The organism is Vreelandella zhanjiangensis DSM 21076 (assembly GCF_000377665.1).
Classification (GTDB): domain Bacteria; phylum Pseudomonadota; class Gammaproteobacteria; order Pseudomonadales; family Halomonadaceae; genus Vreelandella; species Vreelandella zhanjiangensis.
Genome location: NZ_KB898647.1, coordinates 407,258 through 464,928 on the forward strand (window position 1 = coordinate 407,258; position 57,671 = coordinate 464,928).

Sequence of the window (57,671 nt, forward strand, 5' to 3'; positions counted from 1 at the left end):
CCAACAGCTGGTACTCTGTGATTGGGCATTTACCCCGCACCCGCTTTCGGTGGATACGCAAGCGGCAGAGCAGCGCTTGCTGCAATTGGGTATTACCAGCCGTAATGAGCTGGCGGAACAGCTCTTTCATGCGTTAGGCGCCTCGACAGGGCAGGCCGCCCGCTTGCTGGGTGCCCTGGAATGGTCGGCGCTGGCCGGTGCGGCAGGCTGGCTTGAGGCCGAGCAGGCAAGAACGTGGGCGCACCATGTCATACGCCGAATTACCTCTGACTACAGCGATTTACGCGCTTGGCTTTCAGAGCTGCGCCGTGTGCTGGGGGCCAAGGGGTGGGAAATAGGCGCCGACGATCGTTTTATCGATGCCTGTCAGGCGCTTTCTGCCCTCGAAAACGAAGGTGAAGGTATCACCTGGGAAATGCTTGAGCAGGCGCTGGCACAGCTGCCGGCACCGGCCTCGGTATGGCCTACGGCCCCTGAAGCCCAGGTATGGCGCTTAGGCGCGCTGTTTCGCCCGGTGATCAGCTATCCGGCAAGCCAGACTGACTGGCCGGATGCCAGCCAGTGGCTTGAGCGCATTTGGCAGATCAACGACCGTGAGCAGTTGTTGGAAGTAGCGCTATGGCTTAGCGCGCAGGGTGAACGTCAGCGCTGGGACATAGAGGCCCGTGAGCTGCTGGCGATGGATAATGCCCAGCGTCTTGCCTGGCAGCACGATGCAATCGAAGATTCTCCCTACGCGGCCGTACTCAATGCATTTGTAAGCCAGGGCGAGCCGCTCGAATGGGCCGCGTGGGACTGGCTGCGGCTGGTGGAAATTGCCTGGGCGGGCGCCTGTTGCGGCTGGCTAACCCAGGCAGAAGCGGATGACCTGGCGTGCCACGCGGCAGATCTTATCAGTCACCGCTACCACGACTGGCACGCCATACTGAAAGCCTATATGCGCGGACAAGGCCTCTTTGAAGGCGTTGATCGACGCAATATGACGCCCAATGCGCATCACGTACTGCTGATCAACGCCCCGCATAGCCCGTGGAAGCGGCCACCCACGACGCTGCTTAACGACTCGACTCGCCAAGCCTCTCAGCAGCGCATTAAGCAGTGGCGCAATTCGCCGCATCACTGGCTGTTGGCGCTTGCCGGGGTACGCGAACCCGACGTCATGCTGCGCCAACTGAATCCAGGCGCCCCTATCGATGAGCAGCGCCGCGCTGACGCTGCACTTTATCTGCAGGAATCGCTTGGCCTGCATGCCGATGAAGGACCGCAGGTATTGGCCCGCTATTGGCTGCCTGCCCAGGCCCACCACCTTAATCAGTTGGCGGCCGATGCGGTGCATGGCGTATGGCCACCTTCGCAAACCCTGTTTGGCCAGCCCACGCCGGATGAGCTTAAGCAGCGTAATGCCGTAAAAGGCGTTAGCCGCCATGCGGCGACCATTCATATGGCGGAAAAATTCGCCTTTTACCTGCACATGGCCCTAGATAGCGATCTGTTTGAACGCGAGCCGCTGTTTGCTTACGCCAGTGCGCTGCGCAGCTGCCTGTGCCGCTTTTACCCCAATCCCAAGCGGCTGCTGGAAGCTTGGTTTGCCTGGGAAAGCTGCCTGCCTGAGCCTGAGCACGACTCGTTGATCAATGAAATCGCCTGGCACCTGGATGACCCGGGCAGCCTGTTTTACTGGCTTGACTGGCAGCACGATGCCTGGTGTGAGCCGGGTGGGCGGCCAACCTTGACGCACTTTACCGCCATGTCGCTGGTTGGGCCGCTTAATAGCGCCGTCTGGTGCGAGCCCCAGCTTGAAAGTCCGCGCGAGTGTGACGATATTCGCGAATGGGTAGAGAGCCATTATCACCTGACCAGCGCTGCCGATATGCAGGAGTTCCTGACGTTTATGCTCGATGCCGGCGACCGCCAGGAATATCAGATCAACTACGCGCCCTACACACTGAATCCTGAACGTCTAAAAGCTGAAATTGCCATTTTAGAATCGGGTGACTGCGCTGAGGAAGAGCGTCATCACCTGCTGCGCTTACGCCGCGTGCAGGGTAATGAAGATAATTGTAATGATGTTGACATGGCCGCATGGGATATTGCCCAGCTGGTCGATCTGGCCATTGCTGCCCGGCAGCTTGGTTGGTTGGAAAATCAGGCATTTGCTGAGGTATTGGACCGCGCGTATCAGTTGGCTGCCGATCACTACGCTGGCTGGCAAGAGTATGCTGCGGGCATGTATGCTGGTTTTTCATTTTTTATGGGCGAAACGCCGGAACGTGAGAGTTTTCTAGCGGGATTTCGCCAAGCAATGGTGGCCTGGGTTTGCGGGGCACCGATTCTTGCCGGACCCTGGGCCAGCCTCGATTTTCCAGGCAATAAGCCGCGCCATTTTGCCCCATTACATATTGACACCTTGCCCGGTGATCAGCGAACACTACATTGAGGCTCGCCAACCATGTACGACCTAGCTTATAGTCTACCGCGTGTTATTACTTATACCCTTTCCATAATAGTACGAGGTTAATCGCATGGTTGCGTTGCCACACCCCGCTGTGACCGCTGTCCGTGTTGTAAGTGTTTGTGTTGTCGTTGCTTTTCTTTCTGGTTGTGCAGGCTCCTCGCGTCAATCGATCGAGCCCCCTGAAGATTACTTCGCGATGACGCTGCCAGGGATGACAAAAGGCTCTACCCCGCAAATGTCACCCATTAATAATTCCGTTGCCCAGTTACGTAGTTTTCAGACACCTCCACCAACGCTTATACGCCAAGCGCTCATGGAGCAGCACCAGCGATGGGCCGGGACGCCTTACCGCATCGGTGGGACTTCAGCGGGAGGCATCGACTGTTCGGCATTGGTACGCAATGTTTTTCGCGATACGTTTGATTTAGAACTGCCCCGTTCGACTTACGATCAGGTGCATGAGGGACGCTCGATCGACCGCCAAGAGTTGCAGGCGGGCGATCTGGTGTTCTTCCGTCCCCCCGGCAACAACCATGTGGGGATTTATGTAGGCGATGGTTACTTTCTACATGCGTCTACATCGCAAGGGGTGATTATCTCCAGTCTGAATAACAGTTACTGGCAGCGCTATTACTGGCAGTCACGGCGGGCGCTGGAGCCAACCAACCTGGCTTATTTGGGCAGTAACTTTACGCCGTGAGGGTTAGTAGGCCGCGCTGCCTACGCTTAGGGATGGCATGATTGCAGATAAAACACCGGCTTGGTTGCGAGCAACAATGGCCCTATGTTTAGGGTCATTTCTTGTTTTTATTAACCTGTATGTTCCTCAGCCATTACTGCCTGAGCTTAAAACCGCCTACGAGGTATCGACGCTAGGCGTTAGCCTGTTGATGTCGGTCGCTACCTTATCGCTGGCGTTTGCCCTTTTAGTATTTGGGCCGCTTTCCGATGCGATAGGCCGTGAAGGTATTATGCGGATTACGCTGCTGCTGGCCGGTGGCTGTTCGCTGCTGTTGGCATTTGCACCGAACTTTGAAAGCCTGCTGGTGCTGCGTCTGATTCAGGGATTTGTCCTGGGCGGACTACCTGCCGTTGCGATTGCCTGGATGGGCGACGCCTTTGAGAAACCCGCGCTACTCAGCGCGGTGGGCCTGTATATTGGCGCCAATACCTTGGGCGGCATTAGTGGGCGGATTGTCGGCGGTGCAGCCGCAGAAGTGGGCGGGTCTTCCGCTGCGTTTATTGCGGTAGGGGTGATGACCCTGGTGGGCTGCGCCATTTTCTGGCGCCTGCTGCCCAATAGCCGTGCGTTTACTCCCAAGCGGTTTCAACTGCGCCGTGCCTTGACCGATATAACCGGGCATCTGCGCACCCCGGTGCTGCTCGCCGCCTACTGCCTGGGTGGCATCAACTTCCTGATTTTTATCAATCAATATAGCTACATCACCTTTCGCCTGGCGGTCGAGCCGTACCAGTTGGCTGCCAACGGGCTAGGGCTGATCTTCTTAACCTATCTGGGCGGTACGTTTGCGTCGACCATTTCAGGGCGCTTGGCTCAGCATTATTCCCCCGCTAGCTGCATGATGGCTGGCGTAGTGATTTTAATGCTAGGTACCGCCGTTACCCTGAATGATTCACTGATGCTGATTATTCTGGGCCTCACTATAAACGCATTTGGATTTTTCCTGGCGCACTCTCTTGCATCCAGCTGGGTGGGACGTTATGCCCAGGGAGCGCGAGGCAGCGCTTCGGCTCTGTACCTGGTGTTTTACTACGTGGGTGCAAGCCTTGGGGGGTTCTGGCTGGAGCCTTTCTGGCAGGGCGCCGGTTGGACGGGCATCGTCTGGGGGTCGTGGATTCTGTTAAGCGTCACCTTGATGATTACGCTAGGTATGCGCCGCTTCGAGCGCCGTTGCAGACTTTAATTTCTGTCTTAACGATCTCAGCAGTCCTCTAATTGACCGCGCTTGAGATGATAGTGGCGACTGCAAAGCCGCTTGATCAAGGCCGTATCATGGCTGATGACTAAAACGCCAAGCCTTCGCGTTTGCGCCTCGGCTTTTAACGCCTGCCAGAGCTCTACCTGGGTAATCGGGTCAAGCATTGTTGAGATTTCATCGGCAATCAAGTAGCGCACCCCGGGTGCTAAAGCCCTTAGTACGCAGATACGCTGTAGCTCGCCGCCGGAAAGCGACCCAGGCAGGCGGTTTAACCAGTCTGGCTTAATGCCAAACGCACGGCACAGCGCATCAGGCGGCATCCACGCCTCGTTCAGCACCCGGCTTACTCGCCAGCGCGGATTAACCGCAAGTTCCGGCGATTGGGGCAGCCACTGTACCGGCTTTATACCCCGGGACGGCAGCTTCTCACCATCCACCACAACGCGCCCGCTGTGGGGTAAATAATAGCCCGCAAGTAACTGACCGAGCGTGGATTTGCCCGCACCTGAGTCGCCGCTGAGTCCCACCCATTCGCCAGCGTTTACACCCATTGAAACGCTCTTTAAGAGCGGCGGCTGTGCTGTGAAAGCAAAGTCTATCTGGCAGGCCTCAAGCAACGCTCTCTTCCTTTTTATGTATTATTTCTGAAGCGCTAAAGGCATTGTCTGGCAGGGCCTGCCAAAGCGTCTGGGCATAAGCGCTTTTAAGGGTTTCGCCCATGCCGGTAAAGGCGCTGGCGGGGGCTGTCTCAACACTGCGGCCCTGATGCATGATAGTCACGTGGTCGGCGATGGGTAGGGCATGACGTAAATCGTGGGTAATCAAGATCACCAACTTACCTTGATGAGCCAGTGAACGTAGCGCGCTGAGTACCCGGTCGCGTTGAACGGGGTCCAGGCCAACGGTGGGCTCGTCGGCGATAATAAGAGACGCTTGGCCGGCATGGGCCATGGCCGTGAGCACTCGTCGGGCCATTCCGCCCGACAGCTCATGAGGGTAGGCGCGGCCTGCGCGGTCATCAAGCTGGTAGTGGTTGAGTGCTTGCCCGGCGGCCTGCCAGGCAGCTTTATGAGCGAGGCCTGATCGGTTTGCCGCCCAGCTTACCTGACGTTGGGTGCGTACCAACGGGTCGAGTGCGTTTAAGGACTGAGGAATCAACGCCATATGACGGCCACGCAAGTGCCGCTGGCGTTTGGCATCCAACAGCGTCTCCTGATAAAAGCACTGGCCGCTTAGCCGGGCATTCGCAGGTAGTAACCCCATGATGGTATGCGCGAGCAGGCTTTTACCCGCCCCGGATGCGCCAACTACCGCGTGTAGACTGCCTGCCGCGGCGCTAAACGAAAGTTGATCCAGGTGCGTTGCAAAGCGGCGCTGCCACCAGCGTGGATAGTAGGGAAGCTCCAGGGTTAACTGCTCTATACGTAACATGTAAAGCTCCACTGGTGAGAAGATCCTCTAGTGAGAGGGCTTTATGGTGAGAGCGCGCGACGTAGAAGCGTTGCCGTGCGCTCGATGCTGAGCACCATCAGGAGTAATCCCAGCCCAGGGAAAACGCCCAGCCACCAGTAGCCGCCGCTTAGGTAGCGCATGGCATCTGCCAGCAAAATGCCAATAGCCGGTTGGCTAGGGCTTAACCCAACGCCCAGAAACGTCAGTGCGGCCTCATGCAGAATCGCATGCGGAAACAGCAGTAGTGCGCCTACCAGACAATGCGGCAGCGCATGGGGCAGGAAATGATGCAGCACGATAAAGCCCTGGGATTTGCCCAGCGCGCGTGAAATACCGATATAAGGTGCCTGACGCAGCTGCAGTAGCTCGGCGCGCAGCACCCGCGCGAGGCTGGGCCAGTGGGTGGTCGCCACTGCGATAATAACCGCATGCAGGCCGCCGCCAAGGGCAAAGGCGATTAGCAGTAATAAGATAAGATGAGGCACGCTAAGCAACGTATCGATTAATAGCTGTACCAGGGCATCCAGGCGGGGGGAGAGCATTGCCAGTATGGCAAGGCTTAGCGCAATGGCCGTTCCCAATAAGGCCGCCAGGCAACCCACCCAAAAGCTCAAGCCAAGCCCGGCAAGCGTGCGTGCCCAAAGCTCACGTCCCAGCGCATCGGTTCCCAGCCAGTGCGCAGTGCTTGGGGGGAGTAAGCGCGCATCAAACTGCATTTGCCCCGCCAGTTCCCCAGCCCACCAGTGGCTTGATAGCAGCGCTAACAAGGCTAGCGCCGCGATACTCGCGTACGCGATAGCCTGCAGGTGCGGCTGGATAGTCCTCATGCGTATTTCCGGCGCATGCGCGGATCAATCAGATGGTAAAGACTGTCCGCCAGCATATTGCCCGAGCAAACAAATACCGCGGTAAATAGCGCAATGCCTAATAACAGCGGTACATCGCTACGTAGCCCGGCCTCTACTGTAGCCCGGCCGAGACCTGGATAGGCAAACACCTGCTCAATTAAAATCGATCCGCCGAATAGTTCACCCAGTGATGCCAGAGCCAATGTCAGTGCTGGCAAGCTTGCATGGCGTACGCCGTGTCGCCAGGCAATATCTAGCCGGCTGGCACCTTGGGCAAAGGCATGGGTGGCAATCTCTGAGCGCATTAGCGCGAGCATGCGCGTTCGGGTATGTAGGGTGATAGAGGCCGTGCCCAGCAGCGTCAGTGTAACAACCGGCAGAGCCAGGTGGTGGGCTCGCGTGAGAAGGCCTGTCTCACTACTTAGCACTCCTGTCGGTCCTGCGCAGCAAACCGGTGCCCAGCCTAAATACACAGAAAAAAACATAATGCTGAGAATGGCGAGCCAGAAGGTGGGCGTTGAGGCGGTAATGTAGGCGTAGGTACTAATCATCTTATCAAGCGGTGAGTGCTCTTTGGCCCCGGCAATAATACCCAGCGTGAAACCCAGCAGGATGGACAGTAGCCAGGCGCTGCCCAGTAATGCAATTGAGCGCTGGAACCGTTGGCTAATGACGTCACCTACTGGCTGGTTATATACATGGCTAAACCCCAGATTGCCGCTGGCTAACTGTTGCAGCCAGCGGCCAAACTGTAGCGGGGCCGGGTCGTTAAACCCCCAGCGTTGAGCGATAAGTTCACGCTGCTCGGGGCTTACCTGGGCCATTTGCGGGCCAAGGTAGGCATCTACCGGGTCTACCGGGGAGGCCATCATAAGGCTAAAGGACACTGCGGCCACGCAGAGCAGCACGAGCCCCAGGCGTAGCAGACGCCGTGCGATGGCTAGGCCTAATCGCACGTCCAGCGCCAGTCAAGCAGGTTAGCCGTCACGGGCCATCCATGGCCATGAGGGGCCACGCCTAATTCGCCTACATCCAGGCACTTGTCGGCGGCATAAACATGAGAAAGATTGACCATCCAGGCCCAGCTAACATCACCGCGGAAGCCGTAGCCGGTTTCGCCATCCCATTGGGCAGCCTGCCAGTGGTGATTGGCCTGTTCAGCGCTGGCAGCGGTTTGGGCGGCTTCCAGGTGGTTGTCGACCGTGGCGTTTGCGTAATAGCCGCTGTTATAAAAGCCGTTGCCCGCGTGCTGGCTATGATAAAGGTAATAAACCTCTTGGGGACTTTGGCTGCCAAACCCCATGACTACTGCATCCTGATGCAGGGCTTGGCGCTGAATCTCGTCCCAGGAGCGTCCCGTGGGCTGCATTTGGATACCCAGAGGGCGTACCATTTCAGTGCTCACCTCTGCCAGTAGCTGCCGGGTACTATCACTCGATGGATAGGTCAGATGAAAGCGGGCTGGCTGGTCATCTTTATAGCGCAAGCCGTCGTCCCGGCGTTGCCAGCCAGCGGCCTCCAGAATGTCGGCGGCCTGATCAAGGTCTGGGGCATCGATGTGTTCATCAGTGTGGCTCCAGGGCAGACCATCCGCCGGGCCGAATGCCGGGCGGCCGTAACCATGTAGCGCCACATCCACAAGCGTTTGACGATCAAGCGCCAAATTTACTGCCTGACGAATGGCAAGGTCAGCGGTCACGTTATTACCAATGAGGGCGCCGGAGGGCGCTCGGTCACCATTGGCAGGCTGCATGGGAAACATGATGCCCCGATTATCGACGCTTTGCATAACAACGGGCTGCATATGCGAAGGCAGGTTGGCCGCTAGAGCAGGTGGTAGCGCAGCGATATCGACGCCGCCCGCATGAGCGGCGCTTAGCGTGGTATCTTCACTGGTAAATAGAAAAACCAGCTGGGCAAACGCAGGGGCCTGCCCGTAAAAGTAGGGGTTACGTTCGACAATAAGCTGTTCGCCTTCTTGCCACTCCACTAATTGGTAAGGGCCTGAGCCAACCGGATGCCGACCATAGTTATCCGTATAGCCGTTTTCGCGCTCAGCATGGGGCACAATGCCTAAAGTAAGGAGCTGATCGATAAACGTAATGCGCGGCTTGTGCAGGGTCAGTGTTACGGTGTGGTCATCAATCGCCGCGGCGGTTTTTAACGCGCTGAGGTCCGCTCGACCCCCGGATTGAGCCGCTTTATTAAAGGTAAACGCAACGTCTTCGGCGGTGAGCGCGGAACCATCTGAGAAGCGCGCATCGTCGCGCAGCGTAATGGTCCACGTAAGGCGGTCGGCTGAGAGTGACCATGCGGTTGCAAGTTCGGGCTGCAACGAAAGATTTGTGCCGCGCGTGAGCAGAGTCGATTGAAAAAGCGGATTGCCGTATTGTCCCCAGCCTAATAGCGGGTCAAAACCTTGCTCAGGTTCGCCGCCGATGGCAAGCACCAGCTGCTCTTTGGCACTGGCCGTGCTCATCATCAGGCTGCTGAGCAGCGCGCCGAGTAAAATAGCGCTATAGGTTGATTTACGCATTGCGAGAGCCCGCTTGGAAAAGAGTATGATGTTTTTACAATAACATCATACTTGGCTCGTCAAAAGCGGATAGCTGAAAGCCACGATCAGGGAGAAGATATATGCAACGCGTCACAATAACGCTGGATGAAGAGTTGCTAGAAGAGGTCGATGCGTTAATGCACGCGCGTGGCTATCAGAACCGCTCGGAAGCCATTCGCGATTTAACGCGTAGCGGTCTTAAGCAGGTGAACGAGGAGGCCGTGCCTGAGGCGCTCTGCATGGGGGCGCTTGTTTACGTTTATGACCACGCGGCGCGGGATCTTTCAAAGCGCTTAACGCGTCACTCTCACGATCATCACGACCTTACGCTTTCGACACTGCATGTGCATATTGATCACGATAGCTGTCTGGAAGTCGCTTTATTAAAAGGGCAGGGGCGTGAGCTCAAGCAGTTTGCAGATGAAGTCACTTCATCGCGCAGCGTGCGCCATGGCCAACTGGTGCTGATTCCTGAGGCTTAAGGGCTCACCGCATAATGAACATTCACAAAAAAGGCGGCCCGCGGGCCGCCTTTCTTCAGCAAACGTAAGCAATTAGTGCTCAACGCCGCCTTCACCGTGCACGTGGCCATGCTCGGTTTCTTCTTGGCTTGCTTCACGAACGGACGCAATCTCAACATCAAAGTTAAGGTGCACGCCGGCCAGAGGATGGTTGCCATCAACGATAACGGTGTCGCCTTCGATGTTCTTAACGGTCACCATCAGCGGGCCACCTTGAGTCTGGGCTTGGAACTGCATGCCCGGCTCAATGTTTTCAACGCCCTGGAAAGCATCACGCGGTACTTCTTGTACCAGCTGTTCTTGAACTTCGCCGTAACCTTCTTCCGGAGTTACTTTGACGTTCAGCTTGTCACCCGCTGCGCGGCCTTCAAGCTCTTTCTCCAGACCCGGGATAATGTTGCCCGCGCCATGAAGATACGTCAGAGGCTCACGGCCTTCGGAACTGTCTAGCACTTCACCTGTATCATTAGTCAGGGTGTAGTGAAACGCGACAACCGAGTTTTGCGCAATTTGCATTGAATAGCCTTTCGGTGAGTGCATGTCCCAACATGGTAACGCGTGAGACACGGCTTGTCAGGGGGGTAAACCAGGTTTTTACGCTCACCCGACCATCACGGTATTGCGCCACACGGTGACCGGGGATACCCTAAGCCAACAACTTTTGGCCTTTTTTTGAAATTCCATTCACCGGAGTTTGCTATGACGACTTTCCTTATCTGGCTTATCGCCTTTGGCGTAATTGCCTATTTTGTCAATGAGAAATGGAACAGCGGCGCCAGCCAAGGGCTGGATAAAATGCTGCCCAGCGTAATGAAAAGCCACGGCTCAAACCGCTATTTATGGGTAGGCACACTGGCTGTATTAGGTGCAACTACGCTGGTGCGCCCAGTAGAGGTTCTTCTGGTAGCTATCCTGCTGGTGCTCGTTGGTCTGGTCATCATGAAGCTTGCCGAGTGGGCGAGCAGTATGTCGCACTGATTGATCACCACGCTTAAATAAAAGCGCCCGACCATTCAAAAAATGGTCGGGCGTTTTTGTATAGCGGTTAACAACGTATCTAAGCGACTGCGGTAGTGCGTAAAGATGTCAATCTGCTCACTGCCCGCCATCACTAACGATAATGGGCGAGTGGCAAATGATTAGTAAGGCGCAACGCTAAGGTTACCACCGCTACCGATCAGACGTACTCGTTGGCCTGCCTGATACTGATGGTCAGCCCGCTGAACAACGACTACATCGGTACCGTCATCGCGACGAATTTCCATTTCCAGGGCGGCAACGCGGTTAGCGCGATCTTCAGCTGCTGAACCGGCAACGGAACCACCTAGAGCACCGGCAACAGTGGCTAGCTGACGACCAGAGCCACCGCCCACCTGGCTACCTAAAAGGCCACCGATAATGGCACCGCCGCCAGTACCTAACAGGCCCCCAGCACGGCTATCGGCCTGAATCTGTACTGGACGAATGGCAACAATCGTACCGTAAGCAACGCTTTGGCCTGTCTGTGCTTGGTTGCCGCGGTATACATCGCCTGAATAAGGTGAAGTGTTAGCACACCCAGCTAAGGTCAGGATGCTTAATGCAGCAACAGGTAGTAAACGTTTCATTAAAACCTCCAAGGTGTTGCAGCTCAAATGGCAATATCAAGGTACTTCAATTATGAAACAGTGTTCGTTAAAAGATAACTGAAGCTATTGGCTTTGACCACTGATCATTCAAAAAGATCATAAATCTCAGTGTAGACAGTGAATAAGAAAACAGTGTGCAGATATAACGATAAAAAAACCAGGAGCCTTAAGGGCTCCTGGTTTGCAGGGCTTTCAACGAATGAGGATGGTAAAACTAATTAACCAAACTGGTTCATCGTATTATCTTTGCCGCCGGCTTTAAGCGCGGCATCGCCGTGGAAGAATTCCTTATGGTCATCGCCAATATTGGAACCCGCCATGTCCTGGTGTTTTACCGTGGCAATTCCTTGGCGAATCTCTTCACGCTGAACGCCTTTTACGTAGGCAAGCATACCTTCCTTGCCGAAATAGCCCTTGGCCAGCGTATCGGTGGAGAGCGCGGCGGTGTGGTAGGTGGGTAGGGTAATCAGGTGATGGAAAATACCCGCTTCTCGAGAGGAGTCGCGCTGGAAATTACGCGTCCATTCATCTGCCAGCTGGCCAAGCTCGGTATCGTCGTACTCAACACTCATCAGCTTGTCGCGCTGGTAGGCGGAAACATCCTTGCCGTCTTTCTCCCAGGCGTCGAATACCTGTTGACGGAAGTTGAGCGTCCAGTTGAACGAGGGCGAGTTGTTGTAAACCAGTTTGGCATCCGGCACAACGTCACGAATACGGTTGACCATACTGGCAATTTGGCCAACGTGAGGTTTTTCAGTTTCGATCCATAAAAGATCGGCGCCATTTTGCAAACTGGTGATGCAGTCAAGAATGACGCGGTCTTCGCCTGACCCCGGTTTAAACTGGTAAAGGCCGGATGGCAAACGTTTGGGTTTTACCAGTTGACCATTTTGTTTGATCACCACATCGCCATTATTGATATCGGCGGCGTTCTCAATAACGTCGCCATCCAGAAAGCTGTTGTACTGATCGCCAAGATCCCCGGGCTCGTGGGTAACGGCAATCTTCTGCGTCAGACCTGCGCCTAAAGAATCGGTGCGTGCCACAATCACCCCGTCGTCTACGCCGAGCTCTAGAAATGCATAGCGAACGGCATTGATCTTGGCCAAAAAGTCCTCGTGAGGAACGGTTACTTTGCCGTCCTGATGGCCGCACTGCTTCTCATCGGAGACCTGGTTTTCCAGCTGAATGCAGCAGGCACCTGCCTGAATAAACTTCTTGGCCAGCAGATAAGTCGCTTCTGCGTTGCCAAACCCCGCATCGATATCGGCAATGATCGGCACAATATGGGTTTCATAATTATCGATGCTGCTAATGATTTCCTGCTCTTTGGTTCTGTCGCCGGCGGCTTTGGCGTCGTCCAAGGCACGGAAAAGATGGTTGAGTTCCCAGGAATCGGCCTGTTTTAAAAAGGTATATAGCTCCTCAATCAGGTTGGCGACCGAGGTTTTCTCATGCATGGACTGGTCGGGCAGAGGGCCAAACTCAGAGCGCAGTGCGGCCACCATCCAGCCGGAAAGGTACAGGTAGCTGCGCTTGGTGGTGCCGAAGTGCTTTTTAATCGAGATCAGTTTCTGTTGACCAATAAAGCCGTGCCAGCAACCCAGCGACTGCGTGTACTGCGAAGTGTCTGCGTCGTAGGCGGCCATATCGTTACGCATGATCTTGGCGGTGTAGCGGGCGATGTCGAGGCCTGTATGAAAGCGGTTCTGAGTACGCATGCGGGCAGCGTATTCAGGCTTGATGGCATCCCACTTGCCGCGCTGGGCTTCGCGCAATTGAGCCATGGCTTTAATATCGTTAAGCAATCCAGTCATGAGTAATTTCTCCAGGGTCGTATGAGCACTTCGCAAGTTGTTTTATCGCTGTGCTGCGCTTGCGAAAACGTTTCCAGCTGTTTACCGGCAAAGGCCGATGGCCAGTGGATAGCTGGGCAGGCTTGATAGCGCTGCAGTGCAATAACTATTGACGACAATGGAGCATCCAACAATTGACACTTGGGGGCAGGCGGGGTTGTAACTTGACGACAATGGGTTAGCAAAACGCCGCGTTTATGTAGTCGTTTTTTGTCAGTAAGGTAAACCTAAGACGAAAAAAGCGCCGCTTTGGGGCGGCGCTTTGACACATTCAATCGCGGGGTCGATAAATAGGGCTACTCTTCTTCGTCTTCACCCATAAAGCCCAGGTTACCCGCGTTAACCAGCTGAGTGAGCAGCGGTGCAGCTCCTTCAAGCTCCAGTACGTCTTCGTACATGGGGGCCGGGTTAGCCAGGCGTTTTGCCAGTGCTTCTGAGCATATGTGGGAATCTCCATCGACAAACAGCGTGACGCTGCCTGCGTCCTTGCGCCAGGCAAAACGCGAGCCGGGCATATGCAGGAGCGGCTCGCCTTCCTGTAGATGTGCCGCCAGCGCCGCTTCATCCATCGGTTCTTCAAGCGGAGCGATTTGATCGACGTATTTAGGCTGAGTCATTACCCGGCCAAACCACTGAGCGATTTGCGCGGGGTTATCAAGCGTTTTCAGCATGAATTGGCGCATGCGCTCGACAGCTGCGTCGTCCAGCTCACCGATCTGGCTGGCAGGCGCCATGCCCGCATCGCTATAGCGTTGCGAGGCGGGTAGCTGTTCGCCCAGGTAGTCGGCGTAAGAGGTAATGGACTCGTCGGCAGACGGCGCCCGAAAGCCGACTGAAATGGTCATGCAGTCATCCGTCTGGCTGACACCGTGGTGTGCCCAACCTGGGGGTAGATAAAGCATATCGCCCGGTGCCAGCGTCCAGTCAGAATCCGGCTCGACTTCAAAGGTTTCCAAAATACGCAGGTCAACACCCTGGATGATGGGCGCATCTTCTGCCTGCTTGCCACCCAGCTGCCAGCGACGGTGACCGCTGGCCTGTAGTAAAAAGACATCGTATTGATCGACATGCGGACCCACGCTGCCACCGGGAGGCGCGTAGCTGATCATGATATCGTCTAATCGCCAGCGGGGCAGAAAGTCGAATTCATCCATCAGCGCCGCAACAGACGGTACGTAATGATCAGCCGCTTGAACCAAAAGACTCCAGTGGTCTTCAGGCAGACGCTCAAACGTTGCGTCATCGAAGGGGCCGTGGGACACCTGCCAGGCGCCCTCCGGGCCTTCTTCTTCTACCAGGCGCGCTTCCACGCCCGGCTCGCAGGCAAGGCCAGCAAGCTCATCGGGGTCAATTGGGCTGATGAAGTCGGGGATAGCGCCACGAATCAGCAGCGGTTTCTGTTGCCAGTAGTGGGCCAAGAATTCTGCCGGTGTTAAATCACCCAGCAGGGTGAGTGGCTTATCGTGTTGGCTCATAGCGGTATCCTAGGTAAGTGGTCGCAGCGCTTATGACAAGTTGCCAAGTCGTTGGGTAAGCGCTTCGGCCTGCGCTTGTGCATTACCAATATAGCTCGCCGGCGAGAGGTCTTTAAGCTCGGCTTTTACGTCGGCTGGCAGCTCAAGAGTATCGATGAACGCGGCAAAGCCTGCCTGGTCGATGCGCTTGCCACGCGTCAGTTCTTTAAGTTTTTCGTACGGCTTTTCGATACCGTAGCGGCGCATGACGGTTTGAATCGGCTCGGCCAGCACTTCCCAACTGTTGTTCAGGTCTTCCGCCAGGCGCTCAGGGTTGGCTTCCAGCTTGCTGATGCCTTTAAGGCCAGCGTGGTAACCGATCAGGCCGTACGCCAGGCCAACGCCCAGGTTACGCAGCACGGTGGAGTCGGTTAAGTCACGCTGCCAGCGGGAAATCGGCAGCTTTTGCGCCAGGTGGCTCAGTACCGCGTTGGCCAGACCCAGGTTGCCTTCAGAGTTTTCAAAATCAATCGGGTTGACCTTATGCGGCATGGTAGAAGAGCCGATTTCGCCCGCTACCGTGCGCTGCTTGAAGTAGCCCAGAGAAATATAGCCCCAGACATCGCGATTGAAGTCGATCAGGATGGTATTGAAACGGCATACCGCATCGAACAGCTCAGCGATGTAGTCGTGGGGTTCGATTTGCGTGGTGTAGGGGTTGAAGCTTAACCCTAAACCTTCTACAAAAGTCCGCGCGTTCTCTTCCCAGTCGATTTCAGGGTAAGTTGCCAGATGCGCGTTGTAGTTGCCTACCGCGCCGTTGATTTTACCCAAAATCTCAACGCGCTCGATCTGCTTGAGCTGACGCTTCAAGCGATATGCCACGTTGGCCATTTCTTTGCCAAGCGTAGTCGGGCTTGCCGTTTGGCCATGGGTGCGCGAGAGCATCGGCTGAGCGGCATGGGCAATCGCCAGCTTGGCTACTTCATCGGCGACTTCATGCATGGTGGGCAGTAGTGCCTGAAGGCCGTCGGCCAGCATCACACCATAAGAAAGATTGTTGATATCTTCTGAAGTGCACGCGAAGTGAATGAATTCGGTCACGGCATTTAGTTCGGCGTTGCCAGCGATTTTTTCTTTCAGAAAGTACTCGACGGCTTTTACATCGTGATTGGTGGTGCGCTCGATCTCTTTGATACGTTCAGCGTCATCTAAAGAGAACTCACTAATCAACTGCTCAAGAAAGGCGGTCGCACCGGCAGAAAGCGGCGGTACTTCAGCGATTTGGTTGTGCTCAGCCAGGCGCTGTAACCAGCGGACTTCCACAATGACACGGGCACGGATCAGGCCGAATTCGCTGAAATGTTCGCGCAGCGCAGAGGCTTTGGAGCCGTAGCGGCCGTCAACGGGAGAGAGAGCAGTCAGAGCGGAGAGTTGCATGGCGTCGTTTCCAAGTAGTTCAAGAACAGGTGAGTCGGAAAAGGGGTATAGAGCGCACTATCATCAATCAAATGGCTAACCGAGGCTATCCAGAGCGCGGCGCAGCGCTTTACGCTGGAACACCAGCTTCCAGCGGCGCCCGCCTTGCTGGTGCCATAAAAGCCCAAAGCGAATGCCTGACAATAAGCAGGCCCGCACGCGCTCGGGCATCATCCGGCTTTGCAGTAGCGACGGGTCGCCCTGTACCACGATGCGCGTTTTAAAGGTGGAGATCGTCTCTTGGTAGGCTTCGCCCAAGCTTGCGATAACGTTTTCATGCGTCGGGCTAAAGTGCTCGGCCTGGCCTTGGATGCGGGTAAGGTGCTGGCCCAGGGAATCCATCATGTCGCTGTTGGTACGCAGCTTGTTCATGACCAACAAAATCGTAAAGCCATAGCGCAGCACCACCGGGTTGGCCTGCTTGCGGCCGACGAGTGCCTCAAGCGTTTCAAGACCACGCCGCAGGTTGTTCGGATGGCCCCCGTAAATAGCTTCAAAGCTTTCCGGGTTGGTATCCACGGTCGCTTCAATCAGCGTATCCCAGGCACGGTTATCAACCTGGCCTGTGCGGGCCAGCTCATCGACCAAGCTGGCGGCTTGAAACACCCCGGCCAAGGCAAGCGCCTGGCGCACCGAGGGCGAGTCGGGGGCGCGGTGAATGGGCGTTGTGCTACTCATGCTGGAGTCTCCGAGGCTTTCCAGGTGGCGCGAATAACGCCGCCGCCCAGGCAGATATCACCATCATAAAGCACCAGTGATTGGCCGGGCGTCACCGCCCACTGCGGGTCATCGAACGTCACTTCAACGCCGCCATCGGGTAGGGTGCGCATTTCGCAGCCACAGTCGCTTTGCCGATACCGGGTTTTGGCGGTAAATCGGCCTTGTTGAGCCGGCGGCTCGCCCGCGACCCAGTCCATGGCTTCGGTCGCCAGGGTGTCCGATAAAAGCAGCGGATGATGCTTACCCTGCACCACGATCAGTACGTTGCGCTCCAGATCTTTTGCCGCCACGTACCAAGGCTCTTCTGAGTAGTTGGCAAGCCCGCCGATCCCCAGCCCCTGGCGCTGGCCCAGGGTGTAGTACATCAATCCCATGTGATCGCCGATCACGTCGCCTTCGGGCGTTTCGATCTTGCCGGGCTGGGCGGGCAGGTATTGCTGGAGAAAGTCGCGGAAACGCCGCTCACCGATAAAACAGATACCGGTGGAGTCTTTTTTCTTGGCCGTGATCAGGTCGTGCTCTTCGGCAAGCACGCGAACGGCGGGTTTTTCCAGCTCGCCCACCGGGAACAGCGTGCGGGCGATAGCCGCCTCGGGCACCGCGTGCAGGAAGTAACTCTGATCCTTATTGCCGTCCAGCCCTTTAAGCAGGCGCGGGCGAACATCGTTAGTACCTTGGCGAACCCGTCCTTCACGAACGTAATGGCCGGTGGCGATCTTCTCGGCACCCAGCATTTCGGCGTATTCAAGAAACACCTTAAACTTGATCTCTCGATTACACAGAATGTCAGGGTTGGGAGTGCGTCCAGCCTTGTACTCTTCGAGGAAATGCTCGAAGACGTTATCCCAGTACTCGGCGGCAAAATTCGCCGTATGTAACTTGATGCCCAGCTTGGCGCACACTGCTTCGGCGTCGGCAAGGTCTTCCTTCGCCGTGCAGTATTCAGTGCCGTCGTCTTCGTCCCAGTTTTTCATAAACAGGCCTTCCACCTCGTACCCTTGCTGAAGCAGAAGCAAGGCAGAAACGGACGAGTCGACGCCACCTGACATGCCGACAATTACTTTGCCTGCAGCGGATGTCTCGGTGGTGGGTGTGCCATTGGTGGATGTCATTGGCATCCTCGGTTGAAGTGGTATGCAATTGGGCAGCGATTATACACGATAGGGGGTTGCTGCTTCGAGCGCTTCACTCCTGAATGACGCTTAATGGATAGCAGCGTTCGCTGACGGCGTCTTCAATGCGCTTGAGTACCAGCGGACTTCGTAGCCGCTGTTGCGCGCTTAAGGCACGAATTTCAGTAAGCGTGAGCCAGTGTGTCGAGATAATGTCAGTGTCCAGCGGCGTATCGAGAAACTCGGCGGGCTCGGCGATAAAGCCATGGCTATGAAAGGTTTGGCCGTCACCGGTGTGAAAAATATAAAGTCCCAGGTAGCCGCTTAGCGTGACACGCCAGGCGGTCTCTTCCTCCACTTCACGTAAAATCGCCGCCATAGGCCCTTCGCCCGACTCAATATGACCAGCAGGCTGGTTGAATACCGTAAAGGGGCCGCCCTTGGCTTCTTCAACCAGCAAGAACCGATTGTCGCGCTGAATAACACACGCGGCCGTGCTGTGAATGGCGCTGGTTCGAATAGCGCTCATGAGGGTTTCCGGCGTGAAGCCGCAGGCTTGCGTGATCGCTTGGACGCCTGAGTCGGACGCGGGGCATGCAGGGTTTCCTTGCGCCATTCGCCGGGCTGTAGATCGCCCAGTTGCCAAGCGCCAATCGAGGCGCGAATCAATCTAAGCGTGGGAAATCCGACGTGGGCGGTCATCCGGCGTACCTGACGGTTGCGCCCTTCGCTAATGGTCAATTCCAGCCAACTGGTAGAAGGGTGGCGCTTGGGATCAATGGCCGGCTCGCGTGGCGCCAGCGGCGGGGCGGCAATCAAGCGGGCCTTGGCCGGTCGGGTAGGGCCATCCTTCAAGGTAATACCCGTACGCAACGCATTAAGGGCGGTGTCGTCTATCTGACCTTCAAGCTGTACCCAGTAGGTTTTAGGCTGCTTATGGCGTGGATGCGCAATGCGGTGGATGAGCGCGCCGTCATCGCTGAGTAACAAAAGCCCTTCAGAGTCGTAATCCAGTCGGCCAGCGGCATAAACGCCGGGCACTTCGATAACGTCGGCGAGGGTGGCTCGACCTTCACTGTCGGTGAATTGGGAGAGCATACGGTAGGGTTTATGCAGTAAGTATAGGCTGCTCATAATGTCTCTTACATCTTACGCCTGATTTGTCGACAATCTCTCATGCGGTTAAAGTGCAGCGCTGGTATACTCCTGCGTGACCGCTGGAGTCGTCGTCAACACCACCGAAGTGATAGTAAAGCAGCAGGGTTGATACGCTGCCCCGCGCGCTTCGCGGCACGGTCTATCGTCGAATGAGCCGCGTAGCTTAGGATTTTATAACTAAAGCGACTAGAAAAGAGGTTAACGCAAAAATGTCCCAAACGCCGAAGATCATTTATACGCTCACCGACGAAGCCCCTGCGCTCGCGACATATTCACTGTTACCGATTATCGATGCATTTACCGATCCTGCCGGTATTGAGGTAGAGACTCGCGATATCTCTCTGGCAGCGCGTGTGCTGGCGCAGTTCCCTGACCTGCTCAACGACGAGCAGCGCGTTAGCGATGATCTGGCTGAGCTGGGTAAGCTTGCCACCACGCCTGAAGCCAATATTATCAAACTGCCCAATATCAGTGCTTCCGGTCCGCAGCTAAAAGCCACTATTAAAGAGCTGCAAGGCCAGGGTTACCCGCTGCCGGATTACCCGGATGAGCCCAAGAACGACGAAGAAAAAGCCATCAAGGCGGCTTACGATAAGGCCAAGGGCAGTGCGGTAAACCCGGTACTGCGTGAAGGCAACTCTGATCGCCGTGCGCCGAAATCGGTCAAGAACTACGCGCGTAAATACCCGCATCGCATGGGCGAGTGGAGCAGTGACTCTCAGTCTCACGTGGCTCACATGAGCGAAGGCGACTTCTACGGCAGCGAGCAGTCTGCGGTCATGGAAAAAGCCGGCAAGCTCAAGATTGAGCTGCAGCAAAAAGACGGCACTACTACCGTCCTGAAAGAAAGCCTGGCCGTTCTTGAAGGCGAAGTGATTGATGCCGCCTCAATGAGCAGCCGCCGTCTGCGCAGCTTTATCGACAGCGAAATCAACGATGCCAAAGCGCGCAACGTACTGTTCTCTCTGCACCTGAAAGCCACCATGATGAAGGTTTCCGACCCGATCATGTTTGGTATCGTGGTTGAAGAATTCTACAAAGCCGCGCTTGAAAAGCATGCCGATGCGCTCAAGTCCGTTGGCTTTAATCCCAACAGCGGTATTGGTGATCTCTACAGTGCCATTGAGTCGCTGCCAAGCGACCAGCAAGACGCTATCAAAGGTGATATTGAAGCGCTTTACAAAGAGCGCCCGCCGATGGCGATGGTTAACTCCCACAAAGGCATCACCAATCTTCACGTACCTTCTGATGTGATCATCGACGCTTCCATGCCGGCGATGATTCGTGATTCCGGTAAGATGTGGGGTGCTGACGACCAGTTGCATGACACCAAGGCCGTCATCCCGGATCGTTGCTACGCGACCATCTACCAAGCAGTTATCGAAGATTGCAAAAAACACGGTGCGTTTGACCCGACTACCATGGGTAGCGTGCCGAACGTGGGCCTGATGGCGCAAAAAGCCGAAGAGTACGGCTCTCACGACAAAACCTTCCAGATCGCTGCCGACGGCACCGTGGTGGTTACTGACGAAAACGGCAATACGCTGTTCAGTCATGACGTTGAAGCGGGCGACATCTGGCGTATGTGCCAGACCAAAGACGCGCCGATTCAGGACTGGGTGAAGCTTGCGGTTACCCGTGCACGCGAAAGCGGCGTTCCGGCTATCTTCTGGCTGGATGCTAACCGCGCCCATGATGCGCAGCTGATCAAAAAGGTAGAAGCGTACCTTAAAGATCACGATACCAGCGGTCTGGATATCCGAATCCTGGCGCCGGTCGATGCCATGGCGGTATCGCTTGAGCGTATCCGCAAAGGCGAAGACACTATTTCCGTCACCGGTAACGTGCTACGCGACTACCTGACGGATCTGTTCCCGATCATGGAACTGGGTACCAGCGCGAAAATGCTATCTATCGTTCCGCTGATGAACGGCGGTGGCCTGTTTGAAACCGGCGCCGGCGGTAGTGCACCCAAGCACGTTCAGCAGTTCCTGGAAGAAAACCACCTGCGTTGGGATTCGCTGGGTGAGTTCCTGGCCCTGGCGGCGTCGCTTGAGCACCTGGGCAGCACGTTTGGCAATGCACGCGCCACCGTGCTGGCCAAGACGCTTGACGAAGCCAACGGCAAGTTCCTGGACAGCAACAAGTCACCGTCGCGTAAAGTGGGCGAGCTTGATAACCGCGGTAGCCACTTCTATCTAGCGCTTTACTGGGCAGAAGCCTTGGCCGCGCAGAATGATGACGCTGAATTGAAATCGCTCTTCGCCCAGTTGGCTGATAAGCTGAAAGCCAACGAAGACACCATTGTGAAAGAGCTTAATGGTGTTCAGGGACAGGCCGTGGATATTCAGGGCTACTTCCGTCCGAACGGTGAGCTGGCGAGTCAAGCCATGCGCCCAAGCAAAACGCTGAACGAAGCGTTAGCGGTGGTTGCAAAAGGCTGATGCTGAATCGCCCTAACTATATGGGCGTGTAGCAAAACCCTCGTCCCGCTGGTGGGCGGGGGTTTTTTAACTTTTGCGGTATGATATTTTTAATGCTATGTGAACCCTTGTAGAACTTGAGCGTCATAGCTATTGACTGGTCACTGTTGCGGGTTGCAATTGTTGATGAGCGCTGGCTAGGTCATTCATGAGTCTTGAGATAACCAACAGTGCAATCTATGCCTAATCTAGTGTTTGATAAGACAAAAACGCCATGTGTAATGGCCGGTATGACACGACCCGAAATGCCTGACGATGGAGATGTTGCCGTTCAGTCTGCTGAACCGGCGCTGGCACAGCCTCCTCTGTATAAGGTTGTGTTGCATAACGATGACTACACGCCAATGGATTTTGTCATTGAAGTACTGCAGGAGTTTTTCAATATGGACAGCGAGAAAGCTGTTCAGATAATGCTTGCCGTACACACTCAGGGAAAAGCTACCTGTGGTGTCTTTACTCGAGACATTGCAGAGACTAAATGTCATCAGGTTAACGAGTATGCGCGTGAGTGCGAACACCCGCTAATGAGTGATATTGAAGCCGCAAATTGAGTCCGTTGATAAAAATTTGTCGGTGAGGCTTGCAACCCTGCCATTTGTACCCGATGTTGAAAGTGCCGGTCGACTAAATTGATCCGACGCAAGTCCTAGGTGGCGATACGCCCTAGGTAGTAGCGAAAAGGGGACTGCCATGCTTAGCAAAGAACTTGAACTGACCCTGAACACGGCCTTTACCGTGGCCCGCTCAAAGCGCCACGAATTCATGACCGTTGAACACCTGCTGCTAGCGTTGCTGGACAATGCCTCTGCAGTTGATGTTTTAAAGGCGTGTGGGGCAAACCTCGACAAGCTGCGGTCCGATCTGCAGGATTTCATCAATTCAACTACGCCGCTTATTCCTGAAGGTCACGGAGATCGTGAAACGCAGCCGACGCTAGGATTTCAGCGTGTGTTGCAGCGTGCGGTTTTCCACGTTCAGTCGTCGGGCAAAAGTGAAGTAACGGGCGCCAACGTACTGGTGGCCATTTTCTCCGAGCAGGAAAGCCAGGCGGTTTATTTCCTCAAGCAGCAAAGCGTTGCCCGTGTCGATGCGGTCAACTATATCGCCCATGGTATTTCCAAAGTGGCGGGTCACGGCCCTTCACCGTCCAGCGCTTCGCAAGAGGGTGAGGACGTTGAAGAGGGCGCCTCAGAAGGCGGCACTCATCCGCTGACTGGCTATGCCACCAACCTTAACGAACAGGCTCGGTTAGGCAAGATTGATCCGCTGATTGGTCGTGATCATGAGCTTGAACGTGTTGTACAGATTCTGGCGCGTCGGCGTAAGAACAATCCGCTGCTGGTGGGTGAAGCTGGCGTGGGTAAAACGGCTGTAGCCGAAGGCCTTGCCAAGCGTATTGTTGAAGAGGACGTACCTGACGTTATCGCCGACGCTGTCGTGTACTCGTTGGACATGGGTGCGCTGCTTGCCGGTACCAAGTACCGCGGCGACTTTGAGAAGCGCCTGAAAAGCCTGCTAAGTGAGCTACGTAAGCAGCCTAATGCCGTACTGTTTATTGACGAGATCCATACGGTCATTGGTGCGGGTGCTGCGTCCGGTGGGGTAATGGATGCCTCTAACCTGCTCAAACCGCTGTTATCGTCCGGTGAGCTGCGCTGCATTGGCTCAACCACTTTCCAAGAGTTCCGCGGTATTTTTGAAAAAGACCGCGCGCTGGCGCGTCGCTTCCAGAAGGTCGACGTACTGGCACCTTCGGTTGACGACACGATCAAGATTCTCAAGGGGTTGCGCTCGCGCTTTGAAGAGCACCACGAAATCAAGTACACCGATGGCGCGCTGGAAAGTGCGGCACGGCTGGCCGACCGTTATATCAACGACCGTTACCTGCCGGACAAGGCCATTGACGTCATCGATGAAGCCGGAGCACACCAGCGTCTGCTGCCTCCAGAAGCGCGTAAGGGGACTATCGATGTCGAGCAGGTCGAAGCGATCGTAGCTTCCATTGCCCGCATTCCGCCGAAGAGTGTTTCAAGCTCGGATCGTAAGCTGCTTGAAAAACTTGATCGCGACCTGAAAATGCTGGTGTTTGGTCAGGATGAAGCAATTGATACGCTCTCAGCCGCCATCAAGCTTTCCAGGGCCGGTCTAAAGTCGCCGGATAAGCCCGTCGGCAGCTTCCTGTTCGCAGGGCCTACGGGTGTAGGTAAGACTGAAGTGGCCAAGCAGCTTGCCCATATCATGGGTATTGAGCTTGTGCGCTTTGATATGTCGGAGTACATGGAGCGTCACACCGTATCGCGTTTGATTGGTGCGCCTCCCGGCTATGTTGGGTATGACCAGGGCGGCCTGCTGACTGAAGCCGTGACCAAGCAGCCGCACTGCGTGCTGTTGCTGGATGAAATTGAGAAGGCGCACCCTGAAGTCTTTAACCTGCTATTGCAGGTCATGGATCACGGTCGCCTGACCGATAACAACGGGCGTGAAGCTGACTTCCGTCACGTTATCGTTATCATGACCTCCAACGCAGGGGCTGAGCAGGCGTCACGTCGCTCTATCGGTTTCCAGCATCAGGACCACTCAACCGATGCCATGGAAGTCATCCGGCGCACGTTCTCGCCTGAATTCCGTAACCGGTTGGATGGCATCATTCAGTTCCACGCTTTGCAGACATCGGTGGTGCGCAACGTAGTCGACAAGTTCCTGATCGAACTGCAGGCGCAGTTAGACGAGAAGCGCGTACAGCTGGAGGTAGATGATGTGGCGCGCGATTGGCTGGCTGAGAAAGGCTATGATCCTGATATGGGTGCCCGTCCCATGGCGCGTCTGATTCAGGAAAAACTGAAGAAGCCACTTGCCGAAATGATTCTGTTTGGCGAGTTGGCCGAGCATGGCGGTATTGTGCACGTCAGTCTGGAGGAGGGCGAACTTCATCTCTCCACCGAGACTGAAATGGCGGATGCGCCCTGAAAAGGGCGCTAAAATCGCCTTAGTGCGTAGCGCCTAATCATGCCGTAGAAATGCACAGCGCCCTGTCTTCGACGGGGCGTTGTCGTATACAGGTAACGGCGCCGTACTGCGTGCTGGCTGAAAAGGCGTTATAAAGGCTTAGCGCGAACGGTAGACAATGCGGCCTTTGGAAAGATCGTACGGTGTCAATTCCACTTTCACTTTGTCGCCAGTCAGAATGCGGATATAGTTTTTACGCATTTTGCCGGAGATATGAGCAGTTACAACGTGGCCGTTTTCCAGTTCAACACGGAACATGGTGTTAGGAAGGGTATCAACGATAACGCCTTCCATTTCAATATGATCTTCGCGTGCCATATAGGCAGATCCTCACTTATTTAACGTAGTTAACAAACCAAAAACCGGTTCAGGTTTTAAGGGCCAGAGAGCTGGCACTTAAGAAACAGCGCTATATTGTGCCGTAAGCCCGTCGTCAAGGCAAAAAAGCTGGGTTAATTTGTACGCTTTAACAAATTAGTGGCCGCCAATGGCGCCCATCCAGCCGCTCGATTGGGGAAAAATCCTGCTTGTAGCGCATTTTACGACACTCTGCGATCCAGTACCCCAAATATAGATGGGGCAGGGCTTTTTTATGGCTCAGCTCAATCAGCTTTAAAATGGCAAGCGTGCCCAGCGAGCGTCTGTCGAGCTCTTCGCCAACGCCAAAAAATGTATAGATCGCCGAAAGCCCGTGCTCCAGTTGATCAAATGCCGAGACACCCACTAACTCCTCACCCAGGTACAATTCGAGTAAGTACGCGTAAGGTTCTTCCAGGGTTAAAAACGTACGGTACTGTTCACTGCTGGGCGGGTACATGTCACCATCGGCATGACGCTTTCGAATATAGTTTGCGTAAAGCTCGTAGTGGCGTGCTTCATAGCGCGCGGGTACCACGCGAGTGGTAATATCGGCGTTGCGTCGCCACACCTTGCGCTGGGAGCGGTTGGCTGCAAACTGTTCGACCGGAATGCGCACCGACTGGCAGGCGTTACAGTTTTCGCAGTGAGGACGGTATAAATGCCGCCCGCTGCGCCGAAAGCCAAGCAGTGATAGCGAGTCGTAAACCTCCGTGACGGGAGATTCCAGCGGGTCGAGAAAAAGTGTCGTCGCCTCTTTGGTGGGTAAATAGCTGCAAGTATGGGGCACAGTAAGAAAGAAGCGCAGATCCTGTACCGGCTGACGCGGAGTATTACTACTCACAGCTTGCCTCCTTGGCAAATAAACCTGGGCTTTGCCAGCATTATGAATCGCCGTGGCTTGCTATCGACTGAAGCCATGGGGATGCAGGCACCGATGGTGCCCCAGCAAACGACGATGAGACGCTAAACGCCGTTTCGGGCAGCCACTGTTCAAGATAGTTGATGAACGTCTCACGGGCGACTGTTGTTGCTCCCAGACTTTCAAGGTGCGGCGTATGCATTTGACAGTCAATCAGCTTGCCGCCATGGGCTTGCATGGCACCTGCCAGGCGGGCAAGCGCTATCTTGGAGGCATCAGGCGCATTGGAGAACATGGATTCACCGAAAAACACAGGACCCATCGCCAAACCATACAGGCCTCCCACCAATTGGCCCGATTGATGTACCTCGATACTGTGTGCAATCCCTAGACGATGAAGCGTAACGTAGGCATTGTACATATCGTCGGTGATCCAGGTGCCGGTGTCTTCATCGCGTGGCGCGGCGCAGGCATTAATTACGTGCTCAAAATGTTGATTCAGGGTAACGTCAAATCCCCCATTGCGCAGCCGTTTTGCTAAGCTACGGCGCAGCTTGAATTGCTCAGGACGTAGTACCATGCGCGGATCGGGACTCCACCATAAAATGGGGTCATCATCGCTGTACCATGGGAAGATGCCGCGACGGTACGCTTCTACCAGCCAATGCGGAGAAAGATCGCCGCCCGCGGCCAGCAGGCCATTGGGCGAATCCAGCGCAATGGCGGTAGATGGAAATATGGGATATGGCGAAGAAAGCCAAGGTAGCATTATTTGCTCCTGTTACTGAGCACTTGTAGAGAAGCTCTGTGACGCCGGAAGGATGCTCGGTATGATGCAAACTCGCAAGTGGATTAAAGACGCCATTGAGGTGTAAAGGGAGAATCGCTTGAAAGTGAATAAGGCGGTAGACAAGCGAACGCAGCGTAATTCGCGTCAAGCACCATCTTCAGCCTCTTCTGCGCGGGTTAAAGCCGCGAAAGATAAAGCTCGCCGGGTTGGCCTGCGTTTACAGGGCTCGGTGCGTGAAGGCGTAGTGGTGGTACTGCTCGCGCTGTGTGTTTTTTTATTATTAGCACTGTTTAGCTACCAGCCGGAAGACCCGGGCTGGTCTTACCAGGGGCCGGAAACGGATGTTCGCAACTGGATGGGGCCGGTGGGTGCCTGGTTGGCTGATGTTCTTTATTCGCTCCTAGGGGCGAGTGCGCTCTGGTGGCCGGGCATGTTTGGCTTTGCTGCCTGGTGGCTGATGCGCTCGCGTCAGGTACGCTTTGAATTAGATCCGGTTGCCATTGCCGTGCACGCCGGTGGCCTTGTGCTGCTGATGTTTGGCACTACCATGCTCGGCGCACTGCATTTTTATCACCCCAGCAGCATTTTACCTTACGCCTCCGGCGGTATTTTAGGCGAGGGGCTGGTGGGTACGCTCAAGCCGCTGGTAGGCAGTGGAGGCGTGGGCCTGATTGCCGCGGCCTTGATCCTGATTGGGTTCCCGCTATTTAGCGGCATGTCGTGGCTGCAGGTGGCCGATGAAGTGGGACGTCGTTTATGCCGGGTAGGCGGCTGGTTTAGCTCGCGCCGGGAAAAGCGCCGTGAGAAACGTCGTGAACGTGCCGCGCTGCGTGCTTCTTTAAAACCCGCGCCAAAAGCGGAAGAGCCTACGCGGGCGCCTAAGCCCAAGCGTGATACGGGGCGTGAGCGAAGAGAGCCTGGCTTCTCGGCGGACGTTGCGGATGATATCAATCGCCAGAGCGAAACGCCGTCTGAAGCGCGGAAAGCTGAGTCAACCGACACTTCCATTCCCTGGGAGGCAACCGCTTTTGCAGCGGCAGAGCCAGCGGTGAAAACACCGGCTAAGCCCGCCGTTGCCAGCACGCCAGAGCCAACGTTAGCGCCTGAGCCAGAGTTCAAGCCTGCGTCTGAGCCAGCGCCAGCGCTTAAACCGGAGCCTGCAGCCGAACCGGTTAGCCCGAAATTAACTTCTGAAATAGCTCCTGAGATCGCCCCGGAAATAACGCCTGAAGTTCGTGAGCCGAGCGTATCGGTACCTGGCACACCGCGTGCGGATGCTTTCTCGGCTCGTACCCAGGAGCCAGCTCCGACTCCTGCGCCTGCACTGTCTTCGCGTGAGCCAGAAGACGAGCCTGCCGCTGAAACGCCTTCCGCCACTGTTGAGCCAGCACGCGAACAGGCCGAGCCATCGATGATGATGCGGGCTTCTCGCGAAGAAGACGCCGCTGTGCCCATTGCCAAGCACTTCTTTGCCCAGGAAGAGGCTGACGATGTGCCAGAAGACGAGCAAAGCGAGCAGGATGAACAGGACGAGAGCGACGACTATAACGATGAGTGGCAGCGTGGCGAGTGGCACAGCGAAGAACCTGCTGTGTCCCGCGGCGTACCGCTCCGCTCTGAGCCCACGTTAAGCGATGCTGAGCCGCTCGAAGAGGCCATGCGCAGTGAACCTTCACTGACAGCCGAGCCGCGTCGTGAGCGCGTGCCTGAAGTAGTTCCCGAGCCAGTATGGGAAGATGACGAATACGATGTGATGCTGGCTGCAACGCCAACGCCAACGCCAACGTCCGCACCTGCACCAATGCCTACAAGTGCTGCACGCCATGAGCCCACTTTCTCGGCTGACGACGTGGCAGGTGAGGTAGACAGCGGCCCAACGCTTTGGACGGTCGAGCATCTGCAGAGCCAGCGCCCAGCCTTTGAAACGCTGCCTGAGCCCGAAGGCGAGGTGCCCAGTCTTCAATTGCTGACACCCGCTGAACCGCATCAGCCTAACTACACGGAAGAGCAGCTTGCCGATATGGCTGAGCTTCTAGAAGTGCGGCTGCGCGAGTATGGCGTCAAAGCGGAAGTGGTCGATACCTGGCCCGGCCCGGTTATCACCCGGTTTGAAATCAAGCCAGCAGCAGGTGTCAAAGCTTCCAAGATAAGCAACCTGGCTAAAGACCTGGCCCGCTCGCTGATGGTGAAAAGCGTACGCGTGGTAGAAGTCATCCCTGGGCGGCCGACTGTCGGGATCGAGATTCCCAACCCGCATCGAGCCATGATCCGCCTGCGCGAAGTCATCGATTCCGAGCGTTTTCAGCAGGAAACATCGCCGCTTACCATGGCGCTGGGGCAGGATATCGGCGGTGGCCCGGTGATTGCCAACCTGGGCAAAATGCCCCACTTGTTAGTGGCAGGCACAACCGGTTCGGGTAAATCGGTCGGCGTTAACGCAATGCTGATTTCGATGTTGCTAAAGGCCAAGCCCGATGAGTTGAAGCTCATCATGGTCGATCCCAAGATGCTGGAGCTTTCGGTATACGACGGTATTCCACACCTGCTGGCGCCGGTAGTGACAGATATGAAAGAAGCCGCCAATAGCCTGCGCTGGTGCGTGGCCGAAATGGAGCGTCGCTATAAACTGATGGCGGCCATGGGCGTTCGTAATATTGCCGGTTTCAATGCGCGTCTGGATGAAGCAGAGCGCGCGGGCGCCCAGGTAGCTGACCCCTTATGGGAGCCGCAGCCCTGGGAAATGCATCAGCCGCCGCCGGTGCTTGCCAAGCTGCCGTATATCGTCGTTGTGATCGATGAATTTGCCGATATGTTCATGATCGTCGGTAAAAAAGTCGAAGAGCTGATTGCCCGCCTGGCGCAAAAGGCCCGGGCCGCGGGTATTCACTTGATCCTGGCCACCCAGCGCCCCTCGGTGGACGTGGTAACGGGCCTGATCAAGGCGAATATTCCCTCGCGCATGGCGTTCCAGGTTTCCTCACGCATAGACTCGCGCACCATTCTTGATCAGGGCGGTGCGGAAAGCCTGCTGGGCCACGGCGATATGCTGTACTTGCCCGCCGGTTCCGGCCCGCCTAACCGGGTGCATGGCGCGTTCGTGGATGATGACGAAGTTCACCGCGTAGTCGATGACTGGAAGCGTCGCGGAGAGCCTGAGTACATTGAGGAGATTCTTTCGGGCGGCGTGTCAGCCGATGCCTTGACCGGTCTTGAAGCCGAAGGCAGTGAAGGCGACGACGCTGAGCAGGACGCGCTTTATGACGAGGCCGTTCAGTTCGTGACCGAAACCCGTAAAGCGTCAATTTCAGCGGTGCAGCGGCGTTTTAAGATTGGCTATAACCGTGCCGCCCGCCTGGTTGATGCCATGGAAATGGCTGGCGTTGTCTCTTCAATGGGAACCAACGGCGCCCGTGAAGTGCTGGCACCGGCGGCTGCGCGCTGATGCTGCGCCGGGTAATCGTGCAATAAGCGTGAAAGTCGCGCCGCAGGTGAAACCCTGCGGCGCGTTTTGCGTCTGACTAACCACATGGACGTTGTTGACGGTCCTCAGTACGATTCCTCAGTACGATTTTAAGTACTGTTTTAATTTGGCAGCGTATGTCTATTCAATTTGACAACGTATGCCCAGGGAGATCTCTATGCGCGATACGCAAACTCTGCTTTCTTCACCATTATCATTGGCGGCTGCCGCCCTTGGCTTAACGTTTGCTGCCCCGGCTGCCTGGGCGAACGATGCAGCCGAGCGCCTAACTGAACGGCTTGAGCCATTGGAAAACTACCAGGCCACCTTTGATCAAAAAATTCTCGATGGTGCTGGCGAGCGTTTGCAGAATGCACGTGGTGAAATGTGGCTTTCACGTCCGGGCATGTTGCGCTGGGAAGTAGAAGCCCCCTATTCGCAGGTCGTGGTATCCGACGGTAACGATGTTTATTTATACGACCCGGATCTTGAGCAGGTGACGGTTCAGCCGATGGATGACCGTGTAACGCACACGCCGGCACTGCTGCTTTCGGGCAATGTCAGTGATCTGACCGAAAGCTACGATGTGGTGTATGAGCAGGAAGGCGGCGAAGACATCTTTACACTGGTACCCAACTCTGCAGATACGCTGTTTGAAGAGCTGAGCCTGGTGTTTGACAACGAAACCCTGACCGAGCTGTGGATGATGGACAGCACCGGCCAGAAAACCATGATTACCTTTAGTGATATAACTCGTAACGGCTCTATCAACCGTAGCCTGTTTAACTTTGATATTCCTGAAGGAACCGACGTCATCCGTGAAGAGTTTTAGTGGTGATTAGTGATTGGTAAACAATAACGATCAGGCGCCCTAGGGCGCCTGATCTGCTTCCTGATCGCGGCTTTCCCGCCACGCCATAATCTCGGCAAAGCGTTTTTCCTGGCCAAGCGCGCTGGGTTCAAAAAAGCGTGCCTGGGGTAAGTCCTCCGGCCAGCAGTTATGCGTGCTGCCAGCCGGGTAGCCGTCCGGCTCGTTATGGGCGTAACGGTAGCCTTCACCATGGCCTAGTTGTTCCATTAGCTTGGTAGGCGCGTTGCGCAAATAGGTGGGCACCTCTACCTGAGGCTGTTGGCTGACAAACTGCTTGGCGGCCTTCCAGGCACGATCAATCCGATTACTCTTCGGCGCCACGGCCAGATGAATGGCCGCATGAGCAATCGCACGCTGGCCTTCGTAATCCCCTAAACGCAGATAAGCATCCCAGGCGGCTATCACCAGCGGTAGCGCTCGTGGGTCGGCATTGCCGACATCTTCTGAGGCAATCGCGGCAAGCCTTCGCACCACGTCCAGCGGGTCACCACCACCCTGCATAAACCGCGCCATATAAAGTAGAGCGGCGTCCGGGCGTGATGAGCGTATTGATTTATGAATAGCCGAGAGCAGGTCGTAATAGGCGTCCCCCTGCTTATCAAACGCGCTTGCCTGATGGCCGATTACATCCGCCAGTACTGCCATGGGCAGCACTTCCTGGCCATTCTCCTGCTGGGTAAAATCACACGCGGTTTCCAGAAGGCCCAATGCCCGCCGGGCATCGCCAGCACTTGCATGCGCCAGGGCCGAGAGCACTTCATCATCAACGTGGATATTGCGCTTGCCAAGCCCGCGCTGGTCGTCGCTAAGCGCTTGGCGCATCACGCTGATCAGCTCTTCTTGGTCGAGCGCTTTAAGCACGTAAACTCGGGCGCGTGAAAGCAGGGCGGAGTTAACCTCGAACGACGGATTTTCCGTTGTCGCGCCGATCAGGGTTAACAGGCCGGATTCAACGTGGGGCAGCAGCGCATCCTGCTGGCTTTTGTTTAAGCGGTGAATCTCATCCAAAAAGAGAATAACCGGCGAAGTGTGCTGCTGGGCACGCTCCACTGCCGCGCGTATCTCTTTCACTCCGGCCATTACCGCACTTAAATGCTCAAGCTGAGCATTGGAAGCATGGGCGAGCAGTTCGGCAAGCGTCGTTTTTCCAACGCCGGGAGGGCCCCATAAAATCATTGAGCGTACAAGGCCCGCCTCGGCCATGCGGCGTAGCGGTTTGCCAGGCCCCACCAGCGCCTGTTGGCCTATGTAGTCATCCAGCGTCTGTGGGCGCATCCGGTAGGCCAGGGGGGCGTCATCGCTGGGTGCTGAGCGCTGAGAATCAAACAGGTCCATATAAACTTCCGTTGTAAATCTAGACGTTGAGCAGCAAAGTGACTACAAGTGTGTATGGTAAACGGCGTATTGTCAGGCTACCTTTTGCATAGCCTTCACTAAAAAATGATAAGAATAATACGCTTGCTAGGGTAGTGTCTTAAGTGCATGGTGACATTAGTCAGCGTACTTACTGGAAGGTGCTAATGTGCAGTACTTTTCGAAGAGCTTTTTTGAAGAACTTGTTTGAAGTGCTTGCCTAAAGTACTAGCTTGAAGTATTCGTTTGAAGCACCAGATTTAAGTAATTTGCCATCGGTATACACATACCGTGTATAGACATATCGTGTATAGACATGTCTTGTATGGATATAGTGTAGTGATACACGCTTATGATTGCGTGCCCTACGCCATGTAAGAATTAGGCGGTCGGCATGACACAACCAAGGAGACGGCACGATGTTAAACCAACTGCGTCTAGATCATGCCAACATGGCGCGAATGCTCCATGTATTGCAGCTTAAACAAAAAACGCTGGCCGTGGGCGAGCGGCCTAATTTTCAGCTGATGCGTGAAGTAGTGGATTACATTCTGGCCTACATGGAAGGTTTTGCCGCTCCATTAGAGCGTATATGCGTTGACCGTCTGGAGACTAAAGCGCCTGAGCATCTGGCTCTAATGGAGCAGATGGCAAGCGATTACCTTAAGCTCAAGCCTCGGCTACAGCAGCTTTCGGACAATATCGATATGATCCTGATGGACAATGTACTGCCCATGGATCGCTTTGCAGAAGATCTAGGCAGTTACCTTGAAGCGCACCGCGCGTATCTTCGCCATGAGCGTGAAGGCCTCTTTCCGCTAATTGATCAGCACTTTACGCAAGAAGATATGCAGGAGCTTCTGCAAGCCCTGCCTGAAGGAGCCGAGCAGGATCTTGAACGCCTGCAGCAGGCTTACCCGGAGCTTTATGCCGAACTACGCGGCGCAGAAGTACCTCCGGTCTAGCCAAGCGGTCTAGTCACGAGAGCTTCCTTCAGCGGCCAGCGGTGCGTGTTAAACTAGCGTCCCGTGAATGAGCGGCTGAAGGAGAAGCAGGTGTATCTATTCAAACAAAAGGCCAAGGCCAAACAAAAGGCTAAGGGGCAGTAATGGCTGGCCCCGTGCTGATTTTTGACTCTGGCGTGGGCGGGCTTTCCGTAGCCCGGTCGTTGCGCCAGCATTTTCCCGATGCGGCCATGTGCTACGCCTGTGATAACGCGTGGATGCCTTATGGGCTGCGCGATGACGTCACGCTTTCGGCACGAATCGTGGCCGTTTGCCAGGCCGCTGTTCAGGCCTGCCAGCCAAGCGTTCTGGTGGTCGCCTGCAATACCGCCAGCACACTCGCACTCGATGGCTTGCGCAAGGCCCTGACCATCCCCGTGGTTGGAACGGTACCCGCCATCAAGCCCGCCGCTGCCATCAGCCGGACCCGCCATATTGGCTTGCTTGCCACTCGGGCAACGGTGGGCAGGCCCTATACGCAAAAGCTTATCGAAAGTTTTGCCAGCGACTGCATTATTACCCGGGTCGCGGCAGATAAGCTGGTGCTTGAAGCCGAAGCACTGCTTGGCGGGATTTCTCCCAACACTGAACGACTTCAGCAGGCCCTGTCGCCTCTTTGGCAAGCGGCCGATACCCAGCCCGTGGATACCGTTGTACTTGGCTGCACCCACTTTCCCCTGCTCAAGCCCTGGCTTGAAGCGCTGGCGCCAACGCCAGTGAACTGGATTGATTCCGGCGATGCCATCGCCCGGCGCGTCGGTCAGATAGCCCCGGTATTAAAAAACGGGCAGGATGGGCGCTTTTTCACGACTGCGTCGGCCGATACGCTGGGTCAGGGCTTTGCACAGTATGGTTTTTGCATCCCAAGCCGGTTGGAATTAAGCGCCTAGAGCGCGTATTTTCTAGCCTGAGCTGACACTACTATTATTAGCATCTTTAATTAATACCACTGTTAACACCGTTATTGATGCCGTTATTGATACCGTTTTTGAAAAAGAGGCGCCGACTTGGCTATCCCCGTGATAAACCCCGAACGTTATGACGAGCAGCTCGCCGAGAAGCGTGCATACCTGGAAAGCACCTTTGCGGTATTTAATCCGCCTGCGCTTGAAGTGTTTGCCTCGCCGCCGAGCCATTACCGTCAGCGCTGTGAGTTTCGGATATGGCATGAAGGTGATGATCTTTTCTACGCCATGTTCGAGGTCGACCCTGCCGACCCTAAGAACAAGCGCGTGGTACGCCTTGATCAGTTTGATGTCGCAAGCGAGTCCATCAATGCGTTAATGCCGCGCCTGCGCGAGGCGTTTTTAGCCAGCAATGAGCTGCGGCGTAAGCTTTTTCAGGTGGAGTTTCTCACTACGCTGTCAGGCGAAGCGCTGGTGACACTGGTTTATCACCGCCCGCTGGAAGCGTCCTGGGAGCAGGAAGCGCGCGCCCTGGAAGCCGAGCTTGGCATTATGATTATCGGCCGCTCGCGCAAGCAGCGCCTGGTGCTGACCCGCGACCATGTCTGGGAGCGCCTGACGGTTGATGGACGAGCGCTCGATTATCAGCAGGTCGAGAATAGCTTTACCCAGCCAAACGCGCATATCTGCCAGAAAATGTTGAGCTGGGCGCGGGAAGTCACTGCAGGCCGACAGGCAGAAGATTTGGTGGAGCTTTATTGCGGCAATGGCAACTTCACCATTGCCCTGGCCGATAATTTTCGACGCGTGCTGGCGACCGAAATCTCGCGCACGTCGGTGGCTAGTGCCAACGTCAATCTTGAAGCCAATAACATCACCAATGCGCATGTAGCCCGCATGTCGGCTGAAGAGTTTGCCCTGGCGCTCAAAGGTGAGAAAGGTGGCCGTCGTGTAGCCGAAATGGCGCTGGACGAATATCGCTTCTCCACCGTGCTGGTTGACCCGCCTCGCGCAGGTCTGGACGCGCAGAGCTGCGAGCAGATCAGCGAATATGATCAGATCGTCTATATTTCATGCAACCCGACAACACTTGCCGATAATTTAGCGCTGCTTACCAAAACGCATCAGATCGAGCGTTTTGCATTATTTGACCAGTTTCCATTCACCAACCATTGTGAATGTGGCGTATGGCTCACGCGGCGCGAGATTAATCAAGAGGGCGCATGATGCGAAAGTGGCATACACCATGAAGAACATGTCAGATGAATAGAGGGACGACCCTGGGTAGCGTAAGCTAGTCGTTATATTGGCCTAAAGGCCTATTGTCCTACGTTTTTTTGGCCAAATGTGGCCCCGGCAGTCGAGGTGATTGATGGATTACGTTGCGAGTGAAGAGAGTCGGCAAGACCTTTTGAAGCAGCTTTTTGAGCGCTTGGAAGCGCGGCTGGAACCGGACCGAGCAACGGCTATAGAAGCGTTTGCACGACGATTTTACGCAAGCGTGCCGGTAGAGGATCTTGTCGATCGTCGTCTGGATGATCTGTACGGCGCCACGCTATCCATTTGGCAGTTTCTGCAGCACCATGATGCCCAGCGTCCTAAAGTGCGCGTGTTTAATCCTGATTTCGAAGAAAACGGCTGGCAGTCGACCCATACGTTTGTGGCGGTGTTGCATGAAGATATGCCGTTCTTGGTCGACTCGGTACGCATTGAGCTGAATCGCCGCGGTCTCACCGTGCATGCGATTCAGAACTCCGTGTTCGCCGTTGCCCGCAATGAGCAGAATCAGCTACAGGCGCTGGCCTCACCCCGGGACACCAATGCGCCTGAAGCGCGTGAGTCACTGATCGTGATCGAGGTGGATCGCCATACTGATCCTGAAGCGCTTTCGAATATCGAAAAGCAGCTGCATCAAGTATTGCGCGATGTGCGCACGGCGGTTGATGACTACGATGCTATCTGTGGGCAAATCACCGCGACGATCCAGGAGCTGGAAAAAAACTGCCCGCCTCAGATCGACCCCGATGACCACGAAGAAGCCATTGCCTTCCTGGAGTGGCTGATAAAAGATAATTTCACCTTCCTGGGGTATGACGAATACCTGCTCGAAGGCAACGAGCTGCAGCGCGACCCCAATAGCCTGCTGGGCGTATTCCGCCTGGACGAGCCGCGTTACGATGAACGCATTCGTGCCGAGGAAGGCATCGATGAGCAGGGCAACTATGAGCTGGTGCCCCAGCTGCTCTCGTTTGCTAAAAGCGCCCACCACTCGCGGGTACATCGCCCGACCTATCCTGATTACATCACCGTCGACCGTTATGACGACGACGGCAACGTAATCGGCGAGCGCCGCTTCTTCGGCCTGTTTACCTCGACGGTATATAACGAGTCGCCACGCAATATTCCGCTGCTGCGCCGCAAGCTCAAAGCGGTGATGGATATCGCCGGTTTCAACCCGCAAGGCCATAACGGCAAGCAGCTTTTGCAGGTGCTTGAGGTCTATCCTCGCGATGATCTGTTCCAGATCAGTACGGAGTCGCTGGCGCATACTGCGTTGGGCATTCTCGATATTCGCGAACGCCGTCAAGTGCGTCTGTTTATTCGCGCCGACGTCAGCGGGAAATTTTACTCGTGCCTGGTATTTGTTCCGCGCGACGTGTTTTCGACCGATCTGCGCCAGCGTATTCAGAACCTGCTGTGCGAAGAGCTTGATGCCCACTTTGGCGATTTCAACACCCACTTGTCTGAGTCGGTACTGGCGCGCATCCAACTGATTTTACGTTTCAACGGCAGTGCACCAAGCCAGTTTGACCTTAAGCGTCTGGAAAGCAAAGTGGCCCGTCTTGCGCGTAGCTGGCGCGATGAGCTGATGGCCGCCATGGTGGAAGGTTTTGGGGAAGAGCGCGCCAACCATCAAATGGAGCATTTCCAGAGCGCCTTCTCGGCAAGCTATCGTGAGGACTTTACCGCGCGTACTGCCGTGTTTGATGTCCAGCATCTGCTCACGCTCAATAACGGCGATGACCTGTCACTATCGCTTTATCGTCCGCTGGAAGAGAAGGGTGGCGGAGTCAATCTCAAGCTGTACCACCGTGGCTCGCAGATACCGCTTTCCGACGTACTGCCGATGATGGAAAATCTGGGCTTGCGGGTGATTGGTGAGCGCCCCTACGAAATCAATGCTCCCGAGCAGCGCTACTGGATCCACGACTTCGAGCTTGAGCACGGTAATAAAGACGTTAACCTGGGCGAAATGCGGGAAACCTTCAGCGAAGCCTTCAAGCGCATATGGGCGGGCGAGGCTGATAACGACGCTTTCAACCGGCTGATCATTGCCGCCGGGCTGGACTGGCGCGAAGTGGCGATGCTGCGTGGCTATGCGCGCTATCTCAAACAGATCCGTTTTGGCATGTCGCAACACTACATTGCCGCGACACTGGCTAACTATCCACAGATTACCCAGGAACTGGTGGAAATGTTCCGCCTGCGCTTTGACCCAGCGCTTGACTCTCATGATACCGATGAGTGCGTGGCGCGGCTAAATGAACACCTGGAAGCGGTTGCCAGCCTCAACGATGACCAGCTGTTACGTCGCTTTATGGAGCTTATCCAGGCAACGCTGCGTACCAACTATTATCAGCGTGCTGAGGACGGCCGCTTTAAAGATTACATCGCCTTTAAGCTTGAGCCTTCCAAAGTCACCGGAATGCCCAAGCCACGGCCGATGTTCGAGATTTTTGTCTGCTCGCCACGCGTGGAAGGTGTTCACCTGCGCGGTGGCAAAGTAGCCCGCGGTGGTTTGCGCTGGTCTGATCGCCATGAAGATTTCCGTACCGAAGTGCTCGGCCTGGTAAAAGCCCAGCAGGTTAAAAATGCGGTGATCGTGCCGGTCGGTGCCAAGGGCGGTTTCGTGTGTAAGCGGATGCCGGAAAACGCTGACCGCGAAACCCAACAGAAAGAAGGCATCGCCTGCTATAAAATCTTTATTCGCGCGCTTTTGGATGTCACGGACAATTTGAACGGTAGCGACGTGGTGCCGCCTGCAAACGTCGTGCGTCATGATGAAGATGATGTCTATCTGGTAGTGGCTGCTGATAAAGGTACGGCGACGTTCTCGGATATCGCCAACGAAATCTCCATTGAATATGGTCACTGGCTGGGAGATGCGTTTGCCTCCGGCGGCGCGAACGGCTACGACCACAAGAAAATGGGCATTACCGCCCGCGGTGCCTGGCAGTCGGTCAGGCGCCACTTCAAGAACCTGGGTATCGACACTCAGCAGGATCTGTTCAGCGTTGTAGGCGTGGGCGATATGGCCGGCGACGTGTTCGGTAACGGCATGCTGCTGTCCGACAAGATTCAGCTGGTAGGGGCCTTCAACCATCTGCATATCTTTGTGGATCCGAATCCTGACGCCGAGGCTGCCTTTGCCGAGCGCAAGCGGCTGTTTGATCTGCCGCGCTCCAGCTGGGAAGACTACAGTGCCGAGCTGATTTCCCAGGGCGGCGGTATCTTTAGCCGCAGCGCCAAATCGATCGCGATTACTCCGGAAATGCAGCAGGTGTTCGGCATTCAGGAAGAGCGCCTGTCACCCAATGAACTGATTCGCGCCATGCTCCAGTCCAAGGTGGATTTGATCTGGAATGGCGGTATCGGCACCTATGTGAAAAGCTCGGATGAAACCGATGCCGACGTGGGCGACAAGGCCAACGATGCGCTGCGCATTAACGGCGCTGATCTCAACTGCCGCGTGGTAGGTGAGGGCGGTAACCTCGGCCTTACCCAGCGTGGGCGTATGGAAGCCGCCGCCAAGGGCGTGCGCGTTTATACCGACTTTATCGATAACGCGGGCGGCGTGAACTGCTCTGACCACGAGGTCAATATCAAGATATTGATCGATGACGTGGTCAAACGTGGCGACATGACCGACAAGCAGCGCAATGAACTGCTTGCCGAAATGACCGATGAAGTGGCCGATCTGGTGATTCTGGATAACTATCGTCAGGCGCAGGCGCTTGATCTCTCAGAGATTCTTTCTCTACAGGGCATCGGGCCTTACCGTCGCTTTATCAGTGAGCTGGAAGCCGCAGGTCAAATCGACCGTGAGCTTGAGTTCCTGCCTACCGATGACGTACTAAAAGAGCGTGCCAGCAATCAGCAAGGGATGCGCTTGCCTGAACTCTCGGTACTGATCTCCTACGCCAAGAGTACGCTTAAAGGTGATCTGATTACCTCTGATGTACCTGATGATACGTATATCCATCGCCACATCGAGCGGCTGTTCCCATCGGTATTGACCGAGCGCTATCAGCCGGAAATGTATGAGCACCGCCTGAAGCGCGAGATCGTCGCCACGCAAGTCGCCAATGATCTGGTCGATCATATGGGCATTGTGTTTGTCCGTCGGTTAAGAGATTCCACCGGTGCAGGCCGAGCCGATATCGCGCGTAACTATGTGATTGCCCGCGACAGCTTCAACCTGCCCTCGCTTTGGTCACAGATTGAAGCGCTGGATAATCAGGTGCCAAGCAAGGTACAGCACTCCATGATGCTGGATCTTATGCGCTTGATTCGCCGTTCGACGCGCTGGTTCCTGCGTCAGCATCTAGGACTTACCACGCAGGATACGATCGAGTATTTCGGTCCTCGTCTGGCGCAGTTGCAGGAAGAGATGGGCGAGCTGTTAAGCGGTGAAGAGCTGGACGCATGGCGTGCTCGTCGTGATGAACTGCAGGAAGCAGGTGTACCAGAAGCGCTGGCTTCAACCGTTGCGGCAGCGCCCAGCCTTTATGCCGGGTTGGGTATCATTCAGGCGGCGCGCGTCACCAGCGAGAAGCCCCAGCGAGTAGCCGAGGTGTTCTACGAAATCGGCAGCCGCCTGGAGCTACCCTGGATGAGCCAGCAGGTCACTCAGCTTGAAGTGCGCGACGCATGGCAAGTGCAGGCGCGAGAAACCTTCCGCGATGATATCGACCGTCAGCAGCTGGCGCTTACCACCAGCGTGTTGAAGCTTGAAGCCGGCAGCCGTGACACGCCAGAGCGTGTTGATCAGTGGCTCGAGCAGCACGAGCACCTGCATAACCGCTGGCGCCGTTTGCTTGAAGAGGTGCGTGGTGGCAGTGAAGGCGGATTTGCGCTGTTTGCGGTAGCCGTACGCGAGTTGGTAGACCTTGCTGAAAGTGACAGCGAAGCCTGAACGACGCGGCGCTAGCTAGGTAAAACGCGTAAGCGCTGTAGAAATAAGCGTTGTGGAAAAAAGTAACCGTGCCTGGGCAATCCAGGCACGGTTTTTTTAGGCCTTTGCCCACCGTTAATGGCTGAGTGCCGTGCGCTAAAAGGGGAGTTTGCGCTATACTCGGCGCCGCTCAGCACCGCTCACCTTAATAAGAGACTTAGTCGATGTACTCACTTGCACGCTCGCTGCTCTTTCGTATTGACCCTGAAACCTCTCACGGGTTGGCTCTAAAGACGTTAGACGCGTTGCACCGCGTGGGTGGCGTAGCGCCCCTGGTGGGTAAGTCGATAGACGATTCGGTCGAACTGATGGGGCTGCGGTTTGCCAACCGCGTGGGGCTAGCCGCGGGGCTTGATAAAGACGCCGACCACCTGGATGCACTGGGTGCACTGGGATTTGGGTTTGTTGAAGTAGGTACTGTGACGCCCAAGGCGCAGCCGGGTAACCCGAAGCCGCGCCTGTTTCGTTTGGCAGGCCATGACGCCATCATCAACCGCTTTGGGTTTAACAACAAAGGGGTTGAGCACTTGGTGGCGCAGGTTAAAAAGCGCCATTACCAGGGCGTGGTAGGTATTAATATCGGTAAAAATCTCAGCACCGCCGTCGATAACGCCCTGGATGACTATTTGGTCTGCTTGGATGCAGTTCACTCGGTGGCCGACTATATTACGGTGAATATTTCTTCGCCCAACACGCCAGGGCTACGCACGCTGCAGTTTGGTGAGCAGTTGGATGGCTTGCTCGGGCCAATTCGTGAGCGCAGTCGGGTCTTGGATACGCAATCCGGGCGCAAGGTGCCGCTATTAATTAAAATAGCGCCGGATATGAGCGAGGAAGAAGTTGCGCTGGTGGCAGAAAGCATCGCCCGCAATGAGTTGGATGGCGTGATTGCCACCAACACGACCGTATCCCGTGAAGCGGTGCAAAGCGACCCACAGGCTGACGAGGCGGGCGGGCTTTCTGGCAAGCCTGTGTTCGAGGCATCTAACGTGGTGATTCGTCTGTTGCGTCAGCATCTGCCAACGCTTCCGATTATCGGCGTTGGCGGCATTGATAGCGCAGAAGCTGCGAAGGCCAAGATAGCGGCGGGCGCCGACTTGATTCAGCTCTATTCGGGGCTTATTTATCAAGGGCCCAAGCTGGTCAATGAGTGTGCCCGTGCGCTAAAGGCGCATTAATTTTTCAGCGTGAATTAAAAACGCGGATTAAAAAACATTAGCTAAAAAGCCCGCTGAAAAGCGGGCTCCATGTTCCAAAATGTAAAATTAAGGAATATATAAATTGCTAGGTCATGACGAGGGGGTTTTTGTGGATACCGGAAATGCCGGTCATTCCGTCCCACTGGTCTCCGCGACCTTCACGCCAACCGCTCATCCAGTACTCGCGTAAATTGACATCTTGACTGGGACACTCATCACGGGAACGGCCGATAACACCTGCTTTATACCCGTGAACATAGGCCCGCTGGAAGCGGTCACGTTTTTGTCGTTTCATTGGCTAACCTCTTTTCATGAAAGCCTTTAAAAAGAAATAGTGCACTATGCCTTAAGCGTTAGGCCCCTATTTCGAGAGCTGACTTCAAGAGCAGGCTGCCAGCCGTGCGCTAATGTCTAGCACTCACGAGCTGAACCGGCTAGGCGGCAACCAAAACAAGCCTTTAGTCTATTAATGACCTTTTGGTCTATTAATGACCAAGACAAGCAACGCATGCGTTTTCAGTAGCTACTCCTTTATTCTTAGATCATTATGGGGGCACTTGTCGACCCCCAAATTGTCATAAGATGTAAATACATTTGCCATATATAGGAATATCGCGCGGTTACGCGCTGCCATGACTATGACCGAAACGAGTCAAAACGCCCCCCTGAACCTGCTGGCGACTTGCCCTAAAGGCATTGAAGGCCTGCTGGCCGATGAGCTGGCAGCGCTAGGCGCGACGCCTGGAAAAACCACCGTGGCTGGCGTGTACTTTTCCGCCAGCCAAGCCATCGCCTACCGTGTATGCCTGTGGTCTCGGCTTGCCAACCGGGTAATTCTGCAGCTGGTTCGCGAGCCGATGATTGAAACGCCGGAGCAGCTACGCGATGTGGTTGCCCGTATCGCCTGGACCCAGCACTTGGCGGTTGGAAAAACCCTGGCGGTGGATTTTCATGGCCGCAGCGATCACATTCGCCATACTCGATTTGGCGCCCAAACGGTAAAAGATGGCGTGGTAGACGCGCTACAGCTTGCCGGACAAGAGCGTCCTTCCATCGATACCAAAACGCCGGATTTGCGTCTCTACGCGCATCTGCATCGCGCCAACCTGACCATTGGTATCGACCTTTCGGGGGAAAGCTTGCACCGCCGGGGCTATCGTCGTGATGTCGGCCATGCGCCGCTTAAGGAAAACCTCGCGGCAGCGTTGCTGATCCGTGCTGGCTGGCCCGAGCGGGCGAAAGCTGGCGAGCCGCTGATCGACCCGCTGTGTGGTGCCGGCACGCTGCTGATTGAAGCCGCACTTATGGCCGCCGATCAGGCGCCGAACCTGGACCGTGAACGGTTCGGTTTCAAGGGCTGGGCCGGGCACGATGAGGCGCTTTGGCTTGAGCAGAAACGAGAGGCCGAAGCGCGCGCCTCGATTGGTCGCAAGCGGTGTAAAACCCAGCTTCTGGGCTTTGACCAAAGCCCGGCGGCGCTATCGGCTGCAAAAACCAACGCGATGCGTGCAGGTATTCCGGCACTTATCACGCTACACGGGCAGAGCCTTGCACAGCTGACTCGCCCCGAAACGCTATCGGCAGAAAGCGGGCTTCTGATCACTAACCCGCCTTACGGCGAGCGGTTGGGTGAGCTACCTGAGCTTGTGCGCCTATATTCCCAGCTGGGTGAAAAAGCCAAAGCGCTGTTTCCTGGCTGGACGCTGGCGATGTTTACCGGCAACCCCGACTTAGGGCACCGGCTGGGCCTGCGCGCACATAAGCAATATGCGCTTAAAAACGGCGCGCTGGATGCCAAGCTGCTGCTGATGGATATCGGTACACCTGCGGTGGGTAACGACGCCCAGGCGGAAGGCAAAAGCGCTGATGCACCGCCTAAAACAGCGCCTGCAGTGTCTGAAAACGCGCAAATGTTCGCCAACCGGCTGGGCAAGAACCAGAAACGCCTCAAGAAGTGGCTTAAGCAGAGCGGTGAAACCTGCTACCGAATCTATGATGCGGATATGCCCGAGTTTGCGTTGGCGATTGACCGCTATGGCGACCGCGTACACGTTCAGGAGTACGCCGCGCCTAGCTCGATAAACCCTGCTCAGGCCCAAAAGCGTCTGTTTGATGCGCTTGAAGTGCTGCCGGATGCGTTAGGCGTTGACCCCAGCAAGGTATATATCAAACGTCGTGAGCGGCAAACCGGCACTGCCCAGTACCAAAAGCGTGAGGCCAGCGGTGAGCGCTTTGAAGTGCGTGAAGGCGATGCGCGGCTATGGGTCAACCTGCGCGACTACTTGGATACTGGGCTGTTCCTGGATCACCGGCCGGTACGCCGTATGCTGGGCGAAATGGCTCGCGGCAAGCGCTTTTTGAACCTGTTCTGTTATACCGCCACGGCCACCGTTCAGGCAGCCTTGGGTGGTGCCAGCGACAGCGTCAGCGTGGATATGTCCAACACTTACCTTGAGTGGGCGAAGGATAACTTTACCCTTAACAAGCTCGATCTGCGCCTTCACCGCGTGGTGCGTGATGACTGTTTCCGCTGGCTGGAAACCGCCAACGCCGAGTTTGACCTGATCTTTATGGATCCGCCGACGTTCTCCAATTCGAAGAAAATGCGCGATACCCTGGATATACAGCGTGATCATCCGCGCCTGGTGGAACTTGCCATGGCCCGGCTCGCTCCCGGCGGCACATTGGTATTCTCTAACAACCAGCGTCGCTTCAAGCTTGATGACGCGCTTAGCCAGCACTACGCGGTAGAAGAGATCACCTCGCGCACCTTTGACCCAGACTTTCAGCGGCGCACCAACATGCACCACGTGTTCCTGCTGCGTCACCGCAGATAGAACATAAGGCTTGCGGCGGTGATTTCACTTACGCTCTACACCACCCTGGGTTGCCATCTGTGCACCCAGGTGGAAGCCTTGCTGTCAGCGCTTGCCAATCAACCGGTAACGCTTAAGCGCGTGGAGATCAGCGAGCAGGCGGCCTTGATCGAGCGCTACGGTGAGCTTATTCCGGTGGTGGTGGATAGCCAGGGCAGGGAGCTGATACGTGGATTTGAAGTGGCACGTATGAGCGATTGGCTAGGCGAGCGCGGCTGGCTTGATGAGCGCGCGCTAGCATCGTTGATAGAGCCTGAAGATTCGCCGCCAAAAGGCATGCGCCTGCATAACGGGCGGCGTTTTCTAGGTTAGTGAGCACTCAGCCTGCTGGGTTTTAGCATGCGTGCTTCTAAACAATAGTGTTTAAAGCAGGTCCAGCAGTGAAAGCTGGCGCATGGCTTCCTGGCCTTCCGGGGTGTGGTCATCAACGTCCAGCACCTTATGAAAACCGCGCGACTTTTGAATCGTCGTCTCATCTTCCAGCCACATCTGAGCCTGCTCAAGGGTGTCGGCCAGTTGATGCTTTAAACCGCCAAACTGAGTGCCGATTTGCCCCCAGGCACGACTGAAAATCCAGTCGCCAAACATGTCTTGATGAATATGAACCAGCACATAGTCATGGTCGGTTTCCCACCTAACGATCACAAGCTTACTCCCTTGGTTGTTCTTAACGCTGGCCTGCCCATTAGGCACTCCCTGTCCCAAATACGATTCCCCAATACCGTTCCCAAATACCGTTACCAAATACTATTTCCCAATTCGGTGTGGCGGGCGGTATTGTAAAGCCCGTTATCGCAAACGACCATGTCTGGCGATAAATAGCCTGGATCTGACTGTAAATAGGCCTGACTGAAATAGATCTGCTGTAAATAGATCTGCTGTAAATAGATTTGCTTGTCCTGGGTCTTATAAGGATACCGCTGTGAAGCTGATTGTAGATGCCAACATACCCGCCGCCGAGCGCTGCTTTGGGGATTTTGGCTCACTGACCCGCGTGCCGGGGCGTGAGATAAACGCTGAACACGTTAAAGACGCCGATGCGCTGATCGTACGCTCCATCACCCAGGTAAATGCCGCGCTGCTTGCCGATAGCTCAGTACGCTTTATCGGCACCTGCACGATTGGCACTGACCATATCGACCATGACGCACTGGCCGAGCGGGGCATTGCCTTCGCAAGCGCCCCTGGCTGCAATGCAGAAGCCGTGGTGGACTACGTGCTAAGCAGCCTGTTGACGCTTGCCGAGCGCGATGGCTGGTCGCTTCTGACGCGCACCGTTGGCGTTGTTGGCGTGGGCAATGTGGGCAGCCGTTTATTGGCGCGGCTAACGGCGCTGGGGATTAAAACGCTGGCCTGCGACCCGCCCAGAGCGGAGCAGGAAGGCGAGCAGGGCTTAGAGTCGCTGGATACACTGATTGACCGCTGCGATATCCTTTGCCTACATACGCCGCTGGTAGCGCAGGGGCCGCACGCCACTTATCAGCTGCTTAATGCGCAGCGCATCAACGAGCTGGCACCCGGCACTGTATTGTTGAATGCAGGGCGGGGCGACTGTATTGATGGACTGGCACTGCGCAGCCGCTTGACGGGCAAAGGGGATATCACCGCTGTTTTGGACGTATGGGAGAGCGAGCCGGAAATCGATGCCGGGTTGCGCGACCTGGTTACCCTCGCCACTCCGCATATTGCCGGGCATAGCCTGGATGGCAAACTGCGCGGCACCTGGATGATTCAGCAGGCGCTAGCCAGCCATCTCGGCCTTGCCAGTCAGATGGCGTTTGCCGATATCTGCCCGCGGCCAGTATTGGCGTCGCTGCATTTGCAGGATGCGCTGCCCATTGAGGATGCGCTGCGTGTGTGCATGCGCGCGGTATACGATGTACGCCGCGATCACGATAGCCTGCAGCGCCAGGTACTCAAACAGGGTATTAAGCAGGGCTTTGATACCTGCCGGGCGAACTACCCGCTGCGCCGCGAGTTTGCCACCCTGAACGTGCAGCTATCGGGCAATGCGGTGGCGCTCGAAGCGCCGCTAAGTGCTGCAGGCTTTCGTGTCTCGCGGATGCCATAACGCAGCGTTTATCCATCATGCTGACCCGGTCGCCATGCCATAGATACAATCAGGCCCGCTTAAGCGGGCCTGATTGGTTTTGGCTGATGTGCGAGATGTCGCTTACTGGCGGTAGGCGGCTTCTTTTAGTGCGCGAATACGCGCATCCAGAGGCGGGTGACTGGCAAACAGCTGCTCAAGCAGCGAACGCGTCTGGCCTTTGGTGATCGCCATGGCACGCATGGTGTCGGGCATTTGGTCCGGCATTTCTGTTTCCGCTTTCAGGCGGGCGAGGGCATTCACCATGGAACCCGTACCCGCTAAGCGCGCGCCAGCCTCGTCGGCACGGTATTCGCGGTAGCGCGAGAACCATGCAACGATAGCCGAGGCGACAATCCCGAATACGATTTCTGCAACAATGACCACTGCGAAGTAGCCCATAAAGCCCAGGCCGCCTTCGCCGCCGCTGCGGCTTTTAAGAAAACCATCCACCAGCTGAGCCACCACGCGGGCAAAGAACATCACGAAGGTGTTCACCACGCCCTGAATCAGCGCCAGCGTTACCATGTCGCCATTGGCCACGTGGCCAATTTCGTGGGCAAGCACCGCGCGCACCTCATCAGGGCGCATCCGGTTTAAAAGCCCGGCTGACACCGCCACCAGCGCGTCATTCTTGTTCCAACCCGTAGCAAAGGCGTTTGACTGCTGGGCGGGGAAGATACCTACCTCGGGCGTTTTAATGCCTGCCTCGCGGGAAAGCTCTGCCACTGTATCCACCAGCCACTGCTCGGTGGAGTTGGAAGGAGACTCAATAATTACCGTGCCGGTGCTGCGTTTCGCCATCCATTTGGAAATAAACAGCGAAATCAGCGAGCCGACCATGCCGAAGATAAAGCAGAAGATCAGCAGGCTGGTAAAGTTGATTCCCTGGCTGCGTAAGTAACCCTCAACGCCAAACAGGCGCAGCGTAATACTGGCGACAAGCAGCACCGCCAGGTTGGTGGCTAAAAACAGCACAATTCGCATCATGGTGCAGGTTCTCCGTAAGAGGTCATCAATGCGTTACCGGGTTTTCAAGCCCTAGAATGCTTGTTTAGATACGTACACTTCATGGCAGTTTCAAGTCACAGCGCGCTTTATTGGCGGTAGCGGGACAGGAAATTACCGAATCTGTCCAGGGCGTCGCCTAGCTGGTCGGCCCAGGGCAGCGTCACGATGCGCACGTGATCGGGTTCCGGCCAGTTAAACGCCGTGCCCTGCACCAGCAGAATTTTCTCCTGCAGAAGCAAGTCCAGCACCAGCTTCTGGTCATCCTTAATATTGAACACCTTGGGGTCGAGGCGTGGAAACGCATAGAGTGCGCCCTTCGGCTTGACGCAGGATACCCCGGGGATGGCATTGAGCTTCTCCACCGTGATATCGCGTTGAGCCAATAAGCGGCCACCCGGCAGAATTAAATCATTGATGGACTGGTAACCACCCAGCGCTGTTTGAATCGCATGCTGGGCAGGTACGTTGGCGCACAGACGCATGGAGGCCAACATGGTCAGGCCCTGAATGAAGTCTTTGGCGCGCTGTTTGGCAATCGTGCCGGAAATCGTCATCCAGCCTGAGCGAAAGCCCGCACAGCGGTAGCTTTTCGACAGCCCGTTCATGGTAATCACCAGTTGGTCATCATCGGCCAGGGCGCCGGTCGCGGTATGTTCTACGCCGTCATAAAGAATCTTGTCGTAAATCTCGTCAGAGAACACCACCAGGTTGTGCTCTTTGGCCACGGCCAGTACGTCGCGCACCACGGCCGGTGGATAAACTGCGCCGGTCGGGTTGTTGGGGTTAATCAACACAATCGCGCGGGTACGGCTAGTGATCTTGGTGCGAATGTCGGCAATATCCGGCGTCCAGTCGGCCTGTTCATCGCATAGGTAGTGCACCCCGTGACCGCCAGAAAGATGGGCGGCTGCAGTCCATAGCGGGTAGTCCGGCGCGGGGATCAGGACTTCATCGCCATCGTTTAATAGCGCCTGCATGCACATCACGATCAGCTCGGATACGCCGTTGCCGATGTAAATATCTTCAATGCCAACGCCCGGGATCTCCTTGCGCTGACACTCCTGCATAATGGCTTTACGGGCCGAATAAAGGCCCTTTGAATCGCAATAGCCCTGGGCGGTGGGCAGGTTGCGCATCACATCCTGCAAAATCTCTTCAGGTGCTTCAAACCCAAACGGCGCCGGGTTGCCAATATTGAGCTTTAAAATCCGCTGGCCTTCATCTTCCAGCCGTTTGGCGTGGTCAAGTACCGGGCCACGGATGTCGTAGCAGACGTTATGCAGTTTATGGGATTTTTTTAGCGTCTGGGGAGGCGCTTGAAGCTGAGAGGTTTCCATGTGTGATTTATCCAAGAGTGTCCAAAGGCCGTGCGACGGCGCCGGTCGGTTTGCTCATTATGCGTCGGAAAGTGCTTGATTGTCTTCGTCGTTATGCACAACAGGTGGCGGAATATCGTCGGGCGTTTCCAGCGTTAGGCGGCCGAGCTTGCCATCACGCAGTTCGTGTAGCAGAACTTCGGCGCCGCGGTGCAAATCTACCTCGCCGCCCGCGCGCAGACCGCCCCGTTTACCGGCGATTTCTTTCAAAATCGCATGGCCATCAAATCCGGCAATCGCCAGGAAGTCCGGTTTTTTCGGCCCATCCGCATCGACTTCATTGCTAACTGGCGCCTCATAGGTGGGCAGGGCCTTTAGCTTATAGCGAGCGGTCAGCTCAGTAGGATAGCGCTTGGCAAGCTCGGCGCTGGTCACAATCGCCACGTCGGTATATTCAATCGCGGTATCCCGAATAGCCCCGCTTGCCGCCAGCCGGTATGCACTTGCCTGGTCTTCAATTTTTGGCCACAGCACGCCAGGCGTATCAATTAGCGCGACTCGCCCATCGATACGTACCTTTTGCTGGCGCTTGGTTACCGCCGGCTCGTTGCCGGTTTTGGCAATTTTGCGCCCGGCCAAGCCGTTAATCAGGGTGGATTTTCCCACGTTGGGAATGCCCATCACCATCACCCGAACGTCGCGGTCGGCGCGTACGGCACCTGCAAGCTCATGACAAAGCTTGGGGATTTTCTTGAGCTCGCGGGTGTTGGTCGTGGTGATCGCGAGTGCCCGGGTATCGTCCTGGGCATCAAAAAACGCCACCCATTCGGCGGTGCGCTCAGGGTCGGCAAGGTCCGCCCGGGAGAGAATTTTCAGCACCGGCTTGTGCCGGGTCAGCTCGGCCAGCATCGGGTTGGCGCTGGAGTAGGGCAGGCGTGCGTCCAATACTTCAATGACCACGTCGATTTCCGGCAGCGCATCCTTTATCTGGCGGCGGGCCTTGTTCATATGTCCGGGGAACCAGCCGAGCATGAGTTTCTCCTACAAGCACAAAAAACGGGCATAAAAAAGCGAGCAACCATTCTACCAGATGGTGCCCGCTTTGCCGGAGTTCGTTATACGTTTATGCCGTAGCGCTTACTCGTCAGGATGGAACTCAAGTGAAACGGAGTTGATGCAGTAGCGAAGCCCCGTAGATTCCGGCGGCCCGTCAGGAAACACGTGGCCCAGATGGGCATCGCAGTGAGAGCACACCACTTCCGTGCGCACCATGCCGTGAGTCGTATCGCTATGCTCTTCGACACTGTTTCTGCCCAGTGGCCTGTCGAAGCTTGGCCAACCGCAGCCAGCATCAAACTTGTGCTCGTTTTCAAACAACGGCGCATGGCAGCAGACGCAGTGATAAATACCCTGAGCGTCGCGAACCTGATAGTCACCCGTAAAAGGGCGCTCGGTGCCTTTCTCACGTGCTACCCGGTACTGCTCGGGGGTCAGCTTTTCACGCCACTGCTCGGGGGATTTTTCAATTTTGGCCATTTAATGTCTCCTTTCCCTCTATTACTTGCAGGCTAGCGTACTCTTTTCAGTAAAGACAGATTTCAGTAAAGACAGATCACATCAGTAAATACACAACCATCGATGGTTAAAAGCAGGACCTGCTAAGACAGCATAGCACCCACCTGAGTTCGGCGGCCAAAGGGCGTAACCGCCGGTTAATAGCAAGGGTAAGCACAGGGCTTGAAAGAACTTGTTGCACAGATAGAAAGCAGAGCGATATCAGAGTGCTTGACAGAAACTCATGCTCTGAGTAATATACGCGCCACCTCGACGAGGCAATGAAACGTCCCATTCGTCTAGTGGTCTAGGACACCGCCCTTTCACGGCGGTAACAGGGGTTCGAACCCCCTATGGGACGCCAATTACATCGTTAGGGTATCGGAGTGCGGGAATAGCTCAGTGGTAGAGCATCGCCTTGCCAAGGCGAGGGTCGAGAGTTCGAATCTCTTTTCCCGCTCCAAAATACGTCCCATTCGTCTAGTGGTCTAGGACACCGCCCTTTCACGGCGGTAACAGGGGTTCGAACCCCCTATGGGACGCCAATCCGATTGCGAAAAATTGATTAAGCGGGAATAGCTCAGTGGTAGAGCATCGCCTTGCCAAGGCGAGGGTCGAGAGTTCGAATCTCTTTTCCCGCTCCAATCAAGTGATTGATAGTGTGGTTAAGCAAGTGCAGGTCGAGAGCTGGTGCGCCAGTCCGATCAAATCTCTTTTCCCGCTCCAATCAAATAGATGTCTATACGTCCCATTCGTCTAGTGGCCTAGGACACCGCCCTTTCACGGCGGTAACAAGGGTTCGAACCCCTTATGGGACGCCATCTAAAACAGTTTGCGTTGCGGGAATAGCTCAGTGGTAGAGCATCGCCTTGCCAAGGCGAGGGTCGAGAGTTCGAATCTCTTTTCCCGCTCCATGCAAACAGTCGCATCCAGTGATGCGATGGTCGAGAGCTGGAACGCCAGCCCGGTCGAATCTCTTTTCCCGCTCCATGCAAACATCTCCAGCTCGTTACCCCTCTAGTTTGTTATCTCTTCTGTTTATTCTCTTGAATATATCGTTTCTACCCACCGTCTTTGCTGACGGCGTTTTGCCGTGCGCGTAATTTATACACAGGTGGTTGATAACGGCCTACGCCCAGGCGGCATGCCTGAGCATAAGCGGTGATGCTTAACTCAGCGTGAAGTGATTGACGATGCTATTGAGCGACTGGGAGCGCTGTTTCAGGTCGTGCGCCGAGTCGGCGGTTTGCTGAACCATGGTGGCGTTATCCTGGGTCGATTGATCAAGTTGGGCGATGGCCACATTGATCTGCTCAATACCCTGGGTTTGCTCGTGAGTGGCGGCGGTGATGTCCGCGAACAGGTCGTTGATGCGCTGAATCTGCTGGTCAATATGCTGCATGCGTTCCCTGGCGGTGGTCACCAGCGATGCGCCGTTATCTACTTGCGCATTAGATGTGTTGATCAGCGTTTTAATCTCGTGGGCGGCTGTTGCCGAACGGTTAGCCAACTGACGCACTTCGCCAGCTACCACGGCAAAGCCTCGGCCATGCTCGCCCGCCCGTGCGGCTTCGACAGACGCATTAAGCGCCAGAATATTGGTCTGGAAGGCAATGCTGTCGATTAGCGTGACAATATCGGCAATCTTGGCCGCTTCGGCACTGATTTCCTGCATGGAGGTAACGGCTTCACCGATGGCCTTCTGGCCAACCTGTGAGGTGTCGCTGGCGCTGCGTACCAGTTCCTTGGCTTGTTCGACGTTCTCGGCATTCTGGCGCACGGTCGCGGTGACCTCTTCCATGCTCGCAGAGGTTTGCTGAAGGGCGGCGGCCTGCTGCTCGGTGCGCGATGAAAGCTCCTGGTTGCCTGCGGCGATATCGCCGGAGTTATGGTCCACCGCCGCGCTGGTCGTATGGATTTCCTGCATCGTGGCGTGCAGCTTGTCACGCATCTGCTGGATATCGTAAAGCAGACTGTTGGTATCGTTAGCGCTCAAATTCACCTTGGCCGTCAAATCACCCTGGGCAATCCGCCCGACAACGCTTGCTGCATAGCTCGGCTCGCCGCCCAGACGACGTAGAATCAGGGAAATCATTCCCCAGAACGCCAGGGTGACCAAGGCACCTGCCAATAGGCCGACCAGAATGCTTTTCATTAGCTGGCCCATGATCGTGCGGCTTATATCGCCCATAAAGACGCCACTGGCTATATATACGTCCCAAGGGGCATAGGCTTCGGCGTACGCACGCACCAGAGGCATTGCATCGTTACCCCGGGCGAAATTCGAATGGTATTCGGTAAAGCCGTGCCCTGAGGCTTGCGTGTTATCCAGGATAGAGCGAAAGATTAACTTGCCTTCTGGGTCCACCGCTTGGGAGACATCTTCCCCGAAGCTGCGACGCGGATGGGCAAGCATTTTCAGGTCGCCGCTAAAGGCAAACAGATAGTTATCATCTTCGCCAAAGCGCACATCGCGAATCGTTTCAAACGCGAGCGTCTTCGCTTCTTCTAGGGTTATTTCACCTTGCTGGGCGAGCTGATCAAAATGCTCCATGGTTGAAACTGCGATATCCACCGCAACGACCATACGTTGCTCACGCTCGCTATAAAGCAGCGCCCGACTTTGCAAGGCGTTTACGGCAATCATGATCGCAAGTATGAGCCATAATACGGCCACGCCCATAAGCCGTTGGCGGCGTAAGGAAAGGGCTGCCAAGCCTCGCTTGGACGGAGTGGATGAACGTTCAGTAACAGGTTGCTGCGTAAAGGTGACAGAGGGGTAGGGCGTCATCGTGCTCATTTAGTGATTTCTCATTTATTTATAAGTGCTTCATTCCCTTGGATGCCAACGTAATAACGTAAAGGCATGGTCTAATACTAAAGTATTAGTCGCCTGCCTGGGTGTGGCAAAATGTCACAAAAGCGCTGTCAGGTGAAAATAATTAGCGGATTAACGAATAAGCCGTCTGATACCATGGAGCGCTGGCTTGAAAATAAAGCCGAACGCCCCGATATCATGGCTTCTTACGCATTTTTTTATGCCCCTATTTTGCTGACAGGACATCTTTATGGCCGAACCGGCATTGTCTATCCGTGGCCTTACAAAGGTGTACGGCAACGGCTTTCAAGCGTTAAAAGGTATTGATCTCGACGTCCAGCAGGGCGATTTTTTTGCGTTGTTGGGCCCCAATGGCGCAGGCAAATCCACCACCCTCGGCGTGGTGTGTTCACTGGTGCAGAAGTCGGAAGGCAAGGTGTCGATTTTTGGTATCGACATCGATAAGGACTTCGCCAAGGCCAAGTACCAGCTAGGTGTGGTTCCCCAGGAGTTCAACTTTAACCAGTTCGAGAAGGTGCTTGATATCGTGCTGGCCCAGGCGGGCTATTACGGCATGACCCGCCGTGAAGCATTGCCGCGTGCCGAGCAGCTACTGCGCGACCTAGGTCTGTGGGACAAGCGCAACGGCAACGCGCGCATGCTTTCCGGCGGTATGAAGCGCCGCCTGATGATTGCCCGGGCGCTGATGCATCGGCCCAAGCTGTTAATTCTGGATGAGCCCACGGCAGGTGTGGATATCGAACTGCGCCGCAGCATGTGGGAATACATGCGCCGCATCAATCAGGATGAAGGCACCACAATTATTCTAACCACCCACTATCTGGAAGAGGCGGAAAGCCTGTGCCGCAATATCGCTATCATCAATCATGGCGAAATCGTGCGGAACACCAGCGTGCGCGAACTGCTCGCCGAGCTTGATACCGAAACCTTCCTGCTCGACCTGGCGGAGCCGGTTAGCCAACCACCCGTCATCGAAGGGTTTGAAATTACCCAGGTTGAGCCTTCGCAGCTGGCGCTGGTGATTCATCGCGGCCAGCAGTTGAACGATGTGTTCAGTGTGTTAAGCGAACAGGGGATGCAGGTGGTTTCCATGCGCAACCGCGCCAACCGGCTGGAAGAGATGTTCGTATCAATGGTAGAGGCAGGCAACAACGCGATAGATAAGCGCGCCGAACTGGACAAGGAGGCGCAGGCATGAATGCAACGCAAACGTTCGTAGCGCTCTGGACGCTGGTACTTAAAGAGATCAAGCGCTTTACGCGCATCTGGCCGCAAACGCTGTTGCCGCCGTCTATCACCATGGCGATGTACTTCATCATCTTTGGCAATCTGATTGGCTCGCGTATTGGAGATATGGACGGTTTCTCCTACATGGACTTTATCGTCCCCGGCCTGATCATGATGTCGGTGATCACCAACAGCTACTCTAACGTGGCCTCAAGCTTCTTCTCGAACAAGTTTCAGCGCTCGGTGGAAGAGCTGATGGTTTCCCCCATGCCGAACTGGGTGATTTTATCCGGGTTTATTTTAGGCGGTATGGCGCGTGGTCTGGGCGTCGGCCTGATCGTCACGCTGGTATCGCTGTTCTTTACCCAGCTGACGGTCGAGCATCCGTTATTAACCATACTGGTGGTGGTATTAACCTCGGCGCTGTTCTCGCTTGGCGGCTTTATCAATGCGCTGCTGGCCAACAAGTTTGACGATATTTCCATCGTGCCGACGTTTATCCTGACCCCGCTGACCTACCTGGGCGGGGTGTTCTACTCCATCTCCATGCTGCCTAATTTCTGGCAGGGCGTGTCGATGTTGAACCCCATCCTGTACATGGTTAACGTCTTCCGTTACGGGTTCCTGGGCGTATCGGATATTCCGGTAGGCTGGGCGCTGGCGGCCATCTTTGGCTTTATCATTGTGCTATTTTTCGTCGCGCTAAGCATGCTGGAGCGTGGTAAAGGCATTCGCAGTTAACCGTATCACCGTTATCAAGATACCGTTGATAAAGTTACCGTTTATAAAGAGAGTACTGCCCTATGGCACATCGCCCCGATACCTTAGAGCACGCGCCCCTGGGGCGCGATTCCGCCTACCCAGAGCAGTACGATGCCGGGCTACTGTTTCCAATCCCCCGCGCCGCCAACCGCGCGCCGTTAGGGATTGAAGAGGGCAAGCTACCTTTTGTCGGCGAGGATGAATGGCACGCCTTTGAGGTTTCCTGGCTTAACGCCCGTGGCAAGCCCATCGTGGCCGTGGCGCGTTTTCGCCTGCCCGCTGAATCGCCCAGCCTGATCGAATCCAAATCCTGGAAGCTCTACCTCAACAGCTTTAACCAGACGCGTGTGGAAAGCCGCGAGGCAGTGGTCGAAACGTTGACGCGCGACTTGAGCGCGGCTGCCTGTGCCCCGGTAAGCGTTGAGCTACTCGGTGTGGAAGACGCCGAGCTTGCCCCTCGGCCGTTACCCGGCGACTGCCTGGACGACCTGGACATCGAAGTAAGCGATTACACACCCAGCGCTGCCCATTTAGCGGTAAGCGATGAGGTGGTGGAAGAAACGCTGCACTCGCACCTGCTCAAATCCAACTGCCCGGTGACCGGCCAGCCCGACTGGGGCAGCGTGATGATTCGCTATAAAGGCCCGAAGCTCGATCGCGAAGGGTTGCTGCGCTACCTGATCGGCTATCGCCAGCACCAGGACTTTCACGAGCACTGTGTCGAGCATATCTTCACCGACCTGATGCAGCACGCCAAACCTACCGAGCTTCTGGTGCTTGCGCGCTATGTGCGCCGAGGCGGGTTGGATATCAGCCCCTGGCGCGCCACGCCCGGCCTTGCGCCGCCAAGCCCCTTGCGTCTGGCAAGACAGTAAGCGACTGCGCTACAGTAGTGCCTAACTGATTGATAGGATGAAACCAAATGGATGGACTCACGCTTCTTCATAGCCGCAGCTCAATGGGTAAGCTGGTTGAGCCTGCGCCCACTGCCGAGCAGATGGACGCCATTTACCAGGCAGCCCTACGTGCCCCCGACCACAAAGAACTGCGCCCCTGGCGGTTTATTGAGTTCACCGGGGAAGGGCGTACGCGCCTGGGTGAGCTGTTTGCTGAAGCTGAGTTTCAGGAAGACCCCAGTGCCGACGACGACACGCTGAATTCAGCGCGTAAAAAGCCGTTGCGCGCGCCGATGATTATCGCCGTAATCGCCAAGGTAACGCCGGATCTTCCCAAAGTGCCCAAGATGGAGCAGGTGATTTCCGCAGGCTGCGCCGCCCACGGCATTTTGCTGGCGGCCCACGCGCAGGAGCTGGGTGCCATGTGGCGTAGCGGTAAGTACGCCTTTGACCCCGTGGTACGCAAAGGGCTTTCCCTGGAAGAAGACGACGAAGTGGTCGCGTTTATCTACCTGGGCAACCTGGGCGGGCGCCACAAGCCGCTGCCCCAGCACAACGTGGCCGACTTTGTAGAGCGTTGGACGTAAGGAGTTAATGGCCATGCGACAGCCCGGTGTACCTCATCCACGTTTGCCACTCCCGGAAGGCCAGGAAGACCTGGGCGCCTTTCAAAAGTGGTTAGGCGAGGCAATCCCGATGGTGGGTGCCATGGGGATTGAAAGCATGTCACTGCATAACCAGTCGCTCACCTGGCAGCTAACCCTGATGCCCAACCTGAACGATAAAGGCACCGGCTTTGGTGGCGCGCTAAGTGCGCAAACCACGCTACAAGGCTGGTGCTGGGTCACGCTGTGGCTGCGTGGGCAAGGGCTAGCACGCGATGTAGTGGTTGCCGAGGCTACACAGCGCTTCCTGGCCCCGGTAACCGGCGACTACCGCCTGATATGTACACCAGAAGAGCCTGACGGTGTTGAGAAGCTAACTCAAAAGCTTGCCGAACGGGGCAAAGGGCGCATCGCGCTAACCCAACAGCTCTACTGTGGCGATGCGCTCTGCCTGGAAGCCCACGGCAGCTACGCGGTGTTATCGAGCAGCGATGCTTAGCACCAATGAATAGCGGCAAGCCACTGATTCTGAAAAAGGCTTGCTATTTGGCCGCTTAAACCATAGTATATGCGCCGTTCTGTCGCGAAAGGCACAGCCTAAGTGATTGAACCAAAATGTGGAGAGGTGTCCGAGTGGTCGAAGGAGCACGCCTGGAAAGTGTGTAAGTCGTAAGGCTTCGAGGGTTCGAATCCCTCCCTCTCCGCCACAGAATAGTGAAAAAGCCCGCTGAGCAATCAGCGGGCTTTTTTTGTGTTTGAAATTTGGCTTAGCCCTACTTTCGTTTCAGTTC

48 protein-coding genes and 7 tRNA genes (1 of these 55 cut by a window edge) are annotated in these 57,671 nt (G+C 55.7%); 30 read left to right on the forward strand and 25 right to left on the reverse strand.

The genetic code is table 11. The annotated features are described in order from the left end of the window. The 3 genes from D467_RS0106085 to D467_RS0106095 form a co-directional block, all read left to right on the forward strand. Positions 1–2,437 carry the 3' portion of a DUF1266 domain-containing protein gene (locus tag D467_RS0106085; protein ID WP_018916626.1) on the forward strand. The gene continues 29 nt to the left of window position 1, outside the view, so only the last 2,437 of its 2,466 coding nucleotides appear in the window; its start codon lies beyond the left edge, outside the window; the stop codon is at positions 2,435–2,437. A gap of 85 nt (positions 2,438–2,522) precedes the next feature. After that, positions 2,523–3,155 (forward strand): C40 family peptidase, encoded by a 633-nt coding sequence (locus tag D467_RS0106090; RefSeq protein WP_026285632.1) that lies wholly within the window; start codon positions 2,523–2,525, stop codon positions 3,153–3,155. A gap of 37 nt (positions 3,156–3,192) precedes the next feature. Then, positions 3,193–4,380: an MFS transporter gene (locus tag D467_RS0106095; RefSeq protein WP_026285633.1), complete on the forward strand. Its 1,188-nt coding sequence runs from the start codon at positions 3,193–3,195 to the stop codon at positions 4,378–4,380. A 17-nt stretch (positions 4,381–4,397) separates the two neighbouring features. On the opposite strand, the gene D467_RS0106100 is transcribed toward D467_RS0106095, so the two are convergent. Genes D467_RS0106100 through D467_RS0106120 form a run of 5 tightly spaced genes read right to left on the reverse strand, consistent with a single transcriptional unit; the run spans position 4,398 to position 9,231 of the window. After that, the gene (locus D467_RS0106100) at positions 4,398–5,012 is read right to left on the reverse strand and encodes an ABC transporter ATP-binding protein (RefSeq protein ID WP_026285634.1); all 615 of its coding nucleotides are present in this window, start codon (positions 5,010–5,012) and stop codon (positions 4,398–4,400) included. Further along, complete coding sequence (locus D467_RS0106105; RefSeq protein WP_018916630.1) at positions 5,005–5,826, reverse strand: ATP-binding cassette domain-containing protein; 822 nt, start codon at positions 5,824–5,826, stop codon at positions 5,005–5,007. Before D467_RS0106105 ends, D467_RS0106100 begins: the two co-directional genes overlap by 8 nt. 41 nt (positions 5,827–5,867) lie before the next feature. After that, complete coding sequence (locus D467_RS0106110) at positions 5,868–6,674, reverse strand: ABC transporter permease (RefSeq protein ID WP_018916631.1); 807 nt, start codon at positions 6,672–6,674, stop codon at positions 5,868–5,870. After that, the gene (locus D467_RS0106115) at positions 6,671–7,651 is read right to left on the reverse strand and encodes an ABC transporter permease (RefSeq protein WP_018916632.1); all 981 of its coding nucleotides are present in this window, start codon (positions 7,649–7,651) and stop codon (positions 6,671–6,673) included. The genes D467_RS0106110 and D467_RS0106115 overlap by 4 nt, the downstream gene beginning before the upstream one ends. Then, positions 7,642–9,231: an ABC transporter substrate-binding protein gene (locus D467_RS0106120; RefSeq protein WP_018916633.1), complete on the reverse strand. Its 1,590-nt coding sequence runs from the start codon at positions 9,229–9,231 to the stop codon at positions 7,642–7,644. Before D467_RS0106120 ends, D467_RS0106115 begins: the two co-directional genes overlap by 10 nt. 101 nt (positions 9,232–9,332) lie before the next feature. Between D467_RS0106120 and nikR the strand changes: the two genes are divergently transcribed. Further along, the gene (gene nikR, locus D467_RS0106125) at positions 9,333–9,734 is read left to right on the forward strand and encodes a nickel-responsive transcriptional regulator NikR (protein ID WP_018916634.1); all 402 of its coding nucleotides are present in this window, start codon (positions 9,333–9,335) and stop codon (positions 9,732–9,734) included. A gap of 72 nt (positions 9,735–9,806) precedes the next feature. On the opposite strand, the gene D467_RS0106130 is transcribed toward nikR, so the two are convergent. Next, positions 9,807–10,289 (reverse strand): FKBP-type peptidyl-prolyl cis-trans isomerase, encoded by a 483-nt coding sequence (locus D467_RS0106130; protein ID WP_018916635.1) that lies wholly within the window; start codon positions 10,287–10,289, stop codon positions 9,807–9,809. A gap of 183 nt (positions 10,290–10,472) precedes the next feature. Between D467_RS0106130 and D467_RS0106135 the strand changes: the two genes are divergently transcribed. Further along, complete coding sequence (locus tag D467_RS0106135) at positions 10,473–10,751, forward strand: hypothetical protein (protein WP_018916636.1); 279 nt, start codon at positions 10,473–10,475, stop codon at positions 10,749–10,751. A 161-nt stretch (positions 10,752–10,912) separates the two neighbouring features. Here D467_RS0106135 and D467_RS0106140 read toward each other — a convergent pair whose 3' ends face one another. The 8 genes from D467_RS0106140 to D467_RS0106175 form a co-directional block, all read right to left on the reverse strand. Beyond that, on the reverse strand, positions 10,913–11,380 hold the full coding sequence (locus D467_RS0106140) for an outer membrane lipoprotein (protein WP_018916637.1): 468 nt from the start codon (positions 11,378–11,380) through the stop codon (positions 10,913–10,915). A 239-nt stretch (positions 11,381–11,619) separates the two neighbouring features. Beyond that, positions 11,620–13,218: an isocitrate lyase gene (locus D467_RS0106145; RefSeq protein WP_018916638.1), complete on the reverse strand. Its 1,599-nt coding sequence runs from the start codon at positions 13,216–13,218 to the stop codon at positions 11,620–11,622. A 335-nt stretch (positions 13,219–13,553) separates the two neighbouring features. Further along, positions 13,554–14,732: a cupin domain-containing protein gene (locus D467_RS0106150; RefSeq protein ID WP_018916639.1), complete on the reverse strand. Its 1,179-nt coding sequence runs from the start codon at positions 14,730–14,732 to the stop codon at positions 13,554–13,556. Between the two features lie 30 nt (positions 14,733–14,762). Further along, on the reverse strand, positions 14,763–16,151 hold the full coding sequence (gene purB, locus D467_RS0106155; protein ID WP_018916640.1) for an adenylosuccinate lyase: 1,389 nt from the start codon (positions 16,149–16,151) through the stop codon (positions 14,763–14,765). A gap of 75 nt (positions 16,152–16,226) precedes the next feature. Beyond that, a complete protein-coding gene (gene hflD / locus D467_RS0106160) occupies positions 16,227–16,868 on the reverse strand; it encodes a high frequency lysogenization protein HflD (protein WP_018916641.1) in 642 nt (213 codons plus the stop codon). After that, positions 16,865–18,022: a tRNA 2-thiouridine(34) synthase MnmA gene (mnmA, locus tag D467_RS0106165; protein WP_018916642.1), complete on the reverse strand. Its 1,158-nt coding sequence runs from the start codon at positions 18,020–18,022 to the stop codon at positions 16,865–16,867. Before mnmA ends, hflD begins: the two co-directional genes overlap by 4 nt. A 73-nt stretch (positions 18,023–18,095) precedes the next feature. After that, a complete protein-coding gene (locus D467_RS0106170) occupies positions 18,096–18,551 on the reverse strand; it encodes an NUDIX domain-containing protein (RefSeq protein WP_018916643.1) in 456 nt (151 codons plus the stop codon). Next, positions 18,548–19,156 carry a pseudouridine synthase gene (locus tag D467_RS0106175; protein ID WP_018916644.1) on the reverse strand — a complete coding sequence of 203 codons (609 nt, stop codon included), beginning with the start codon at positions 19,154–19,156 and terminating at the stop codon, positions 18,548–18,550. The genes D467_RS0106170 and D467_RS0106175 overlap by 4 nt, the downstream gene beginning before the upstream one ends. A 233-nt stretch (positions 19,157–19,389) precedes the next feature. Between D467_RS0106175 and D467_RS0106180 the strand changes: the two genes are divergently transcribed. The 3 genes from D467_RS0106180 (at position 19,390) to clpA (ending at position 24,630) form a co-directional block, all read left to right on the forward strand. Beyond that, the gene (locus tag D467_RS0106180; protein WP_018916645.1) at positions 19,390–21,624 is read left to right on the forward strand and encodes an NADP-dependent isocitrate dehydrogenase; all 2,235 of its coding nucleotides are present in this window, start codon (positions 19,390–19,392) and stop codon (positions 21,622–21,624) included. 269 nt (positions 21,625–21,893) lie between these two features. Continuing rightward, positions 21,894–22,214, forward strand: a complete 321-nt coding sequence (clpS, locus tag D467_RS0106185; RefSeq protein ID WP_371827760.1) for an ATP-dependent Clp protease adapter ClpS — start codon at positions 21,894–21,896, stop codon at positions 22,212–22,214. A gap of 139 nt (positions 22,215–22,353) precedes the next feature. Next, positions 22,354–24,630 carry an ATP-dependent Clp protease ATP-binding subunit ClpA gene (clpA, locus tag D467_RS0106190; RefSeq protein WP_018916647.1) on the forward strand — a complete coding sequence of 759 codons (2,277 nt, stop codon included), beginning with the start codon at positions 22,354–22,356 and terminating at the stop codon, positions 24,628–24,630. Positions 24,631–24,768: 138 nt separating this feature from the next. Here the strand turns inward: clpA and infA are convergent, their stop codons facing one another. The 3 genes from infA to aat all read right to left on the reverse strand — a co-directional run bounded on the left by infA (position 24,769) and on the right by aat (position 26,657). Then, positions 24,769–24,987, reverse strand: a complete 219-nt coding sequence (gene infA, locus D467_RS0106195) for a translation initiation factor IF-1 (RefSeq protein WP_007111068.1) — start codon at positions 24,985–24,987, stop codon at positions 24,769–24,771. Positions 24,988–25,135: 148 nt separating this feature from the next. Beyond that, positions 25,136–25,870 (reverse strand): arginyltransferase, encoded by a 735-nt coding sequence (locus tag D467_RS0106200; protein WP_018916648.1) that lies wholly within the window; start codon positions 25,868–25,870, stop codon positions 25,136–25,138. 40 nt (positions 25,871–25,910) lie between these two features. Then, the gene (gene aat / locus D467_RS0106205) at positions 25,911–26,657 is read right to left on the reverse strand and encodes a leucyl/phenylalanyl-tRNA--protein transferase (RefSeq protein ID WP_018916649.1); all 747 of its coding nucleotides are present in this window, start codon (positions 26,655–26,657) and stop codon (positions 25,911–25,913) included. A 118-nt stretch (positions 26,658–26,775) separates the two neighbouring features. Here aat and D467_RS0106210 point away from each other — a divergent pair, with 118 nt between their 5' ends. Then, on the forward strand, positions 26,776–30,120 hold the full coding sequence (locus tag D467_RS0106210; RefSeq protein WP_018916650.1) for a DNA translocase FtsK: 3,345 nt from the start codon (positions 26,776–26,778) through the stop codon (positions 30,118–30,120). A gap of 196 nt (positions 30,121–30,316) precedes the next feature. Then, on the forward strand, positions 30,317–30,970 hold the full coding sequence (lolA, locus tag D467_RS0106215; protein ID WP_018916651.1) for an outer membrane lipoprotein periplasmic chaperone LolA: 654 nt from the start codon (positions 30,317–30,319) through the stop codon (positions 30,968–30,970). A 39-nt stretch (positions 30,971–31,009) separates the two neighbouring features. Here lolA and D467_RS0106220 read toward each other — a convergent pair whose 3' ends face one another. After that, a complete protein-coding gene (locus D467_RS0106220; protein WP_018916652.1) occupies positions 31,010–32,344 on the reverse strand; it encodes a replication-associated recombination protein A in 1,335 nt (444 codons plus the stop codon). A gap of 437 nt (positions 32,345–32,781) precedes the next feature. Between D467_RS0106220 and D467_RS0106225 the strand changes: the two genes are divergently transcribed. The 5 genes from D467_RS0106225 to D467_RS0106245 all read left to right on the forward strand — a co-directional run bounded on the left by D467_RS0106225 (position 32,782) and on the right by D467_RS0106245 (position 41,684). Beyond that, complete coding sequence (locus tag D467_RS0106225) at positions 32,782–33,327, forward strand: hemerythrin domain-containing protein (RefSeq protein WP_018916653.1); 546 nt, start codon at positions 32,782–32,784, stop codon at positions 33,325–33,327. A 143-nt stretch (positions 33,328–33,470) separates the two neighbouring features. Further along, positions 33,471–34,256, forward strand: a complete 786-nt coding sequence (gene murI, locus D467_RS0106230; protein WP_018916654.1) for a glutamate racemase — start codon at positions 33,471–33,473, stop codon at positions 34,254–34,256. 117 nt (positions 34,257–34,373) lie between these two features. Further along, a complete protein-coding gene (gene trmA / locus D467_RS0106235; RefSeq protein ID WP_018916655.1) occupies positions 34,374–35,498 on the forward strand; it encodes a tRNA (uridine(54)-C5)-methyltransferase TrmA in 1,125 nt (374 codons plus the stop codon). 145 nt (positions 35,499–35,643) lie between these two features. Next, positions 35,644–40,467 carry an NAD-glutamate dehydrogenase gene (locus D467_RS0106240; RefSeq protein WP_018916656.1) on the forward strand — a complete coding sequence of 1,608 codons (4,824 nt, stop codon included), beginning with the start codon at positions 35,644–35,646 and terminating at the stop codon, positions 40,465–40,467. Positions 40,468–40,670: 203 nt separating this feature from the next. Continuing rightward, positions 40,671–41,684 (forward strand): quinone-dependent dihydroorotate dehydrogenase, encoded by a 1,014-nt coding sequence (locus D467_RS0106245; RefSeq protein WP_018916657.1) that lies wholly within the window; start codon positions 40,671–40,673, stop codon positions 41,682–41,684. A gap of 106 nt (positions 41,685–41,790) precedes the next feature. Here the strand turns inward: D467_RS0106245 and rmf are convergent, their stop codons facing one another. After that, positions 41,791–42,000, reverse strand: a complete 210-nt coding sequence (gene rmf, locus D467_RS0106250) for a ribosome modulation factor (protein WP_018916658.1) — start codon at positions 41,998–42,000, stop codon at positions 41,791–41,793. A 343-nt stretch (positions 42,001–42,343) separates the two neighbouring features. Here rmf and rlmKL point away from each other — a divergent pair, with 343 nt between their 5' ends. Beyond that, positions 42,344–44,542, forward strand: a complete 2,199-nt coding sequence (rlmKL, locus tag D467_RS0106255; RefSeq protein ID WP_018916659.1) for a bifunctional 23S rRNA (guanine(2069)-N(7))-methyltransferase RlmK/23S rRNA (guanine(2445)-N(2))-methyltransferase RlmL — start codon at positions 42,344–42,346, stop codon at positions 44,540–44,542. A gap of 18 nt (positions 44,543–44,560) precedes the next feature. Further along, positions 44,561–44,893 (forward strand): glutaredoxin family protein, encoded by a 333-nt coding sequence (locus tag D467_RS0106260; RefSeq protein ID WP_018916660.1) that lies wholly within the window; start codon positions 44,561–44,563, stop codon positions 44,891–44,893. A 51-nt stretch (positions 44,894–44,944) separates the two neighbouring features. On the opposite strand, the gene D467_RS0106265 is transcribed toward D467_RS0106260, so the two are convergent. Continuing rightward, a complete protein-coding gene (locus D467_RS0106265) occupies positions 44,945–45,226 on the reverse strand; it encodes a hypothetical protein (RefSeq protein WP_018916661.1) in 282 nt (93 codons plus the stop codon). Positions 45,227–45,503: 277 nt separating this feature from the next. On the opposite strand from D467_RS0106265, the gene pdxB reads away from it, so the two are divergent. Then, positions 45,504–46,652: a 4-phosphoerythronate dehydrogenase PdxB gene (pdxB, locus tag D467_RS0106270; RefSeq protein WP_018916662.1), complete on the forward strand. Its 1,149-nt coding sequence runs from the start codon at positions 45,504–45,506 to the stop codon at positions 46,650–46,652. A gap of 102 nt (positions 46,653–46,754) precedes the next feature. On the opposite strand, the gene htpX is transcribed toward pdxB, so the two are convergent. From htpX to msrB, 4 genes are all read right to left on the reverse strand, one after another. Then, complete coding sequence (gene htpX, locus D467_RS0106275; RefSeq protein WP_018916663.1) at positions 46,755–47,660, reverse strand: protease HtpX; 906 nt, start codon at positions 47,658–47,660, stop codon at positions 46,755–46,757. Positions 47,661–47,767: 107 nt separating this feature from the next. Beyond that, positions 47,768–49,018 (reverse strand): pyridoxal phosphate-dependent aminotransferase, encoded by a 1,251-nt coding sequence (locus tag D467_RS0106280; RefSeq protein ID WP_018916664.1) that lies wholly within the window; start codon positions 49,016–49,018, stop codon positions 47,768–47,770. A gap of 57 nt (positions 49,019–49,075) precedes the next feature. Beyond that, on the reverse strand, positions 49,076–50,029 hold the full coding sequence (gene ylqF / locus D467_RS0106285; RefSeq protein WP_018916665.1) for a ribosome biogenesis GTPase YlqF: 954 nt from the start codon (positions 50,027–50,029) through the stop codon (positions 49,076–49,078). A gap of 105 nt (positions 50,030–50,134) precedes the next feature. Next, complete coding sequence (gene msrB / locus D467_RS0106290; protein WP_018916666.1) at positions 50,135–50,533, reverse strand: peptide-methionine (R)-S-oxide reductase MsrB; 399 nt, start codon at positions 50,531–50,533, stop codon at positions 50,135–50,137. A 306-nt stretch (positions 50,534–50,839) separates the two neighbouring features. On the opposite strand from msrB, the gene D467_RS0106295 reads away from it, so the two are divergent. The 6 genes from D467_RS0106295 to D467_RS0106320 all read left to right on the forward strand — a co-directional run bounded on the left by D467_RS0106295 (position 50,840) and on the right by D467_RS0106320 (position 51,465). Further along, positions 50,840–50,915 (forward strand) — tRNA-Glu (locus D467_RS0106295). 24 nt (positions 50,916–50,939) lie between these two features. Beyond that, positions 50,940–51,014 (forward strand) — tRNA-Gly (locus D467_RS0106300). Positions 51,015–51,020: 6 nt separating this feature from the next. Continuing rightward, positions 51,021–51,096 (forward strand) — tRNA-Glu (locus tag D467_RS0106305). A gap of 24 nt (positions 51,097–51,120) precedes the next feature. After that, a tRNA-Gly gene (locus tag D467_RS0106310) sits at positions 51,121–51,195 on the forward strand. Between the two features lie 101 nt (positions 51,196–51,296). Then, positions 51,297–51,372: transfer RNA gene (locus tag D467_RS0106315), tRNA-Glu, on the forward strand. A gap of 18 nt (positions 51,373–51,390) precedes the next feature. Beyond that, positions 51,391–51,465: transfer RNA gene (locus tag D467_RS0106320), tRNA-Gly, on the forward strand. 254 nt (positions 51,466–51,719) lie between these two features. Here D467_RS0106320 and D467_RS0106325 read toward each other — a convergent pair. Beyond that, positions 51,720–53,351 (reverse strand): methyl-accepting chemotaxis protein, encoded by a 1,632-nt coding sequence (locus D467_RS0106325; protein WP_018916667.1) that lies wholly within the window; start codon positions 53,349–53,351, stop codon positions 51,720–51,722. Positions 53,352–53,619: 268 nt separating this feature from the next. Between D467_RS0106325 and D467_RS0106330 the strand changes: the two genes are divergently transcribed. The 6 genes from D467_RS0106330 to D467_RS0106355 all read left to right on the forward strand — a co-directional run bounded on the left by D467_RS0106330 (position 53,620) and on the right by D467_RS0106355 (position 57,587). Next, positions 53,620–54,588, forward strand: coding sequence for an ABC transporter ATP-binding protein (locus D467_RS0106330; protein WP_018916668.1), 969 nt, complete (start codon positions 53,620–53,622; stop codon positions 54,586–54,588). Next, positions 54,585–55,358: an ABC transporter permease gene (locus D467_RS0106335; protein ID WP_018916669.1), complete on the forward strand. Its 774-nt coding sequence runs from the start codon at positions 54,585–54,587 to the stop codon at positions 55,356–55,358. The genes D467_RS0106330 and D467_RS0106335 overlap by 4 nt, the downstream gene beginning before the upstream one ends. 62 nt (positions 55,359–55,420) lie before the next feature. Next, positions 55,421–56,254: an NADPH-dependent 7-cyano-7-deazaguanine reductase QueF gene (gene queF / locus D467_RS0106340; RefSeq protein WP_018916670.1), complete on the forward strand. Its 834-nt coding sequence runs from the start codon at positions 55,421–55,423 to the stop codon at positions 56,252–56,254. Positions 56,255–56,301: 47 nt separating this feature from the next. Further along, complete coding sequence (locus tag D467_RS0106345) at positions 56,302–56,862, forward strand: nitroreductase family protein (RefSeq protein ID WP_018916671.1); 561 nt, start codon at positions 56,302–56,304, stop codon at positions 56,860–56,862. A 13-nt stretch (positions 56,863–56,875) separates the two neighbouring features. Further along, complete coding sequence (locus D467_RS0106350; RefSeq protein ID WP_018916672.1) at positions 56,876–57,379, forward strand: YiiD C-terminal domain-containing protein; 504 nt, start codon at positions 56,876–56,878, stop codon at positions 57,377–57,379. Between the two features lie 120 nt (positions 57,380–57,499). Next, positions 57,500–57,587, forward strand: a tRNA-Ser gene (locus D467_RS0106355). Positions 57,588–57,671: the final 84 nt, after the last annotated feature.

What these genes read in the sequence shown, in the direction of transcription:
- D467_RS0106090 (WP_026285632.1), top strand. Translation starts at nt 2,523, where the DNA reads ATGGTTGCGTTGCCACACCCCGCTGTGACCGCTGTCCGTGTTGTAAGT.
- D467_RS0106095 (WP_026285633.1), top strand. Translation starts at nt 3,193, where the DNA reads ATGATTGCAGATAAAACACCGGCTTGGTTGCGAGCAACAATGGCCCTA.
- D467_RS0106105 (WP_018916630.1), bottom strand. Translation starts at nt 5,826, where the DNA reads ATGTTACGTATAGAGCAGTTAACCCTGGAGCTTCCCTACTATCCACGC.
- D467_RS0106110 (WP_018916631.1), bottom strand. Translation starts at nt 6,674, where the DNA reads ATGAGGACTATCCAGCCGCACCTGCAGGCTATCGCGTACGCGAGTATC.
- D467_RS0106120 (WP_018916633.1), bottom strand. Translation starts at nt 9,231, where the DNA reads ATGCGTAAATCAACCTATAGCGCTATTTTACTCGGCGCGCTGCTCAGC.
- nikR (WP_018916634.1), top strand. Translation starts at nt 9,333, where the DNA reads ATGCAACGCGTCACAATAACGCTGGATGAAGAGTTGCTAGAAGAGGTC.
- D467_RS0106130 (WP_018916635.1), bottom strand. Translation starts at nt 10,289, where the DNA reads ATGCAAATTGCGCAAAACTCGGTTGTCGCGTTTCACTACACCCTGACT.
- D467_RS0106135 (WP_018916636.1), top strand. Translation starts at nt 10,473, where the DNA reads ATGACGACTTTCCTTATCTGGCTTATCGCCTTTGGCGTAATTGCCTAT.
- D467_RS0106140 (WP_018916637.1), bottom strand. Translation starts at nt 11,380, where the DNA reads ATGAAACGTTTACTACCTGTTGCTGCATTAAGCATCCTGACCTTAGCT.
- D467_RS0106145 (WP_018916638.1), bottom strand. Translation starts at nt 13,218, where the DNA reads ATGACTGGATTGCTTAACGATATTAAAGCCATGGCTCAATTGCGCGAA.
- D467_RS0106150 (WP_018916639.1), bottom strand. Translation starts at nt 14,732, where the DNA reads ATGAGCCAACACGATAAGCCACTCACCCTGCTGGGTGATTTAACACCG.
- purB (WP_018916640.1), bottom strand. Translation starts at nt 16,151, where the DNA reads ATGCAACTCTCCGCTCTGACTGCTCTCTCTCCCGTTGACGGCCGCTAC.
- hflD (WP_018916641.1), bottom strand. Translation starts at nt 16,868, where the DNA reads ATGAGTAGCACAACGCCCATTCACCGCGCCCCCGACTCGCCCTCGGTG.
- mnmA (WP_018916642.1), bottom strand. Translation starts at nt 18,022, where the DNA reads ATGACATCCACCAATGGCACACCCACCACCGAGACATCCGCTGCAGGC.
- D467_RS0106170 (WP_018916643.1), bottom strand. Translation starts at nt 18,551, where the DNA reads ATGAGCGCTATTCGAACCAGCGCCATTCACAGCACGGCCGCGTGTGTT.
- D467_RS0106175 (WP_018916644.1), bottom strand. Translation starts at nt 19,156, where the DNA reads ATGAGCAGCCTATACTTACTGCATAAACCCTACCGTATGCTCTCCCAA.
- D467_RS0106180 (WP_018916645.1), top strand. Translation starts at nt 19,390, where the DNA reads ATGTCCCAAACGCCGAAGATCATTTATACGCTCACCGACGAAGCCCCT.
- clpS (WP_371827760.1), top strand. Translation starts at nt 21,894, where the DNA reads ATGACACGACCCGAAATGCCTGACGATGGAGATGTTGCCGTTCAGTCT.
- clpA (WP_018916647.1), top strand. Translation starts at nt 22,354, where the DNA reads ATGCTTAGCAAAGAACTTGAACTGACCCTGAACACGGCCTTTACCGTG.
- infA (WP_007111068.1), bottom strand. Translation starts at nt 24,987, where the DNA reads ATGGCACGCGAAGATCATATTGAAATGGAAGGCGTTATCGTTGATACC.
- aat (WP_018916649.1), bottom strand. Translation starts at nt 26,657, where the DNA reads ATGCTACCTTGGCTTTCTTCGCCATATCCCATATTTCCATCTACCGCC.
- lolA (WP_018916651.1), top strand. Translation starts at nt 30,317, where the DNA reads ATGCGCGATACGCAAACTCTGCTTTCTTCACCATTATCATTGGCGGCT.
- D467_RS0106220 (WP_018916652.1), bottom strand. Translation starts at nt 32,344, where the DNA reads ATGGACCTGTTTGATTCTCAGCGCTCAGCACCCAGCGATGACGCCCCC.
- D467_RS0106225 (WP_018916653.1), top strand. Translation starts at nt 32,782, where the DNA reads ATGTTAAACCAACTGCGTCTAGATCATGCCAACATGGCGCGAATGCTC.
- murI (WP_018916654.1), top strand. Translation starts at nt 33,471, where the DNA reads ATGGCTGGCCCCGTGCTGATTTTTGACTCTGGCGTGGGCGGGCTTTCC.
- D467_RS0106240 (WP_018916656.1), top strand. Translation starts at nt 35,644, where the DNA reads ATGGATTACGTTGCGAGTGAAGAGAGTCGGCAAGACCTTTTGAAGCAG.
- D467_RS0106245 (WP_018916657.1), top strand. Translation starts at nt 40,671, where the DNA reads ATGTACTCACTTGCACGCTCGCTGCTCTTTCGTATTGACCCTGAAACC.
- rmf (WP_018916658.1), bottom strand. Translation starts at nt 42,000, where the DNA reads ATGAAACGACAAAAACGTGACCGCTTCCAGCGGGCCTATGTTCACGGG.
- rlmKL (WP_018916659.1), top strand. Translation starts at nt 42,344, where the DNA reads ATGACCGAAACGAGTCAAAACGCCCCCCTGAACCTGCTGGCGACTTGC.
- htpX (WP_018916663.1), bottom strand. Translation starts at nt 47,660, where the DNA reads ATGATGCGAATTGTGCTGTTTTTAGCCACCAACCTGGCGGTGCTGCTT.
- D467_RS0106280 (WP_018916664.1), bottom strand. Translation starts at nt 49,018, where the DNA reads ATGGAAACCTCTCAGCTTCAAGCGCCTCCCCAGACGCTAAAAAAATCC.
- ylqF (WP_018916665.1), bottom strand. Translation starts at nt 50,029, where the DNA reads ATGCTCGGCTGGTTCCCCGGACATATGAACAAGGCCCGCCGCCAGATA.
- msrB (WP_018916666.1), bottom strand. Translation starts at nt 50,533, where the DNA reads ATGGCCAAAATTGAAAAATCCCCCGAGCAGTGGCGTGAAAAGCTGACC.
- D467_RS0106325 (WP_018916667.1), bottom strand. Translation starts at nt 53,351, where the DNA reads ATGAGCACGATGACGCCCTACCCCTCTGTCACCTTTACGCAGCAACCT.
- D467_RS0106330 (WP_018916668.1), top strand. Translation starts at nt 53,620, where the DNA reads ATGGCCGAACCGGCATTGTCTATCCGTGGCCTTACAAAGGTGTACGGC.
- D467_RS0106335 (WP_018916669.1), top strand. Translation starts at nt 54,585, where the DNA reads ATGAATGCAACGCAAACGTTCGTAGCGCTCTGGACGCTGGTACTTAAA.
- queF (WP_018916670.1), top strand. Translation starts at nt 55,421, where the DNA reads ATGGCACATCGCCCCGATACCTTAGAGCACGCGCCCCTGGGGCGCGAT.
- D467_RS0106345 (WP_018916671.1), top strand. Translation starts at nt 56,302, where the DNA reads ATGGATGGACTCACGCTTCTTCATAGCCGCAGCTCAATGGGTAAGCTG.
- D467_RS0106350 (WP_018916672.1), top strand. Translation starts at nt 56,876, where the DNA reads ATGCGACAGCCCGGTGTACCTCATCCACGTTTGCCACTCCCGGAAGGC.